The organism is Candidatus Paracaedimonas acanthamoebae, from assembly GCA_017307065.1.
GTDB classification, from domain to species: domain Bacteria; phylum Pseudomonadota; class Alphaproteobacteria; order Caedimonadales; family Caedimonadaceae; genus Paracaedimonas; species Paracaedimonas acanthamoebae_A.
In genome coordinates this window covers 57,672-105,270 of sequence record JAFKGL010000014.1, presented here as the reverse complement: position 1 = coordinate 105,270, position 47,599 = coordinate 57,672, and the positions used below count along the sequence as shown (strand labels likewise).

41 protein-coding genes and 1 tRNA gene (1 of these 42 running past the window's edge) are annotated in these 47,599 nt (G+C 35.7%); 13 read left to right on the top strand and 29 right to left on the bottom strand.

The window, feature by feature from the left end; translation table 11 throughout:
- The 7 genes from J0H12_03450 to J0H12_03420 all read right to left on the bottom strand — a co-directional run.
- Positions 1–2,297: hypothetical protein (locus tag J0H12_03450; GenBank protein ID MBN9412967.1), on the bottom strand; the 2,297-nt coding region annotated here is incomplete at its 3' end.
- 73 nt (positions 2,298–2,370) lie between these two features.
- A complete protein-coding gene (locus J0H12_03445; GenBank protein ID MBN9412966.1) occupies positions 2,371–5,025 on the bottom strand; it encodes a TIGR04141 family sporadically distributed protein in 2,655 nt (884 codons plus the stop codon).
- A gap of 367 nt (positions 5,026–5,392) precedes the next feature.
- Entirely contained in the window at positions 5,393–5,557 is a 165-nt protein-coding gene (locus J0H12_03440; protein MBN9412965.1) for a hypothetical protein, read from the bottom strand.
- Positions 5,529–6,236, bottom strand: coding sequence for a hypothetical protein (locus J0H12_03435; protein MBN9412964.1), 708 nt, complete (start codon positions 6,234–6,236; stop codon positions 5,529–5,531). Before J0H12_03435 ends, J0H12_03440 begins: the two co-directional genes overlap by 29 nt.
- Positions 6,188–6,457, bottom strand: a complete 270-nt coding sequence (locus J0H12_03430; GenBank protein ID MBN9412963.1) for a hypothetical protein — start codon at positions 6,455–6,457, stop codon at positions 6,188–6,190. The genes J0H12_03435 and J0H12_03430 overlap by 49 nt, the downstream gene beginning before the upstream one ends.
- Positions 6,458–6,818: 361 nt before the next feature.
- Positions 6,819–7,247 carry a type II toxin-antitoxin system VapC family toxin gene (locus tag J0H12_03425; protein MBN9412962.1) on the bottom strand — a complete coding sequence of 143 codons (429 nt, stop codon included), beginning with the start codon at positions 7,245–7,247 and terminating at the stop codon, positions 6,819–6,821.
- Between the two features lie 54 nt (positions 7,248–7,301).
- Complete coding sequence (locus J0H12_03420) at positions 7,302–7,460, bottom strand: type II toxin-antitoxin system Phd/YefM family antitoxin (GenBank protein ID MBN9412961.1); 159 nt, start codon at positions 7,458–7,460, stop codon at positions 7,302–7,304.
- Positions 7,461–7,536: 76 nt separating this feature from the next.
- Between J0H12_03420 and J0H12_03415 the strand changes: the two genes are divergently transcribed.
- Positions 7,537–7,917 carry a helix-turn-helix transcriptional regulator gene (locus tag J0H12_03415; GenBank protein ID MBN9412960.1) on the top strand — a complete coding sequence of 127 codons (381 nt, stop codon included), beginning with the start codon at positions 7,537–7,539 and terminating at the stop codon, positions 7,915–7,917.
- A complete protein-coding gene (locus J0H12_03410) occupies positions 7,880–8,752 on the top strand; it encodes an SRPBCC domain-containing protein (protein MBN9412959.1) in 873 nt (290 codons plus the stop codon). The genes J0H12_03415 and J0H12_03410 overlap by 38 nt, the downstream gene beginning before the upstream one ends.
- A 106-nt stretch (positions 8,753–8,858) precedes the next feature.
- Here the strand turns inward: J0H12_03410 and J0H12_03405 are convergent, their stop codons facing one another.
- Positions 8,859–12,161, bottom strand: a complete 3,303-nt coding sequence (locus tag J0H12_03405) for a tetratricopeptide repeat protein (protein ID MBN9412958.1) — start codon at positions 12,159–12,161, stop codon at positions 8,859–8,861.
- Positions 12,162–12,424: 263 nt separating this feature from the next.
- On the opposite strand from J0H12_03405, the gene J0H12_03400 reads away from it, so the two are divergent.
- The 3 genes from J0H12_03400 to J0H12_03390 are packed head-to-tail and all read left to right on the top strand — an operon-like array spanning position 12,425 to position 18,233.
- Positions 12,425–13,627, top strand: a complete 1,203-nt coding sequence (locus J0H12_03400; protein ID MBN9412957.1) for an efflux RND transporter periplasmic adaptor subunit — start codon at positions 12,425–12,427, stop codon at positions 13,625–13,627.
- A 33-nt stretch (positions 13,628–13,660) separates the two neighbouring features.
- Positions 13,661–16,786 carry an efflux RND transporter permease subunit gene (locus tag J0H12_03395; protein ID MBN9412956.1) on the top strand — a complete coding sequence of 1,042 codons (3,126 nt, stop codon included), beginning with the start codon at positions 13,661–13,663 and terminating at the stop codon, positions 16,784–16,786.
- A complete protein-coding gene (locus tag J0H12_03390; GenBank protein MBN9412955.1) occupies positions 16,779–18,233 on the top strand; it encodes an efflux transporter outer membrane subunit in 1,455 nt (484 codons plus the stop codon). Before J0H12_03395 ends, J0H12_03390 begins: the two co-directional genes overlap by 8 nt.
- A gap of 55 nt (positions 18,234–18,288) precedes the next feature.
- On the opposite strand, the gene J0H12_03385 is transcribed toward J0H12_03390, so the two are convergent.
- The 6 genes from J0H12_03385 to J0H12_03360 form a co-directional block, all read right to left on the bottom strand.
- Positions 18,289–19,968: a hypothetical protein gene (locus tag J0H12_03385; protein MBN9412954.1), complete on the bottom strand. Its 1,680-nt coding sequence runs from the start codon at positions 19,966–19,968 to the stop codon at positions 18,289–18,291.
- 316 nt (positions 19,969–20,284) lie between these two features.
- Positions 20,285–20,644 (bottom strand): hypothetical protein, encoded by a 360-nt coding sequence (locus J0H12_03380; GenBank protein ID MBN9412953.1) that lies wholly within the window; start codon positions 20,642–20,644, stop codon positions 20,285–20,287.
- A gap of 1,053 nt (positions 20,645–21,697) precedes the next feature.
- Positions 21,698–23,599 carry a hypothetical protein gene (locus tag J0H12_03375; GenBank protein MBN9412952.1) on the bottom strand — a complete coding sequence of 634 codons (1,902 nt, stop codon included), beginning with the start codon at positions 23,597–23,599 and terminating at the stop codon, positions 21,698–21,700.
- Positions 23,600–23,807: 208 nt separating this feature from the next.
- Positions 23,808–23,883, bottom strand: a tRNA-Glu gene (locus J0H12_03370).
- Positions 23,884–23,985: 102 nt separating this feature from the next.
- Positions 23,986–24,468 carry a DUF2147 domain-containing protein gene (locus J0H12_03365; GenBank protein ID MBN9412951.1) on the bottom strand — a complete coding sequence of 161 codons (483 nt, stop codon included), beginning with the start codon at positions 24,466–24,468 and terminating at the stop codon, positions 23,986–23,988.
- A gap of 71 nt (positions 24,469–24,539) precedes the next feature.
- Complete coding sequence (locus J0H12_03360) at positions 24,540–25,196, bottom strand: hypothetical protein (protein MBN9412950.1); 657 nt, start codon at positions 25,194–25,196, stop codon at positions 24,540–24,542.
- A gap of 93 nt (positions 25,197–25,289) precedes the next feature.
- Here J0H12_03360 and J0H12_03355 point away from each other — a divergent pair, with 93 nt between their 5' ends.
- Complete coding sequence (locus J0H12_03355) at positions 25,290–25,874, top strand: malonic semialdehyde reductase (protein MBN9412949.1); 585 nt, start codon at positions 25,290–25,292, stop codon at positions 25,872–25,874.
- A gap of 49 nt (positions 25,875–25,923) precedes the next feature.
- Here the strand turns inward: J0H12_03355 and J0H12_03350 are convergent, their stop codons facing one another.
- From J0H12_03350 to phbB, 6 genes are all read right to left on the bottom strand, one after another.
- Positions 25,924–26,394, bottom strand: a complete 471-nt coding sequence (locus J0H12_03350; GenBank protein MBN9412948.1) for a hypothetical protein — start codon at positions 26,392–26,394, stop codon at positions 25,924–25,926.
- A 52-nt stretch (positions 26,395–26,446) separates the two neighbouring features.
- A complete protein-coding gene (locus J0H12_03345; GenBank protein ID MBN9412947.1) occupies positions 26,447–28,249 on the bottom strand; it encodes an aminopeptidase P family protein in 1,803 nt (600 codons plus the stop codon).
- 81 nt (positions 28,250–28,330) lie between these two features.
- Positions 28,331–30,520 (bottom strand): hypothetical protein, encoded by a 2,190-nt coding sequence (locus tag J0H12_03340; protein MBN9412946.1) that lies wholly within the window; start codon positions 30,518–30,520, stop codon positions 28,331–28,333.
- Positions 30,521–30,528: 8 nt separating this feature from the next.
- Positions 30,529–32,346, bottom strand: a complete 1,818-nt coding sequence (gene phaC / locus J0H12_03335; GenBank protein MBN9412945.1) for a class I poly(R)-hydroxyalkanoic acid synthase — start codon at positions 32,344–32,346, stop codon at positions 30,529–30,531.
- Positions 32,347–32,415: 69 nt separating this feature from the next.
- Positions 32,416–32,730, bottom strand: a complete 315-nt coding sequence (gene trxA, locus J0H12_03330; protein MBN9412944.1) for a thioredoxin — start codon at positions 32,728–32,730, stop codon at positions 32,416–32,418.
- Positions 32,731–32,802: 72 nt separating this feature from the next.
- Positions 32,803–33,528: an acetoacetyl-CoA reductase gene (gene phbB, locus J0H12_03325; GenBank protein ID MBN9412943.1), complete on the bottom strand. Its 726-nt coding sequence runs from the start codon at positions 33,526–33,528 to the stop codon at positions 32,803–32,805.
- Positions 33,529–33,789: 261 nt separating this feature from the next.
- Between phbB and J0H12_03320 the strand changes: the two genes are divergently transcribed.
- Together J0H12_03320 and J0H12_03315 are read left to right on the top strand one after the other, a co-directional pair.
- Entirely contained in the window at positions 33,790–34,704 is a 915-nt protein-coding gene (locus tag J0H12_03320; protein ID MBN9412942.1) for an EamA family transporter, read from the top strand.
- 167 nt (positions 34,705–34,871) lie between these two features.
- Positions 34,872–35,393: a hypothetical protein gene (locus tag J0H12_03315; protein ID MBN9412941.1), complete on the top strand. Its 522-nt coding sequence runs from the start codon at positions 34,872–34,874 to the stop codon at positions 35,391–35,393.
- 52 nt (positions 35,394–35,445) lie between these two features.
- Here the strand turns inward: J0H12_03315 and atpC are convergent, their stop codons facing one another.
- From atpC to rfaD, 9 genes are all read right to left on the bottom strand, one after another.
- Positions 35,446–35,859, bottom strand: coding sequence for an ATP synthase F1 subunit epsilon (atpC, locus tag J0H12_03310; GenBank protein ID MBN9412940.1), 414 nt, complete (start codon positions 35,857–35,859; stop codon positions 35,446–35,448).
- Between the two features lie 18 nt (positions 35,860–35,877).
- Positions 35,878–37,293 carry a F0F1 ATP synthase subunit beta gene (atpD, locus tag J0H12_03305; GenBank protein ID MBN9412939.1) on the bottom strand — a complete coding sequence of 472 codons (1,416 nt, stop codon included), beginning with the start codon at positions 37,291–37,293 and terminating at the stop codon, positions 35,878–35,880.
- A gap of 35 nt (positions 37,294–37,328) precedes the next feature.
- Entirely contained in the window at positions 37,329–38,225 is an 897-nt protein-coding gene (locus J0H12_03300) for a F0F1 ATP synthase subunit gamma (GenBank protein MBN9412938.1), read from the bottom strand.
- A gap of 17 nt (positions 38,226–38,242) precedes the next feature.
- Positions 38,243–39,772, bottom strand: a complete 1,530-nt coding sequence (locus J0H12_03295; protein MBN9412937.1) for a F0F1 ATP synthase subunit alpha — start codon at positions 39,770–39,772, stop codon at positions 38,243–38,245.
- The gene (locus J0H12_03290; GenBank protein MBN9412936.1) at positions 39,772–40,311 is read right to left on the bottom strand and encodes a F0F1 ATP synthase subunit delta; all 540 of its coding nucleotides are present in this window, start codon (positions 40,309–40,311) and stop codon (positions 39,772–39,774) included. The genes J0H12_03295 and J0H12_03290 overlap by 1 nt, the downstream gene beginning before the upstream one ends.
- A 426-nt stretch (positions 40,312–40,737) precedes the next feature.
- On the bottom strand, positions 40,738–41,499 hold the full coding sequence (pgeF, locus tag J0H12_03285) for a peptidoglycan editing factor PgeF (protein ID MBN9412935.1): 762 nt from the start codon (positions 41,497–41,499) through the stop codon (positions 40,738–40,740).
- Entirely contained in the window at positions 41,493–42,551 is a 1,059-nt protein-coding gene (locus J0H12_03280) for an SAM-dependent methyltransferase (GenBank protein ID MBN9412934.1), read from the bottom strand. Before J0H12_03280 ends, pgeF begins: the two co-directional genes overlap by 7 nt.
- A complete protein-coding gene (locus tag J0H12_03275) occupies positions 42,538–43,347 on the bottom strand; it encodes a prolipoprotein diacylglyceryl transferase (GenBank protein MBN9412933.1) in 810 nt (269 codons plus the stop codon). Before J0H12_03275 ends, J0H12_03280 begins: the two co-directional genes overlap by 14 nt.
- 3 nt (positions 43,348–43,350) lie before the next feature.
- Positions 43,351–44,337, bottom strand: a complete 987-nt coding sequence (rfaD, locus tag J0H12_03270; GenBank protein MBN9412932.1) for an ADP-glyceromanno-heptose 6-epimerase — start codon at positions 44,335–44,337, stop codon at positions 43,351–43,353.
- Between the two features lie 88 nt (positions 44,338–44,425).
- Here rfaD and J0H12_03265 point away from each other — a divergent pair, with 88 nt between their 5' ends.
- From J0H12_03265 to J0H12_03245, 5 genes are all read left to right on the top strand, one after another.
- Entirely contained in the window at positions 44,426–44,587 is a 162-nt protein-coding gene (locus J0H12_03265; protein MBN9412931.1) for a hypothetical protein, read from the top strand.
- Between the two features lie 78 nt (positions 44,588–44,665).
- Positions 44,666–45,169: a YbjN domain-containing protein gene (locus tag J0H12_03260; protein ID MBN9412930.1), complete on the top strand. Its 504-nt coding sequence runs from the start codon at positions 44,666–44,668 to the stop codon at positions 45,167–45,169.
- Between the two features lie 26 nt (positions 45,170–45,195).
- Positions 45,196–45,756: a TetR/AcrR family transcriptional regulator gene (locus tag J0H12_03255; GenBank protein MBN9412929.1), complete on the top strand. Its 561-nt coding sequence runs from the start codon at positions 45,196–45,198 to the stop codon at positions 45,754–45,756.
- 67 nt (positions 45,757–45,823) lie between these two features.
- Positions 45,824–45,976: a hypothetical protein gene (locus J0H12_03250; protein ID MBN9412928.1), complete on the top strand. Its 153-nt coding sequence runs from the start codon at positions 45,824–45,826 to the stop codon at positions 45,974–45,976.
- Between the two features lie 410 nt (positions 45,977–46,386).
- On the top strand, positions 46,387–47,599 hold the 5' portion of the coding sequence (locus tag J0H12_03245; GenBank protein MBN9412927.1) for a hypothetical protein. 572 nt of this gene lie beyond the right edge of the window; 1,213 of the gene's 1,785 nt are visible here — the first part of the coding sequence; it begins with the start codon at positions 46,387–46,389; its stop codon lies beyond the right edge, outside the window.

Sequence of the window (47,599 nt, the reverse complement as noted above, 5' to 3'; positions counted from 1 at the left end):
ATGAACCCTAAATAATGACGGATCATTGTTAAATGATGCTCTACTGAAAGTGCAATATTTTGAACTTTAAAGAATATTCCTCTGCTATCTGAAGCACCTCCTAATACATCATGAATCATCTTCAGAAATTTTAAAATCTCTTCACTCGTAATAACAGAATTTTGAATAATTGTTCTTACATCATCAGTGCTTTTATCTTTTTCTTTTTTAGTTTGTTCATTATTTTTTGGTTTTCTTATTTTTTCCCATTTATCCTGCCATATTTTTATAATTTCTGGATCTATAATGCCTATTTCTTGTAATTTAGCTTCAAGATATTTAAAGGTAGTAGCATCATTAAAAACAGTACCTCCTCGATCATCTTTTTCAGTTAATTTCTTTAAAGAATATCTTACTTCTTCGCTTGTTAAAATTTTAATACCATCTAATGTCTTTAGTAACTCTTTTGATTTTTCTTCATGTTCTTCTTCTTTATTGCCTAAAAACCCATTAATTTTTATAGCCTTATATGCTTCTTTTAATTTTTTCTTTGTCGTTTTAGAAAGAGGTAAATTGTCGACATTTGCAGTAAATTCTTCTTGTTTGGTGTTCTCATCAATAGGCCGTTTTCTTTCAATGACTGCTTTCACTAATAATAGGCTATCTTTTGGATTTATATATAAATCAGCCGTATTTATTAATTCTTCTTTATCATCAATTGTAAGATAAAGAGGATAGAGCATAGACATAAGCTTATCCACGCCTCTTCCTTCAATGGGTTTTATGTTAGTTTGTGGCGTCTTATAAAAATTTTGCAATGAAGACAAATTTTTTGGAAAAGCATCAAGTGTATTCTTAGCAAAATCGAAAGTTTCACTAAAATCTTTGAGTATAAGTAAAACTATGCTTCTTTCTTCCTCTAAAGCCTTAACTAATCTTCTTTGAAATGAGAGCCCATGTTGGCCTGAATCACGTAGTCTTTTTAAATTATCCCAGAAATTTGAATTTAAGCTTGCAATAGTGGGCGAAAGATTTTTAGAGATTTCACCTAAAATATCCATAAGTCTTAAAATAACATGTATGGATGGAATGCACTTAAAATCAAAATTCTCAAAGGTTCTTATGATTTTATGTAAATATGCTGTATCTGCTCCATAATTGCTTAATAGTGATATAGATGGGAAAGAGGGGGTATCATCAGTTATTTCAATTGAGGCATCCTCTCCTAAAGCTTCTTTTATTTCTAATATTATAAATTTTTCTATACGATCTATAAAATATTCGGACTCTTCAACGATCATAGGTAAGGCTTCATGTAAAATCTGTCTATTTTGTGGTAAAAATAAAACATCTTTAAATATGGGAGAAGTTGCATGCACACTTACTAGCCCCAGATTTCTCAACATCATCCAAGGAACCAGTGCATGAGCCGAATGATTGCGATTTGAGAGAAGCTTTTTTTTCTTAGAAACAAAGCTTGATAAATCTAAAGTTTGGAATTTATATGGAACATTCTCATTTATACATAATAAACTATTTAATGTTGTAATTAATTCATCTTCTTCAGTCTTTGTATTAGGAGTTTTTAATTTCCTAATTTTTTCTATCATAGGAAGTGTTACTCGCAAATGTTCACTAATATCAAAATAACTTCGAAAAATTTTCAGATTCTTCAAATGCTGCCTGAAATTATCTATATTCTCTTGCATTGTGGCATTATTATTTTGTTGCATAATTTTGAGAATTTCATAAATAGATGAAAACATTAGAGGAGGAAGTCCTACAAATAACTCCTCATCATCGGGAACCCACTCAAAAAGCGGCCTGCTACATACTTTTAAATCTAACGACGGAGATATTTCTTGAATTATTTCGATAGCTTCAAATGCATCCCTTTCATCCTCGTGACTTAATCTGCTTTCCTCGTAAAGTATATAGCGGGCAACATGTTCAATAAAACAATTTCGAGTAAATAATAGTAAGTTTGAAGCAGGTATGGTGTTGATTAATACACTTATATAATTTTCTAGTTCATTTACCATATTATCAAAAATACTCAAATGATAACGGAGGTGATAAGATAGTCTTGATGATGATTCTATTTCCGATAAAAACTGTTGTGGTATATTAAATTTGAGTTTCAAAGTTTCAGTATTTGGAACAGTTTCTTCAAACGATACCTCATGATTATCATACAAAATGTGCTTGTTTTTCTGAGAAAGTTCATCATTAAAATGATTAAAAGATAAACTTGAAAAGCATTTAAATGAACATTCTAAGAATAAAATTAATGTTATAAATAATATTTTCCAATGCATTTTTTATATCCCCCTACATTTTCTAAATGTATTAAAAATTAGAGAAATCTACTTAAGTAGAAAATTTATATCGTCATTCATAATCCATTGTTGACTCTATACCTTCCATTTTAGATGTAGAAGAGAAATCAATTGAAGCTGAATCTTCTGGTTGAAGTAATTTTACTTCTGCCAAGGTAGAAAGGCTTGAAGATCCATGTTGAGACGTTAGCGGTAAATCTATAACAGGAGTTTCTTGCAATTTCATTTTCTTATATAACACTGGGGTTCCAAATTCAGAATTGTTGTCAATGTCTCCAGTTATGTCACTTACATCTAATTCATCGGTAGTTATTGAGCCTCTTTTACGTTTCTTAATAATTTTTGTGTTATCTTTTATAAATACAACTTCAAAATTAAACCCTTCTTTTTCGATAATTTTTCTAGTTTGATCTATTCCCCAAAGCCGTTGCTTATTAAATTTTGTAGTTTCAGATCCATCTTTTACGATAGCTTGTACAATTGTAATATTTTTCCGGTCTTTTTGGGAAAGAACCCCCTTATGCTTTTTAGCGAAGGATGGATGTTTTTCTAAAAAGGCTAACGCTTGTTCAAATAAACCTTTTATAAATTCAATATTTTCTGCTTTGATTTTTCCAGTTTTCTGCTCAGCATCGCTTATTATAGTGCCATGTAAAATCAGATCTTCTATAGCATCAAAACACCTAAATAATGCATCTTCATATGATTCAAAACGAGCTATTAACGGTTTTATAGTTATATCTTCTGCTATTTTCTTTATTAATTTCCTTACTCCTTTATTTACATTTAGGATCTTTTTATAAACCATACTATTGAATTCATCGGATTTCTCTTTTTTTGTTCTACTTTCTATTGAACCCAGAAATTCTTTTCTTATGTCCTTAAATTTATCTTTAAAAGTTGAACTCCAGGCCTGTTCTGTGTGTTTAACATTTTTAGGATTTTTAGGATCAGGGCTTGTTTTTATTGGGAGCTTAATATGCTCCTTGTAAAAATCTTGCAATATCCCCGTAATTAATAAGCCAGGTAAAATCCATCTATCTAGGTTTTGACCCAAAAATAAAGCACATCTCTCAGCTTGTGTGCGATGATGATCAAATTCTCTTGCATTCTCTCTTTTTACATGAATCAAATAATATTTTTTATCAGCACGTTGCATAAAAATATCTGAAAATTCAAATTGATTTCCTGTTCCTCCAAGTCGAGCATTTTCACGATCAAGCAGAATTGCTTCAGCAATTGGTTTGCCGGAACCTATTTGTGCCTTCATTGTTTCTATTATAGATTTATTATATGCTAATTCTTTATAATCTTTATTTTGAGTTTCACCTTGTTCAGTTATATCAATCTCATAATCTGGCAGAAATAAATCTTCTTGCTTAACTGTTATTGCATCGATTCTTTTACGAATTGCTCGAAATCTTGTAGATTGTATTCGATACCATGAACCTCGATCAAACCAATAAAAATCTTTGCCAGACTGAATAGGTAAGGAACGTATCAGTTGGAGCGGATTATATTTTTGACCTCCAATTACTATTGTGGTTAATGGATCCTTTCTAATTTTTGTTAAGATTGACGAAATATCACTTTCCCCTCTTGCACGAAACCAGAAAGACCAATGCAAGTACAACAATTGATCCTTATCGAAGTATTTCTTCCAATTATTCTTAAGCAAGGTATCAAGTTTAATTTTATTTTCACCTACAACGGGTTCGTCTAAAAAAGGTGTAAAATCCTTGTGAATAGCACTTTCTGAATAATGTTTATAAGCTTCTCTAGCAACTTCATACATAGATTGGCTATCATCAAACCCTTTTTGACCTTTGGTAGCTAAATGGAATTTCAAAAAATCGTCACCATCCAAAAGTGCATTGCCCCAATTTTTAACCGGCTTGAGTCTTACTTTTTCAAGGCCATCACTAGCTGGATCGATGTCAAAATCCCTAACTGCTCCTAAACCCTTTTGTTGTTTTCCACTACCTCTTATGGGTTTTGCTTGTCGGTGAGTTTCTGTAACAACTTCTTTAATGCTAGTAAGTTCATTATCTTTCTCTTCTAAAGTCGAAGCTACACCAATTGATGCTACTATTTTTAAGCCAAACCATGGAACTATGGTCGTGGTATTTAAAAGGGAAGGCCACGTTCCTAAAAGATAAGCTAACATTTTATTTGGTTCCCCTAATACCGGAAATAATAACATTGAAGCCCTATATTCAAGTTCTTCATCACTATCTTCCTCGGAACTAAAGGAGGATACGTCATCATCACTTTCGTTTTCGTAGATACTACTTTCAATGCTAGATGAAAATTCTCCCTCCTCTTCAATATCCTCTAGAACACCATTAACTCTATTAGAACTTTCTTCTGATAAAAGAGTTTTTGTTAAGAAAGCTGATCTCAATATAGGTTTTCTACAATTTACCTGAACTATGAAATGTTCTGGATAATCATCTGTTGCAGGAAAAGATTTACTCTCCATGGAACGTGTCTTTGTTGATTTTGTATTAATATGAACAAATGGTCGAACGGCTTCAGGAATTCTATCATCTTCTTCATTTTCACAGGTAACCAACGACTTATCCAAAAGAGCAAGTGTGTAAGACGTAGGAGTTTTATTTGTGCATTTATAATCACTTAATTTAAATTCTGTTGCTGAACAATTTATGGATAAAAGAAAAATAAAAAAACTATATATAAAATTCAAACCTTATTTCCCCTCTTAATTTTCTAACTTAGCTTCCTTTAAACTTTTAATTTTTTTGTTTTTTAGAATTTAACAAAAAATATTCATCAATATTTACAAGGGAAGTTATTAATATCCATGAGTAAAAATTACTTAGGTAGAATTCTGGTTACCTTCTTATTGTTATTCAAATTATTAATTCTTGATACCGAAAATATCTGAGATTTGTATCTTTAAAAAAACTTCTGGTAAATGGTGATTCGATAGCCTCGCAATAATCTCAAATAAAAGATTCCATCCTGCTATTTGAGAGAGGATTTCTTCTTCTGATATTTCTTCAGGAATTTGAATTGTTCTTTTAGAAAACTCTCTAGGAATTTTATACCAGTTAGAAGGCTGATGGATCCATTTTTAATGAACATCCTAAACCAACAATATGATGAAAAGCATCCATAATGATATCACCGCATGCTCGCACTATGGGATCTCGTATCCAGCCTTGATAAGATTGTGAATCTGGCATCTTATCCAAAATTAGGAGCATATCTTCCATCAGTAGAGTTCCCTGGCATGCGTGATCTTGCTTCTTGAGGAGAAAGATGAATGGTATCTAGTTGTGAGACATACCATAACTGTTGTGCCATCCTATGAATTTGACTGTCTTTATGAGCATCTTGAAAACTTTCACAAACAAGCTTGTAAAAATCTCTATTATATTGTTCTCGCGCGATAGTTTCCCAGAAATGGCGCAAACGATTGGGCTCAATTAATCCTGATTCATGAGACTTTTCTAAAATATATTGGCTAAGTTTTTTTGCTTTCTCACTATTCCACTTTTTCTCTTGATATTCTGACAACTCAAATGGACTTTTAAGATCTGAAAAATCAGGATCCAAATGTTTGATAAGGTCAAACATATAATAAGCTCCATCTTTGATAACTTGAAAACGTTGCGACTCGACACGCTTTTTAAGATTCCTGTATTGTTTTTGCACTTTGTCATAAGAATTATGTTTAGAATTATTTTTAAGCCATTGACTTAAGTGCTGAATTTCTCGGATATCACTTGGATTTATGTCTTTATTTAATGGATCTTCTGAAGAATTATTAGCAAAGATTTTTAAGTATTTTATAATTATATCTGAAAATTCTAAGGCGGCTTCAGTTAGAGTGGGAGTCCCGTTTATTTTTCCTCTAATTCTTTCTTGTAAGACTGGTATAAAGAAATCCAAAGCCCCATCCCGCGCAAATTCTTGAACAAATTTTGCACCAATCCCATAGATTCCATACAGGCTTTAACTTTACTAATCACCTGATCTTGCAGCCATTTTATTAAATCTATGAAGCCTTCAATATTATTAGAGATCTTATATTTTTTATAGTAAGTATTGAAGAGAAGAGTTATAGAAAGTTCTTTCTTAGAAACATCTATTCCTAATATAACTTCATCCATCTTTTTTCCCCTCTTATATACTGGATATGATTGTTTTAGTTTTTAGTTCGTCATGTGAATACAGAATAAGGCAGAATCCCTTTTCTTAAGATACTGTCCAGCTTTAGACCAATAGGAAGGGGGTTCTAATCAGAACCACAGTTTCAAGATCTCGTTGCAACTTCAGAGCCCCCGCTTCCATCCTATAAGGATTAGCTACTCTCCTTTAGGCTCTTCAGCAACATACATGTTGCAAATTTGAGTTAAGATTACAATTTAGGCAAAGAAACATGATTGTCTTTTTACGAAATATGTATGAATGCAGTTTAAAATAATTTTATTGGAATAATTTCTAATCTATTATTAAGTATTAAGGTACACATTATGCTTTTATACAGTGCAAATAGTCATCTTTTCCATAATCAATGATCTTTTGTTCTCTTGTAAGAAGAGGGATGCCAAGTACTCGAGCAGTTGCAACAATGAACCTATCAGCTGAATCCCCATGAAACCCGCCAGGAAGGGAAGCGCTCTCAACAGTAATTTCTGGAGTAAGTGGATATAATGTAATTCCTGGTGCTTCCAAGCTTCTTTTGATCCAAGTCAGGCACGGCTGATTTAATAATATTCTTTCTCGAGCATGGAGCATACTTATTTCCCAGAGAGAAATTGCGCTTATAGCAATTGAGCCATCAATAATGCTCGTTTCTATAATTTTTCTTGCTTCTAGTGAAAGCTCATTTTCATCGTTCATGAGCCATAGAAAGACATGAGTATCTAATATTAATTGTATATTAAGATGATTCTGCATCCCAACTTTCCTCCATTGAATTAATGATATCCTCTTTAACTTTTAGAGATTTTTTCATGTAACCAAAAAGAGAGGGGCCGTATCTGTATAAGGAACGAGCTTGGCAACAGGAATGCCGCGTTTAGTGATAATAATAGTTTCATGCTTTTGCTCGGTCAAGTCCATGAGCTTTAAGCACTTAGCTTTAAATTCGCCTGCACCGATGTGGAGCATTTTATTCTCCATGGTTATGTAGAAATATTCAACTAGATAGTTGACAAATGATTTCTTTTATATGATACTCAACCCCATGGTTGAATATAAAATGCAGTATTTGGATAATATTTTTCATGCTCTGGCTGATCCCACACGCCGCCAGCTATTACATTTCATGAGTAAAAGTTCTCTTTGTAATGTAACTCAATTAGCTGAGCCTTTTTCTATGTCATTAAATGCAATTTCTAAACACTTAAAGGTGCTAGAACATGCGGGCTTAATAAAACGACAGAAAAAAGGACGCATGCACTACTTGACATTTAACCAGCAACCACTTGAAGAAGCAGCTGAGCTGATTAATCAACTCAAACAACATTGGGAAGCAAGGCTTGATTCTTTAGAGAATTATTTTACATCTAAAAATCAGGAGAATAACCATGACTCAACAACCACTTGTTCTCAAAAGATTGATTAGTGCCACGTGTCAGGAAGTATTTGTTGCTTGGAGTAAGCCTGAAATTATGAAACAGTGGTTATTCCCTTTACGATCTGGCTGGAAAGCAACTGCAGTCAATGATTTTAAAGTAGGCGGGTACTATCAACAAGATATGATAGCCGAAGATGGTACTCTTTATTCTCACACGGGTATCTATAAAGAAATCATCCCCAATCAAAAAATTGTATTTACTTGGAATTCTGACAGTGTCAAGGATACCTTAGTGACTATTCAACTACGTGCAATCAATAACCAAACAGAGATTACCTTAACTCATGACCTACTGCCTAATGAAGAACAATATGAAAATCATCAGGGAGGATGGAAAGAGTGTATAAATCATTTAGAGCAATTTTTATTAAGAGAGAGTTATCATTGTACAGTAACTTATCAAGTCTCTCCAGAAAAGGTTTATCAATCTCTTACGAAAGCAGAAGGTCTCAAAAATTGGTGGACACAGGATTGCAAAATTAGCCTTGCAGAGATAGGTAGCAAATCTACCTTTCGTTTTGGGTCTACTTATAAAGCGATGGAAATTAAAGAATTGATCCCCAATGAAAAGATTGACTGGAAATGTGTTGAACATAGTTATTCAGATCAAAATTTTACGAAAAGTGATGAGTGGGTGGATACAGAAATTGTTTTCTATCTAACAAAAGGTTTAAACGGCAATACAACAGAATTGAATTTTATACATAAAGGATTAACCAAAGAACTGGAATGTTTTGATCTTTGCCAAAAAGGGTGGAACTACTTCCTCAAAGAGAGCTTAAAAGCCTATTTAGAGACAGGCAAAGGGAAGCCTTATTGCTAAAGGCTTCTCAAAAAGGATAAATTATTTTGTATCTTATAGAGCAAAGACGTACAAATTTCATATTGCCTAAGGGGTTGCGAGATTCAACTTTTTAAGAATTTTAAGCTTAATTATTACAATTAATTTTTTCTTGAATTCTTACAATATGAGGGGAATCTTTGGGGAAGTGATTTTTTACGATTTCTAAAGCTTGATTTAGGTAGTCTTTAGCTTTTTCTTTATACTGTTCAGATTGTTTTATTTCAGCTGTTTGCAGAGATTTTTTTAAATAGATTTCTGCTAAATTTTCTAAAGCTTTATAATATTCAGGATGCTTATTTTGTTTAAATGCTTTCAAAGCCTTACTAATAAAATTCTCAGCAATTTCAATATAATCTTCTTGAAGAAAAACCTGCCCTAGATTCCTTATAACACGAGCAGTTACAATGTGATCCTCCCCATAATTTCTCGCGCATGTAACAAAACTTTTTTCAAGTAAATTTTTAGCCATCTCATGATTTTCAAGTTCTCTATAAACAATCCCTAAATATACTAAAGCCTTAGTAGCACCAATATGATTTTCAGGAACATGCTCTTTATAAATTTTTAGGCTTTCTTCAAGAAAGCTCTTAGCTTTTTCCAGATTTCCAAGTTCCTTATGAACAATCCCTAAATATGTTAAAGCCCGAGCAATGCCGACATGATTTTGAGAAAAATGTTCTTTATAAATTTTAAGACTTTGTTCGAGTAAACTTTTAGCTTTTTTATGATTTCCAAGCCCTCTGTAAATAATCCCCAGATACGCCAAAGCTCGAGCAATGCCGACATGATTTTGAGAAAAATGTTCTTTATAAATTTTAAGACTTTGTTCAAGCAAAATTTTTGCCTTTTCATAATCTGCCAATTCTTTATAAACCATTCCTAGATACGCTAAAGCTCGACCAGATCCCACATAGTTTTCGGGAAAACCTTGCTTATAGATTATAAGACTTTCTTCAAGTAATTTTTTGGCCTGCTCATGATTTCCTAAATCCTTATAAACAATTCCTAGATATTCTAAAGTTCGTCCAACTCCGGCATAATCTTTCAAAGAATGATTTCTGTAATTTAAGAGACTCTCTTCCAAGAAATCTTTAGCTTTTTCATATTCACGTAATTCTCTATAAACGATGCCAAGATATGTTAAGGCGCGAGTAGCGCTAACATAATTTTCTTTATAATTTTTATTTATATTCTTGAGGCCTTTTTCGAGAAATTCTTTTGCTTTCTTATAATAATTTAAATAAATATACATACATCCTAATTCGCTTTGTATAGTGCCCTTGATGGATGGTGTTAATAATTTATTATGGTTCAAAAAAGCTTTATAATGATTGATTAAAAGAATCATCTTTGTAAAATCTTCTTTATCTATTAATCCAGATATATAATTCTTTAGAGTATTAGAAATTTTTTGTAATAAGTCTTTTTCTTTTTTAAAATCAAGGTCATTGACCAGATAAGCTAAACTAATTTCTTGTACACTTCTATGGATAGAAAAATTTGGTAGTTTCTCTTTATTTATAAAAGATGATTTATTAGTAATAAAAGAATATTTTTTAAGGATACGCAAAAATTGTTCAACAACAGTTTTACTTTTATAAGATTCTAATAATTCTTTGGGAATATTTTGTGAATCAAGCAGAGAGATAAAAAGAAGAAGTTCTTTAAATTCTGGATTTACGGTAATGATTTTCTCGAGTGATGAGGTGATAATGCCATACCGTGTTTTGGTGTAATGACTCGATTCATTAATAAGGGTTTCCTGGTCTTTTTCAAAATACTCACTATAGCTGCTTATTCTTTTTAAATACTCTTCAAAGGTGAGGTGTGAGTTCTTAATATAATAACCTGCGGCCAAAACATCCAACGGGAATGGGGGGATGTTTTTTAGAAAGTTTATTGCTTCTTGCTTTTGTTCTTTCGTGAGACGTTCTGGCTCATACCCATAAAGAATCTTGCTTAAAAGAGTTAAGCTTTCTCTCTCACTTAATTCCTCGATATGGAGGACATTTTCTGTTTTGATATAGCCTGCATTTTGAAGATTGCTATCTCTGGTCGTGATGATTACTTTTCCAGCTCCCCACACAAGAGGATCTTGGGGAAAGTATTTTTTAATCTCAGGGAAATTCTCAACATTATCATAAATCAAAAGCCACTCTTTCTTGAGCTTTAAATGACGCTTCACAAAGGAAAGGATCTGCTTTTCCTTTTCTTCTGGGTTTTGGATGTTCTGGATAAAATTAAGCTCTTCCTTCTTCTCTTTGGTCTCTGCTAACGCATACGCCAAATCCCGAAAAGAATTGAGAAGGCTTTCTTTGGTTTCTGCATTTAATTCCCAGACCGTTGACTGAGATTGAGACCTCCCAAATTGACGCGCTAAGGTTGTTTTGCCAACACCTCCCATTCCCACCACACCCACAAGAGAAACAGTTTGAATCCCGTCTTGGGAAGTGAGCTGTTTATCAATCCTTTTCATCAAGTCAGGCCGTTTTAACAGAACGTCATCAATCGGAATGGGAAGTTCAGAGCGAACTGGCGTTTTTTTCTCTGAAGAGGGTGTTTGGGAGTAATAAAGAAAAGCTGAGGTTAACAAGAAAATAATGAGTCCACTTAAAACAAGAAAACTATTCTTTTTCGTCTTTTGATTCAAAGAAAGAGAGGATGTCTTCTCTTTAATAAAAGGGATCTCCTTAAAGTCTAAGGCGGTTAAGGAAGACAGTTTTTCGAGGGTCTTCTCTGCATAAAACTTCTTTAACACTTCCACACAGGAAGCAAAGTAAGTTTTTGCCTCTCTCAAATCGATAGAATCAGGAGAGATGTCTTTTATATCTTTGTCCAATAAAATAAGGATTTCTCGTTCTACAATATCCTCTTTATTCTTCGGTAAAAAAGTAAGGGTATAAAAGTCGCCCTCTAACTCTTTCTCATCGTTCACAATTCTTATTCCAGCCAATTTAAGATGACTCACCAAAAGAGTCAGAAGAGAAGATTTATTCGCGTAAGTCGGGGAGAACTCTACTTTAAGAGCGGGAGAATTTTCAGAAGATTTCTTTGAAAGCTCTTTGAGCTGTTTTTCAAATTCATGCTTATGAAGAAGGGTTAAATAATGTTGCTTGAGGAATTCATAGTGAGGGGATCTCTGGACAAAGGCAATAATATCTTCTTGGATGCCGCCCCCGATTCTCTCGCCAATACTTTTTTTATGGGCTTCCAGTGTTTTAACTTCGATATCGAGAAGAGATGAAATTGACTTTCCCGTCCCCCCACTAATAAGACACGCAATGATATCGACCTGCCGTGGGGTGAATCTTATCCCTTTAATGACAAGCAAACCTTCCGGATAAAATTCTGGTGGTAAGGACGGAGATTTGAGCTTGTCACCTGGCATAAAGACACTTCCTTAAAGAGAGAGAAAATTATTTGAAATCTCTTTTTTAATTTTAAGATAGCTCAAGTTTTAGAAGACATAAAAGAGAAAGAGAGAGTTTGGTGAAAATTCTTTTTTCTACTACTTATAAAATATCTCCCATTAAAATATTTTTTCATTATTTCAAAAATTTAAAGGAATTAAATAAAATAAAAAACGTTAAAAATTTTAACGAATTTTTAGGTATGTTCAGGTGAAAATCCTAAAAAATAGGGTTTATAAGAATGAAACAAAGGCAATATGGTATTCGTGCAATTTTTATCTTAAGTACTTGCATCTTGGTCTCGAGTTGCAAAAATAATAAACAGGAATCAGCCCAAAAAGAGCCTATAGAAGTTAAAGTTGTTACTCTTCGTGCTCAAAAATTTACGTTAACAAAAGAACTTCCTGGAAGAACGTCTGCTTATCGTATCGCAGAGATTCGCCCCCAAGTGGATGGAATTATCCTCAAACGTCAATTTATGGAAGGTAGTAATGTTATAAGTGGAGGGGAGCTTTACCAAATTGATCCTGCAAAATATCAAGCTTCTTATGATAATGCTAAAGGAAATTTAGCCCAAGCTGCTGCGGCTTTAGAGGTCGCTCGCTTAAAAGAAAAGAGATATAAAAACTTATTACCATCTCATGCTGTAAGCCAACAAGATTATGATGATGCTCGAGCTAGTTTAAAGCAGGCAGAAGCAAATATTTTATCAAGTCAAGCTGATGTCGAATTAGCTCTCATCAATCTTAATTATACTCACATAAAATCACCTTTGAATGGACGCATTGGGAAGTCTAATTTTACGGAAGGAGCCTTAGTAACGGCGAACCAAAGTAGCGCACTGGCAATTGTGCAACAATTAGATCCCATCTATGTTGATATTACACAACCAATGGTTGAATTGCTTCATCTTAAAAAACAGTTTGCTGCAGGAAATTTAAAAAATCCTGTAGACCAAGATTTAAAATTGAAACTTATTTTGGAAGATGAGTCAGTTTACAAAGAATTAGGAACTCTTCAGTTTACAGATGTAACTGTTGATTCCACGACAGGGTCTGTGACTATCCGAGGCCTCTTTCCAAATCCTGATTTTGATCTTATGCCTGGCTCTTTTGTGCGCGTGGTTATTGAACAAGGGGTTCAAGAAAATGCTCTCTTAGTTCCACAACCAAGTGTTACTCGTGATTCATCAGGAAGTGCGCGTGTACTGGTTGTTAACAATAAAAATATTGTTGAAATAAGAAATGTTACAACGGAACAAGCAATTAATGATCAATGGCTTGTGAAGGAAGGACTGAAGAATGGAGATAAAGTTATTCTTGAAGGTATTCAAAAAGTTAAACCAGGAGATCAAGTAAAGCCTCTTGAAGTTCTTCAATCTTCAAAATTACCTTCGACGAATTCTATGTCAAATCCTACACATCCTCAGTTGAAGAAAAAATGAATTTCTTCCTCCTAAAAATAAAGGTGAGTTTATATGGTAAGTTTCTTTATTAATCGACCTATTTTTTCTTGGGTTATTGCAATAACAATTATGCTTGCAGGTGGATTATCTATTCTGAATTTACCTATTGCTCAATACCCACGGATTGCGCCTGTTGCCGTGGAAATTGATGCGTCTTTTCCAGGAGCTTCTGCCAAAACGATCGAAGATACAGTAACGCAAGTGATCGAACAAAAAATGAATGGTATTGACCATTTGCGCTATATGACTTCAACGAGTGATTCTGCAGGTAATGCGGCAATAATCCTAACTTTTGACTCAGGAACAGATCCTGATATTGCGCAAGTGCAAGTTCAGAATAAACTTCAATTAGCGACACCTCTTTTGCCTCAAGAAGTTCAGCAACAAGGTATTCGTGTTGTAAAATCTGTGAAAAATTATCTGATGATTGTTTCTTTAATCTCAACGGACGGTACTTTAACGCGTAATGACCTAAGTGATTATATCGCCGCAAATATGCAAGACCGAATTAGTCGTATTAATGGGGTTGGGGATATTCAACTTTTTGGTTCTCAATATGCAATGCGTGTATGGGTTAATCCTCATAAATTAAATAGCTATAACCTTACGATTCAAGATGTGAGTGATGCAATTTCTGTTCAGAATAATCAAATAATTGCAGGACAAATTGGAGGAACTCCGACCATAAAAGAACAACAATTGAATGCCCCTATTATTGCGCAAACTCGTCTACAATCATCAGAAGAATTTGGAAAAATTTTGTTAAAAGTAAATACGGATGGTTCTCAGGTCAGACTTAAAGATGTGGCTCGAATTGAGTTAGGAGGTGAATCCTATGAAAACATCAGTTTTATTAATGATAATCCTGCAGGTGCCCTTGCAATTCGTCTTACCTCAGATGCAAATGCTCTTAAGACAGCAGAGGCAATTCGCAATGCTGTAAAAGAGATGTCAGCTTTTTTCCCGCCGAATGTTGAAGTTAGGTACCCTTATGATACAACACCTTTTATACAGTTATCGATCGAAGAAGTTGTGAAAACTCTTGTAGAAGCGATCATTCTTGTCTTTCTTGTGATGTGGTTATTTTTACAAAATATTAGGGCAACGCTTATTCCAACTATTGCGATTCCTGTGGTTTTATTAGGGACATTCGGTATTTTGGCTGCTTTCGGCTATTCTATCAATACGCTCACGATGTTTGGTGTTGTTCTTGCGATTGGTTTGCTAGTGGATGACGCGATTGTGGTTGTTGAAAATGTTGAACGTGTCATGCGAGAAGAAAATCTTTCGCCAAAAGCAGCCACAGAAAAATCGATGAAACAAATTACAGGGGCTCTTATCGGCATAGGATTAGTGTTATCGGCTGTCTTTGTTCCAATGGCATTTTTTAGTGGATCTGTCGGGGTTATTTATAAGCAATTCTCGCTTACGATTGTATCTGCAATGGGATTATCTGTTCTTATCGCTCTTATTTTCACACCTGCTTTATGTGCCTCTATTTTAAAATCAGAACATGCATCCAACTCATTTCCATTCTTTGAGAAATTTAATCATTTGTTTTCTTTGAGTACTCAAAAATATCAGCAAAAAGTAGAAAAAATATTAAATCATCAGCAGTGGACAGTTTCTTTTTATGGGGCTCTTTTGATTATTGCGACAATTCTTGCGATTCGATTACCCACGGCTTTTTTACCGGAAGAAGATCAGGGATTTATGTTTACCCAAGCGATCCTTCCTCCTGGAGCTACTCAAGAACGAACATTAAAAGTTTTGCAGGAAGCTAAAAATTATTATTTAACTCAAGAGAAAGACGCGGTGGAATCTGTTCTTTGGGTCGTTGGAGTTAACTTTAGCGGTCGAGGCCAAAATACAGGCCTTATGTTTGTTAAAATGAAAGATTGGAAATCTCGAAAGTCCTCAAATCTTAAAGTCCAAGCAGTTGCTCAACGTGCTTCAGCTGCTTTTTCAAAAATTAAAGACGGAATGGTTATTCCTTTTGTCCCTCCTGCTGTTTTAGAGCTTGGGAATGCCACGGGATTCGATTTAGAGTTGCAGGATAATGCGGGATTAGGGCATCAAAAGTTGTTAGAAGCCAGGAATAAATTCTTAAGTTTGGCAGCTCAAAATTCTCTCATGATGCACGTAAGACCCAATGGGTTAGATGATGTTCCTTACTATCATCTTAAAGTCGATCAAGAAAAAGCAAGTGCTTACTCTTTATCATTAAAAGACATCAATCAAACCTTGTCCTTAGCTTGGGGATCTTCTTATGTAAACGATTTTATTGATCGTGGAAGAGTCAAAAAAGTTTATTTACAAGGAGATGCACCTTATCGAATGCTCCCGAGCGATTTAGAAAAATGGTACGTTCGTAACCAAGAAGGAAAAATGGTGTCATTTGCGAATTTTTCAAAAGGAGAATGGATATTTGGATCTCCTCGACTTGAGCGTTTTAACGGTTTATCTGCTGTTGAAATTTTAGGAGAACCGACACCAGGGCATAGTACTGGTGAGGCCATGAAAGCAATTAAAGAAATTATGCACCAACTGCCGGCAGGCATTAATCTTGCATGGACAGGGATCTCTTTTGAAGAACAGCTTTCTGGAGCTCAAGCACCTATCCTTTATATGCTATCTTTAATCGTCGTCTTTTTATCATTGGCCGCTCTATATGAAAGTTGGACAATTCCTTTTTCGGTTATTTTAGCCGTTCCTCTCGGTGTTTTTGGAGCTCTACTTGCCGCCACATTGCGTGGATTGCCAAATGACGTTTATTTCCAAGTTGGATTATTAACAACGATGGGGCTTTCCACAAAAAACGCTATTCTTATTGTTGAATTTGCGAAAGAACTTTATGCAGAAGGTTTATCTCTCTTTGAGGCCACTCTTAAAGCAACCAAAATAAGACTGCGGCCTATCATCATGACGTCATTAGCTTTTACATTAGGCGTTGTTCCTCTTTTCTTTGCAAATGGAGCCGGATCTGGAAGCCAAATTGCGATTGGAACAGGTGTTTTAGGTGGCGTTCTCGCGGCAACCTTTTTAGGGATTTTCTTTATACCTCTCTTTTTCTTTGTGGTCATAACGCTATCCCAAAAAAGATTTAACCTTTTTAAGAGAAATAATTCCAATGCTTAAGTTATGCAAAATATCTTTAGGAAGTGCTCTATTTTTATCCAGTTGTTCAATGATGCCAACGTATCATCAACCTGGGCTACCTATCTTGAATGACTATCCAGATTTACACGAGAAGGGTGAAAATAAAGAAACATTGATCTCTCAAAAAGTTGTGACGATTGGATGGCGAGATTTTTTTAGCGATTCTTATCTTTATCAATTAATTGAGATGTCTCTTCACCATAATCGTGATTTACGAAAAGCGATTTTGGCAATTGAAGAAGCGCGTCTTCAGTATGATATTCAAAGTAATGAACAATTACCCACCATTAAAGCTTCAGCTACTTATAACGCTGCTCGAACCTCAGTGGATCTTACTCAACCAGGTTATCCCACTTTAACAAGACAACAGAGTTTAGGAATTGGTTTAACTGATTTTGAAATTGATTTCTTTGGGCGTATTCAAAGTTTAAAAGAAGTAGCTCTTAATGATTATTTAGCGACAGAAGAAGCCCAACGTTCCGTTCAAATTTCTCTTATTTCAGAGGTCGCGAGCGCGTATTTCCTTGAGTGCCGATATGCAGAGCAAGAGGAAATTAAAAACCAACTTATTGCAGCTCAAGAAGAGCAATTAAAAATGATAAAGAACCGTTTTACGGCAGGAAATGCTTCTCTTAATGACGTACGTCAACAAGAAAGCCTTTTGGAGTCAACTCTTTCTGAGGCAGCTAAGCTAAAACTTTTGCACGCTCAAGCTATTAATTCTCTTACATTGCTTGTTGGGAAAGAGCTACCTTCAAAAAAACATAATGCTTCGCTTTCTCTTCAAAAAATGATGCTTAATATTTCCGCTGGATTACCTTCAGAATTACTTTTAAATCGACCAGATATTCTTGCGGCTGAACGAAATTTACAAGCTGCAAATGCGAATATTGGTGCAGCTCGTGCGGCATTTTTTCCTACGATTTCATTAACCTCAACTTTTGGAACGGCAAGTAATCAATTATCTCATCTATTTCGTCCAGGCAGGAATACATGGAACTTTGCACCATCACTAACGATGCCTATCTTTGATTGGGGAACGAATATAGATAATCTTGATCTTGCAACAATCCGGAAAGAGATGTCGATTGTTGACTACGAAAAATCTATCCAATCCGCCTTTCGAGAGGTATCAGATGCTTTAGCGGCTCGTACATCTCTTGAACAACAATTAAGGGCGCAAGCTCGATATGTGAAAGCTATTGCAGCGCGAGAAAATTTAATGAAGCAACGTTATCACCAAGGAATTAATAATTTGAGTGATCTTCTTGAAATCCAGCAAGATCTTTTTAATGCTCATGCAAGTCTTATTGATATTCAGTATTCTCGCCTTAGTAACGGAGCGATGCTTTATAAGGCGTTAGGAGGAGGGAGTCTCGAAAAAACAATTGAGGAAAATAAACTGTTAGAAAGTGCAAGCTCTTAGAAGAACCTAAGAGCTCATGCTTAATTAGCAGGATTTAAAGCAACCTTGATCTTTTTCAGCCTTTTTTTGCTTTCTTTTGAAAAAAGATATGAGCTTGAAGTCCTTTTTCCGTAATAAACTCTTCTCCATGTTCTAGGACTCTGCTTCCCCACTTATGGGCTTTAGCAGCCATTATATGATCAAGTCGAAATTCTGTGGCTAATGGTTTATCGAGAAATTCTTCTACAGCAGGATCTACAATCTTTAACTCAGGGACTTCTTTCCCCTCATGATCATGACTTAAAGCATAAAACATATTTGCATAACTTATGTATTTTAAATAAGCATGCTCTATAGCCATAGTTTTGTTTTGAGTTAAGAGTTGTTTAAATCCACTCTTATCTCCTTGAATAGAAGTTTTAGATAAAGCTGAAATACCCTGTGTTTTATTCTCAACAAACTGTAAAATTGGCAGAATACGTTTCAATGTTTGCTCATTTTTTTCCTTTAGAGCGCTAAAGAAATTTAATGTAAGCTGCATTTTTCCTAAGGACCACACTTTGTGATCTTTAAGCGTATCAGGGTAAGGGATTAAATTCGTGCCTTCGAGCTTTCTTTGTAAATCTGTGAAAGACAACATATAAGGATAAGTTATTATTGAAAAATCAGAGTTAAAGAAAGCACTCTCTAAGCCCAAGCGTTGAATTAGTGAGCCTGGAGCCATATTAATTTTACTTTTCCATTTCATCATAGAAGCTTTGATTTGCCGATCAGCCCTTAGATCATCAAGTTTAGGATCTATTGCTTCTTGAAAATCATCTTCCTCTTGCCTTATTGGTTCGGAGGAATAATCATATCTTTCTTCATTTTGTCCTGTATATTTTTCTAGTAACCAGGGTACTATACTTGTTGTTATCGCTCCTTGAGTTTCATCTGGAATCCGAAAATTTTTAGAGAGGATGACCCCAATGGTTGTATGGTGGAATCCTATTAGGGGACAACTATACATATTCTTATCAAGGGCTTCTTCAAATTTAGAAAATTCTCTATCAACCACTACTCTTACAGCTGTTTGTTCTGCATGGGCAACATATGCATTAACCACCCGACGCAAAGTCGGAACAACATCAGAACTTAATGTCGTTAACGGGACTTTATATTCATGATAATTAAAATCATCATTAGGAAGAGCGGAATAAAAATTTAGAAATGTAAGACATTTTATAAGAGCGTATCTATCGGCTTGGTCTTGTACTTCTTGTTGTTCAGCTTTGAGTTGAACCATGTCAGCCACTTGGGCTGCAATTTTTCGAGAGATTTCTTCGATTTGGCGTTTTAAGGCAACGTGATGTCCTAGTGTTATGAAATGTCCACCTACGATTCCTGGAGCATCTACAAATTCATGACCTTTAGAAAGCATCATTGCCATTGATAATTTATCTTCTTGTTTTTTTAAAGTATCAAATAGAGCCGTTGCTATCATTCGATCGCGTTTACGATTCGCTTTATTTTCTTTTTGACGACTTAAAGGACCATAAAAGCGCTCGAACTGATCTTCCATCAATCTAATATCATCCACTTTCCTAGAAAATTTGGTTTGTGCCGCGGCTTGATATTGTAGGCGTTTTATGGGGTCTTCTTCGATATCCGTTGGCACTGATCCATTAAAAACATCTGATAATTTTATAGCACTTGCGGAAGCTACAGATGTAACCAACATTGAAGACAGTAGGAGAGAAGAAAGTTTGAATTTCATTTAGTAAACCCTAAAGATATATTTTTAGAAAAGTGTTTAATAAATATACAATGTGGTTATTTTTTCTCGTTTGTCAATATTTTTCCTTAATCCACTTTTATATTAAAGATATTTTTTATAAAAGCAGATAAGGGAAAATGGCGCTAAAGAAAATTAAGCCTAGTAATAAATTCTATGCTTGAAACTTAAAACGATTGAAAGAGTAATAATCTTTATCATCAAATAAACCACTGAGCCCGCGTTTATGAGTAATTTTTCTAAAAAAGTTCCTTATGCAAAATGAAAGGTGACAACATCAAAAAAATATTACCTTTATCTAACGACGGCGAAAATGAGGATGGTAGTGAGGGTGCCACCAATTATGAGATCTCCATCCGCCATAATAGACAGGGTAGGGATTAATCGCCAAAGCAGGATCTGTCTCGACAACTACGGGAGCTTCATGTTCAACAATAACGGGGGCTGGTTGAAGGCAGATTGTAAAATTTCGCTCACACTGTGTATGGCACGCTTCAAGAGCAGGCATATTATTGAAGTGGCTTTCTCGGCAGGCAAGAAGACAATTGCTTCGTTGTGCGTCACAAGAAGGTGTATAAACAGGTCTATTTATTTCATAAGCACACCCCGAAAGAGTGAAAATACTTGCTAGGACAGATAATTTTAGAATGTGATTCATTTGATCCTCTTCATTGTATTCGTTTTAGATTTTAACAATAAAAAATGAATAATTAATTAAAGTGGATTTTTATATAGAATATTGGTTTCAAAGAAAAAATAAGTTGAAAATGGGACGGGTTTTTCTTGAAATTTGTATCAAGGTGTGATATGGTATTAATAGATGGTCAGAGATGAATCTCTTCCCTTATTAAGACTTAGAACCTCTTGATAATCCTTTTACAAAATCTCTTACATCTAAGGTCATAAAAGAAGAATAAATCAGGGATTACAACCTGACTTATGACGTAAAGAAGTCCTTTTAACGCTCTTTTTGAGCGAATGCTCTTTCTTTGCCTTTTTTTAGGGGACGACGCCCCTGAAAAAAGGGGGATAAGATAGAGGAACTTTTCCAAAGGTCCTGTCTTGGAACCTTAGGCCAAGCGAATGACAAGAGGGAAGTCTTGTGTCAGGAAAAAGTGTTGAAAGGCAAAGTCCTAAACCTTTTCTTTCATGTGAGCTCTTTCAACAGATATTTGAAAGGGAGTGGATGAAGTTGGTGAGAGTCATTTACTAAGAGTGCACAGGAATGGCAAGTCATCAAGACAAAGGATTAGGCAAAAGATGAACAAGGTCAGAAGGTGTGGTGTAAAAGGAAATATCTTTCTGTTCCTTGGTCATTCTTGATTTTGTGGGTGAAGGGCACAGTGCAAGTTAGAGGTAGTGGAGACAAAAGGAATCGGAATGAATCGATTTGTGATGAAGAAGGTTAGGATAGATCGATTGATGATAAGGATGATCTATAAGATCAATCAAGATAACGATAGGGGATGGAGTTGAGGCGTTGTTTTATAAAAATGACTCTAGAATTTTTTATTTGTTAGTATTTTATGGGAACAAACTTAAATTTTTCAATCTTTTTAATTCAATTTATCCGAGTAAATAGGTGAAAAATTATTCATTCTGAATTATTGAAAGACTTAAATCAAAGGGCTTCCTAATTGATTTTTTATAATCAGGAGCCCTTTAAATTTAGTATTAACTTATGTCGTAGCATATTTAGAGGGAAGCTGGATCAGTTTTCCTCTTTAGATGAAGAGGCTATTAGGGATATATTTTCAATTTCGTGAGTTGCTGTCGCCGCTGATAAAAATTGTTGCAAATCCCCAATAAATGCAGGAATTTCAGTTTGTAGTTTACTTAAAGCTTCTGAATATTTAGCTGCAAACTGATCTGCAATCGTTGCGCCTTCTGGGGTGGAAGACGTGCTAAATTTTACGGCTTCTGCTAAGAAGAACTTCATCAGATAGCCACGTCCTTTCTCAAGTTGTAATAAGCATTCTTCAACAGCTTTTTCAAAAGAGGTTGAATCATTTGGATATTGATCTTTACTAGGGACAACCGGAATGCTGTAGTTATATTTTTCTGCAAGTACAACTTCTGCTGGTAGAAGAAGATGGCGATCATGATCGAGATTAAGTTGTTTTGAATAATTACTTAATTCTCGGTAGAGACATTCACTTCCATCAATCATGACAATATTTATTTGAATATAAAAAGGATTGCGTATTATGGAATATTCAGCAATTTTATCTTCTTCAATAGTAGAATATTTTGAATTTAAAAAATATTGATAAGGAGTATGGAAATATTCACTAAGCTTTTTCTTCTTCACAATTTCAAAAATCTCTTCATCCGTGAGAGTTGTTTCCCCCGTAATATAAGAAGTTGAAAAAGAGCCTTGAATGGAAGGCGTTTTTGGTTCTCCCTCATCTTTAAGGGCACTTATTTCAGTACTATCATCTATTCTTGACGTAAATTGTTTCATAGAGTTTTGTAGAATATCCTGAAGGTTACTTGTTGCTAAATGAGGTGAAAGTAAAATTGGCTCTTCATGGGCATGGATAAAAGCTCCTGCCATAAATGCTGTTAAATCAGATGAAGGTGTACTTTTTTCTGTTTTTAATAAAGGAACTATTGAGCTCTCGAGGATCGCAACGAGACTTTCTTGATAAGCCTCATAAACAGAAATAGCAAAGGCATTGATATAAGGTAATATTTTAGGAATGCTATATTTCTTTTTTTCTGTTGAATCTAAATCTTTCAACTTTTCTGTTAATTTTTCTAAATAATAGTTTGTGAGGATAACTGAAAATCCCTCAGCACTCATATCTCCGAGATCAAGTATATCATGGGCAGAATCATGGCAGACTTTTCCCCAAGAGCTCATCTTGATACCGTGAAGTTTTTCGTCCCCCGCAAGTAAAGTAACGGGCACAGGGTGAATGCCTTTATAATAAGTCCAAGCGAGATAATATAACCCTAAGACATCTTCATTGGGCTCTGTACAGAGCATGAGATAAGTAATGTCTTTAAAAGGACTTTGGCTAAATTTTTTTGAAAAATTATCAGTTCTATCTGTGAAAGTTAATGGTCCGTTCTTACGTGTATAGTCTCCTCTATCATCATTTTTTTCATATGATTTTTTTAGCGTTCTCCATATTGTTTTTAGGGGATTCTTTAAATCAAATGATTTAATAACGGAATAGGTCCCAGAAAAACCAGCTGCTCTAAAAAATTGTGCTTCTGAATCAGTATGTTCTGATATGGCCAGAGAAGCTGTAAAAAGAAAATACATGTAATCACGCATGTTTTGTTTGTCTTTATCCTCAGTATAGGGCTTTAAATCTTTTGCGAGAGAATGAAGTTTTTGATCTGCGCTTGCGACCAATGCTTGATAAAGCTCTGTGAATTTAGGAGAAAGTCTTTCGTCAGGATCTCGAAATTCTTCTTTTCCTCTATAAGATTTTATTAAATTCAAATCGTTAGCTGTTTTAGAAAATCCCTTAAAATAAGAGGGATATTCATTTTCAAGCCTAGAATAATCACTCATGCTTGGGCTTGCAAAAAGAGGAGATGTTGTACAAATGATGATAGCAAGAGAAGAAACTAAAGATAATTTTTTTAATAATTTCATATTGAGGTCCTTATTATTGATAAATTCACTGATTGATTTTTAATCTAATCTAATAAGATAGTCAATTTTTTGCCAATTCTTAGTACTATTTTGGCAATATTTTTGTGTAATGTAATGAAATTTACATTATATTATTGAAAAAAATTAATAAAAATATTTCCTATTACGTAAAAAATGGGGAGCTTAAGATGAAAGAAAAATAAAAAAATGGCGTCCCCAACGGGATTCGAACCCGTGTTGCCGCCGTGAGAGGGCGGTGTCCTAGGCCACTAGACGATGGGGACTTAAGACAAAGTGCAACCTAACGCAAGTTGTCTTCTGAATCAAGGTGTTTTTAATGACAACAGCTCAATAGAGTCTGTATTTCTTTAAAGTTAGGACAAGGCTTATTCTGCATCAGGAAATGACTGTAATTTTTCATCCGTTGTTGTGCGTGTCCATGTTTGGGTTTTCCCAAAAATAGGGAGACCGATATAGCCTCGAACTTCCAGCGTATTCGGTTCAATAAGAGACATTTCACAAGAATAAGTTTCACCTTCTCGAGGGCTATAAATCTTACCATCCGTCCAATGTCTTGGATCTTGTGACGCAGTCTTGAAACCGGTTAAATTCATAAGTCCTAAGAGTTTACGATTTTTCAAAACAGGATCAGAATTTAATTTATCTGTTTTATCTTCACCTGTTTCAGGATCAAAAGGGTCTCGAAGTTCAACAATAATGCCACAAAGTTCTTCTGCATTCGTGGGGCAAGAGCTTATTTTAACTTTAGCGCGCTGATCTTGGGTTTTCCACAAACCAAAAATAGAGTTTTCAGAAGCCGTAGAAACATTAAAAATAAATAAAAACATTAAGGCTATAAGATATTTCATCAATGAACGTTCTTTCTCATTATTTTAAAGTTTTAATTTAGAGGAAATCAGGAGAAAATTAAAGAATGCCTTTAACATTTGATGTCCTGAGATTTCTTTTTAGGAGGAATTTTTTGTTTTATCTTCTTCTTTTTAGGTTTTGCTTTTTTCTTTTGAAGAGGTTTTGATGTAGGCTCTTTTTTCTGAGGAATTTCTAAGCGATAGGAAATAATGAGATTCCGGAAAGTTGGGAGTGCCCGTAAATAAGCTTTTTGAGAAGTGGCTTGGAGAATAATAATGACAAAAGCTTTCTTTTCTGGGATGTACCCAATCGCATCATAAAGGCCTTGAGGCTCTTCAAAATAGGTTCTTATGTACGCTTTTTTCTGATCTGTGGCGGTGAGTGTATAGTCGGTTCCATATTGAAGATTTGGCCTTTGTTTTTTCACCTGTTGAAAATCATTTTCTATAAATTTTTTGAGGGAAGGGCTAAGTGATGTACGTGGAACGACACGGACATAAATGGTTGCAGGAGAGATATCCATAAGAAAAGTTTGGGGTATTAAAAAGGCTTGGATATTTTTAGATAAGCCATGTTCACTTTCGCAATGCCAATCATAAGGATAAGTGAGTGTAAAAGAAAGAAGTGAAGATTTAAGAGTGACTGTATGTTGACTATATGAATAGTTGGCTCCTTGACTTAAAAAAAGGAGAATAACTATAAAGAAAGTAAACAATTTTTGTTTCATTGTCGGGCTTAAAAAATTTTTTCGTAATCGTTAGTTAAACTTTTAAATGCTAAACTCATTTCAGTAAAGAGAATGATTTAAAAGGAGAGAATCATGAAACTGGATGAACAAACTCTAAATCAATTGTTTTTAGAGGCTCGTACACATAAAGCTTGGGAAGCTAAAGAAGTATCTGATAGCCTTCTTAAGGAAGTCTATGATTTGGCAAAGATGGGGCCCACCTCGGCAAATTGCCTTCCAATGCGTATTCTTTTTATAAAATCTAATGTTGCGAAAGAACGACTTAAGCCGGCTTTAGATGGCGGAAATATTGAAAAGACCATGGCGGCTCCTGTGACAGCCATCATTACTTATGATCTAAAGTTTTATGAGCGCATGGATGAATTATTTCCCATGGTTGATGCAAAAAGTTGGTTTGTCGGAAATGCTGAATACGCGCAAAAAACAGCTTTTCAAAATTCTGCTTTACAAGGTGCTTACTTTATTCTTGCGGCGCGTGCTTGTGGATTAGACTGTGGTCCTATGACGGGATTTGATAATGCTAAGGTTGATGAAGAATTTTTTAAGGACACTTCATGGCGTTCTAATTTTTTGATTAATCTTGGATACGGTGATTCTGCGAAACTTCATCCCCGACTTCCGCGTCTTTCTTTTGAAGAAGTAGCAAGAGTTATATAATAAACTTATTTTGAAATTTATTGAGAGAGTTCTTTTATAAGAAAGATTTTTATAATTGACTCTCTTTTAAAGGAGCGTCAAAGCGGTTAAAGACTTCATTTACTTCTTTGATCTTCATTGTTGAGTCAAATTTTAAAATAATCATTGTAAGGTGAGGTCCAATCTTATCAGAAGTCCAAGAAAAAAGTATAACGCATCCTTGATCTATCGGGCAGGGAAGAAGGTCGAGTATACTTATATTCCATACGCCGACCGCTTTTCGTGCTGCTTTGAGCTGAGATTGAAATCCGTTTGAAGTTTTAAAGAGAATAGTGCCATTCTCAATTTTTTGACAATTTTCAGAAAATAAGATAGGTATTTCAGATAGATAGCTTTCTTCATCTTGAGCTTGACCTACGTTAATCATAAATTGAATATATCTTTTTCCTGCTTCAATATAAGCTTTAGAATCAGTAGCCAAGCAAGGATTTTGACTATTTCCATAAACAAGCAGACAAAGAAGCGTTAGAATAAATTTCATTTTAAAAACATTATATTAATAGGTAAATATAAGCATATTTTATATATGAGTTTTACATTTTTATGCAATAATTTCTAAAAGAGAGAGTGGTTTCTTTTAACCATTCTCGAACCTCTTCCTCTAAAAGGGGGGAAAGTTTTTCATAAACGGCTTGATGATAATCATCGAGCCATTTTATTTCTAGATCTGTTAATAAAGATTTCTCAATCAATTTAAGATCTATCGGAGCAAGTGTAATCGTCTCAAAACCAAGCATTCTTTTTTCTGCATCAGGAATATCAAGCGATTGTACGATCATAAGATTCTCAATACGGATGCCATAAGAATTTTCTTTATAATACCCAGGTTCATTAGAGAGAATCATGCCAGGCTTTAAAGAGACATGATTTGGAACGCTGCTAATCCTTTGAGGCCCCTCATGAATGTTGAGGACAGCACCAACACCATGCCCCGTCCCATGGGCATAATCAAGTCCGACCTGCCACAGCGCGGAGCGTGCAAGAATATCTAATTGCGATCCCGATGTCCCTTGGGGAAAGATGCTTGTTGCAAGGGCAATATGTCCTTTCAAGACGCGTGTAAAGCGATCTCTTTGTTCTGGGGTTGTTTCACCTATTGCAATTGTTCGGGTAACGTCTGTGCTGCCATCACTGTAATGTCCTCCAGAATCGATGAGATAAATATCATTTGGTGCAATTGTACGATTTGTTTCAGAGTTTACGCGATAGTGAATAACAGCACCATTTGGGCCTGTGCCAGAAATAGTTGAGAAACTTGGTATTTTAAACTCTGGAAATTTCTGTCGACACGCCAGTATTTTCTCTACAGCTTGAAGTTCATCAACATTTCCTTGAGGGCCTTCTTGAGAAATCCAATGAAGAAAAGTTGTTAAAGCAGCTCCATCTCGAATATGAGCGCGACGCATTCCTTCAAGTTCAGCTTTATTTTTACAAGCCTTTAAATGAGTCGTAGGTTCATCGCCTCGAAGGACTTTGCCACCTGCTTTTTCAACGGCGTAAATCGATTGTACGGGGGCTGTAAGCGGGTCTATAATAACGCGCGCTTTGAGTTGTCCAATGTCTTGTAAAGTTTTTTCAAAAGATTCAAAAGGTTTGATGGTCACAACTGCTTTAAGATATTGGCGAACATCGTATGGCACCTTTTTTTCATCAATAAAAAGATCAGCTTTTCCCGTCTCATAAACAATGGCATAAGAAGACATGGTTGGGATGAAGTCATAATCATTCCCACGAATATTAAAAAGCCAACTTACAGATTCAGTCATGGTAACAACACCTGCAGATGCTTGTTTTTTCTTAAGTTCATGTGCAATTATTGTGAGCTTGTCTTTAAAGTCTTGTCCTGCAAATTCAAGAGGATGAATATAAATAGAGTGAGCAGATTTCTGAGGGCGATCAATCCAAATTTGGTCTACAAGATTTTTCTCGACAGGTGAGAATTCAATATTTTTACTTTCCAGGCTTTTTTCATAGCCTTGGATTTCTCGCTCTGTTGTAAGCCATGGATCATAGGCAAGTTTTGCACCTGGTTTTAAATGATGAGTAAGCCAAGTAGGGCCAGACATTTCGGCAAGAGGAACAATTTCAAAGCAAGTGGTATCAATTTGCTGAGCTGCTTGAAGTGTATATCTTCCATCCACAAAAAGTCCCGCTTTATCTTGGAGAATAATAGCGAATCCTGCACTGCCATTAAAATTCGTCAGCCATAAGAGTCTTTCTGAATAAGGGGGGACATATTCACCTTGATGTTCATCAGCTTTAGGAATAGTAAAAGCGTCAATATTTTCTCTCAACATTACTTCACGAAGCTGTATTAGTTTTTGGAGGGATGCCATAAGATTAAAATACTTTCTCGTTAATCCGTGAAATTTTACTCACGATTTATAATAAAGGTAGAAGATGATTTTTATGCAAGTTTACCCTGTCATTAATTGTTCTTCAATAGGAAGAGTAATGGCAAATTCGGCATACTGACCAACTTCAGAAGTTACTGTAAGAGTGCCATGATGTTGACGGGTTATAATATCATGACATAATGAAAGTCCAAGGCCTGTTCCACTGCCGGCAGGTTTGGTGGTAAAAAATGGATCAAAAATCTTTTTTCGAAGCTCTTCAGAAATTCCAGGGCCATTATCGCGAATAACAATTTCAATATGGTTATCTATTGTTTTCCGGGTGCAGATATGAATTTCAGCGATGAAAGATTCTCCTACGGTTGTTCTTTTTTGATGAAGAACATAGCAAGCATTATTAATAATATTTAAGAAAACGCGACCTAAACCTTGAGAGTAAACAAGGATTTTAGGAATCTCTAAGTCGAAATCTTTAATAATTTTGGGGATAAAGCCTTGTTGCTTAAAGCTTGTTATCGCTAAAGTAACGTTTTCATCAATAAGTTGGTTAATATCAATAAGGTACTGGTTGTCATTTCCACCTCTTGCATGAACAAGCATACTTCTAACAATGGCATCTGCTCGTTTACCATGTTCTTCAATACGCTTCATATTTTCGATTAAGTCAGTAAGGATCGTTTTAACTTCTTGTCGTTGTTCTAATGTAAGGGATTTACCTTGAGGGAGGGAAGAAGCAATATTCATAAGCTCTTCCGTAAAATTACGAGAGATTTCCGCAAAATTAATAACGTAATTTAGGGGGTTTTTTATTTCATGAGCAATCCCAGCGGTAAGGGCTCCAAGGCCTGCAAGTTTTTCTTGTATAATAATTTGATTTTGTGCCTTCCGAAGATCGTTAAAAGCTAAACTAAGGGCTCTATTTTTGTCAGAAAGGGCTCGTGTACGTTCGAGTACTTTTTGATCAAGATCCTGAATATGTTTTTCCATTTCTCCCATGAGTTTTCGATTTTGATCAAATACTTGAAAGACAGCCTCAAACCAAGAAAACCAAGGTTCTCGCATTTTACGATAAGCCTGTTCTCCTTCTTTTGCTTGGGTGGAGATGAAATTAACAAGCTGTTTTGCAGGGCTTATAAATTCTTGCGCAATAATACTGTTAGCTCCCATGAGAATAAAGATTGCAAATAAAATAAGGAAGACAATGCTGGGACCAATGTGTTTTAAAGTAGAAATATTCATATCCCAAGTTTTAACAAAATAAATTGCAGTCCAAGGGGCATAGCGAGACTTTGCTTGATAAACCCAGTAGTCTTCAATTTTGGAAATTGTTTTCCGGGGGAGTTTATAAATTGTTTCTAATTGGATCCCTTTTGGAAGAGTTTTTTGAACTTTTATAGGAACACGATTATTTGATTGGGTATCCGCAAGAATTGTCCCATAATCATTAACGATAATAAGACGTCCATTTGGGTAAGTAATTCCATTAATAAACTCAATGATTGGTTCAAGTAGAAAATCAATTCCCACAATGCCTTTAAATTGCATTTTGTGATAAACTGGGGCTGAACATGTCACACTTAATCCATAATGAGGTGAATAAGTATAGACATCAGTCCAGATAGGCTCCCGTTTAGGATTATTAGTAGGGAGATTTTTAAGATACATAGGATCTTTAAAAATTTGAGGATCAAAATGTGTTTCGGAGAAAGGGCGCCAAGGAAATTGATTTCGGAAACCATTTTTTGAAACGTAATAAAGTGAAGACGCAGTTTTAATATTTTTCTTTAAAACATAAAAAAGAGGATTTAAAGAAAAAGCCATCGTAATTTCTTGCCACGTAGAATTTGAAAGTTCTTCTGCAGAACCAATGCCTGTAATATTGCCAATTTTTCGACGATTAAAATTTGCCACATCAAGATAATAATTATTATCTTGGTTATTTTTTAATTTGAAATCAAAATTTTGATAGCGATCTCGTTGTTCATTTAAGAAATCACTTGCTTGCATTTGAAGAGCTTGGATGGCATCTGCTCGAGGCCGAACAATATTATTTAAAGCTTGAGTTTGCTCACGCAAGCGAATTTGGAGAAAATTAAGTCTGGATTCAAGATTTTCTTGGAATAGAAAATCAAATAAGAGAAAAGCAGCTAAGATAACTATTCCGTAGGTTAACGTGACGATTTTATTGAAACGTGAAAAGAAAGTTACACGCTCTGTTTTTCGAGGACTACGATGCCAAAATTTTAGCTTCACTTGCTAAATCATACTTTCTGTTGATATTGACCTATTTGAACATATGAACCTGGAGCATCTTCTAACGTCGGATATTTTGTAGAACCAACTGTTGAAGCTTTTATTTTCGTGCCAGCATATTGTTCGATCCATTCTGCCCATTCAGGCCACCATGAACCTTGATTTTGCGTCGCTGCTGAAAACCATTCTTCTGCTTTATCTACAAGTGCATCCGAAGTCCAATAACCATATTTTGTCACTGTTGGAGGGTTAAAGACACCTGCAATATGGCCTGAGCCACCCAACACAAATTTTATAGGGCCTTGTAAGACTCTCGTTGCCGCATAACCGCACATCCAAGGCGCAATATGATCATCTTTTGTATTGAAGAGAAAAGTTGGCGTTTTGACCTTACTTAAATCTAAAAACTTATTTTTAAGTTTCAGTCCATTAGGGCGTATAAGATTATTATTTATGAACATTTCTCTTAAATAATATAAAAACATCTTAGAAGGTAGGTTTGTTGAATCTGAATTCCAATATAAGAGGTCAAAAGCCATTGGCTCTTGTCCTAAAAAGTAGTTATTAATAACAAACCACCAAATAAGATCATTTGCTCGAAGAAGGTTGAATGTTTGCGCCAGGATTTGTCCTTCTAAATATCCTGTTTGAGAAATTCTTTTCTCAAGTTGATTAATTTGTTTTTCATCAATAAATACGCCAAGATCTCCAGGATTTTTAAAATCGAATAAAGTTGCAAGATAGGTTGTGCTAGCTAAAGGATTATTTTTTTCATCAGCCATATAAGCGGCATAAGTGCCTAATATATTACCACCTATGCAAAAACCAACAGCATTGATCTTTTTTTCTCCCGTAAGATCAAGGATCGTGTTAATGGCGCTACCAACGCCTTCAAACACATAATCTTCGAAAGTTTTTTCTGAGAGACGTTGATCAGGATTTACCCATGAAATCATGAAAACAGTATGCCCACGGTCTAAAAGCCATTTTACAAATGAATTATCTGGCCTTAAGTCATAAATATAAAATTTGTTAATACAAGGAGGGATCAAGAGGACAGGTATTTGAAATACGGTTGTAGTTGTTGGAATGTATTGAATTATTTGAATTAATTCATTTTGAAAAATAACCTTTCCAGATGTGGCTGCAATGTTTTCTCCCAAACGAAACGCATCATGATCAACCATCTTTATTTTAATTTGGCCTTTGCCTTGTTCAAAATCTCTTAAAAGATTATTGATACCTTGGATGAGATTCATGCCTTTAGAATCAATCGTTTTAAGAACAGTTTTTGGATTACTCCAAGGAAAATTACTGGGAGAAAGGCTATCGGTGAATTGTCGGGTATAGAATTGTATTTTTAAAGCCGTTTTCGGGTCTAGGTCTTCAATATTTGTTGCAATATCTTTGATCCATCGATCCCACAGTAAATAAGATTGGCGAGCATATCCAAAGAATGGATTTTTATGCCACATTTCATCCTTAAAGCGATTATCAGGAATATTTCCTTCAATAACTTCATCTATAGTTTCTTTTTGTCCTGAAAGGACACTGAGAGAATTCTGCCACAATTGAAAAGTGCTTTTGAGATATTCTTGAGAAGCAGAAATAATTTTATCAGGTTGTGTGCTAAGCTTCTCTAAAGCTGTCTGAAAAGTTTCTGTCATGTCTTCGATGTTGAAAAGAGAGGTAGAATCTTTCAGGGGCTCGAATGCGTGGAAAGAATGTTGAGTTTTCATCGCGGCAAACATGAGTGCTTGTGATAATTGAAGTGGATCAAAGCTACATTTTTGCTGATCGTCTGCTTGTTGTTTTTCCCTGCCCATTGTATTCACTTTATTGTTTATATTTAAAGTTAAAAATTAGAAGGGATTTAAAATCCCTTCTATGATTGTTTAAAGGTGTTCTTTTATCCATTCCTCAAGATTTCTCTGTGGAAGTGCGCCGATTTTTGTTGAAGCGGGTTGACCATCTTTAAATAAGATGAGTGTTGGAACGCTTCTGACGCCAAATTGAGTTGGAATTTGAGGACTATGATCAATATTAACCTTAACAATTTTAAGATTTGGAATTGTTGTCGATAAATTGTCCAAAATAGGGGAGAGCATTTTACATGGCCCACACCATTCTGCCCAGAAATCAACTAAAACAGTGCCGGAAGATTCAAGGACTTCTTTTTGAAATGTGGAGTCTGTAGCATCAAGTATCATAATTATTCTTTCCTTACTAAATCGTATTTTTTACCCTAACAAAAAGTCAAATTCTCTTTTTAGGATTAATTTTTATACCATATATTGACCACCATTAATAGAGAGAGTCGAGCCCGTAATGAATCCAGCTTCTTCTGCGGCTAAGAATACAACGGCTCTTGCGATCTCTTCTGGTTCCCCTAATCTACCAACAGGAATTTGAGCAACGATTTTATCTAAAGCTTCCTGGGGAACAGCCTTCACCATGTCGGTTGCAATATATCCAGGGGCTATTGCATTCGCAGTAATATTTTTTCTTGCATTCTCAAGAGCTAAGGCTTTTGTAAAACCTATAATGCCGGCCTTGGCAGCTGCGTAATTAGTTTGTCCTAATTGGCCTTTTTGGCCATTAATTGAACTAATGTTAATAATGCGTCCATAATTACGTTCACGCATTCCTTCTATGACAGCGTGTGTCATATTAAAACAAGAGAGAAGGTTGGTATTGAGTACTTTTGCCCAGTCTTGAGATGTAGACTTATGAAACATGCCATCCGATGTAATTCCGGCATTATTAACAAGAACATCAATGTTTCCAAGTTGTTGTTGAACTAAATGAAGACCTTTTATACAATCTTCATAATGAGTTACATCCCATCGAAAGACAGAAACATTAGTGCTTCTTCTAAAAGTTTCCGCGGCGACATCATCACTTTGATAAGTTGCAGCTACGCGATATCCAGCTTTCATCAGAGCTTGGGAAATTGAGGCCCCAATTCCTCTTGTTCCTCCCGTTACAACGGCAATACGTCCAGTCATCTTTATCCTCCCTTATTCTATAATCTAAGCATTTTATAACTTTTTAATAAACATGGTTTTTAGAGTCCAATCAGGAATCTAGGATTGAACTATTTTTATCAAAAATTTGTTAGAGCGTAGCAACAGGGGGTAAACGATTTATTAATAAAAAAATAATTTTTTGATAAGAAAAATGAATTTTAAATAATGTACTTGCCAAGTTATAAAAAGATTAATATATTTACGTTATATATATTATTATACATAAATACTTTCTTCGAGATGGTTCTTAAAGATATTTTTCTAGCTGTTCTTGTAACTTTTCTGTGGGGAACAAATTTTGTTGCAATAAAACTAAGTTTAGTTTCTTTCCCTCCTTTTTTACAACTTGCTCTACGATTTATATTTGCTTGTTTCCCGCTTATCTTTTTTGTTAAAAAACCAAATTGTTCAAAGAGCCTAATTTTCAAATTCTCTTTATTAATTTGGATTTGTCAATTATCTGGAATAGCTTTTGGGCTTTATCTTGGAATGCCTGCGGGTTTATGTTCTCTTCTTATGCAAACGCAAACTATTTTTACGGTCCTGCTTTCATCAATATTTTTCTATTATAAGCCTAAGAAATTAGAACTTGTGGGAATTATATTGGCATTTGCGGGAGTAAGTATGATCGCTCTTCATGGGCGGGGGCAGTTCAGCTGGATAACCTTCATTCTGATTTTATTTGCGTCCTTGTCTGTGGCCATGGGGAATTTACTTTTTAAGGGGCAAAATCAAAAAATAAATATGCTTTCGCTTATTATTTGGAGTTGTTTAATTCCGCCCATTCCAATGTTTTTTACTTCTTTTATTGTTGATGGTTGGGAAGCTATCTGCATAGCTTGCCTGACTTTTAAGTGGTCTTCGTTATTGGCCATCATTTATTCTTCATTTTTTGCAACAATTGTGGCAACGACCAGTTATACATATTTACTTGAAAAGTATGAACCTGCAAGGATTGTACCTTTTACAATGTTAACACCGATTTTTGGGGCTTTAGCATCAACCATTATTCTTGATGAAAAATTAACTCAAGAATGTTTTATTGCGGCAACTTTTATTATGGTAGGCTTACTTATTAATCAGCTTTCAAAAAGAATTCCAAGACAAGAAATATTTATAAAAGGAGTAGAAGATCCTCTTAAACAAGCTGCTTAAAAAACATTGAATAATTTTCAACTCTCTTTTTTTCATCGCACATTTTCTTATTTTTCAGGAACCTTTTTTTTGAATTAAGTTTAGGCAATTAATAAAGTTTTAAGTATTATCTTATAAATCTTGAGTGTAAGTTAGTGTTTCAATTTTATACAGGATGGAGAAATTTAATGTTTAAGAATTTATTTTTAGGAGCAGCTATCGCTAGTTTGTTGGGTGCAACAGTTAATGCAAATGAACTTCATGAGCATCACGCTTTTACAGCGGCTGACTTAGAAGTTGTTGCGAATGAAATTTTAAAAGAAATTAAAGATGGAACAATTGTTAAGGCTGAACAAAATGAAGCTTATGAACTCGTTGGTGCTCTTCAAGTTTGTGCACCTGTTGTGAAGCAAGCTTCAGAATTCCGTAAGGATGTTAAAGTTGAGCCAAAACAAGCGGATCAAACGCATGAAAAAGTGCAAGCAAGCGCAGATGATCTTTCCGCAATTATAACACATTTAATTACATCTCTTCAAGGCGGCGCAGTTGATGCAAAAGATCAAAGCAACGCACTTGGTCTTATCGGTGGTTTAAAAATGTGTAAGCCTGTTGTTGAAAATGTTTCAACTTTGCGTTCACATCAGCACCAAGAAGCAACAGAAAAGGCAGCTGCACCTGCAGCAGCAGAAAAGCCTGCAGAGACAAAGTAAAACTTTTTACTTGAATTTAGAAAGCCACTGCTTTGCAGTGGCTTTTTCTTATTTATTGATTCACACGCCGTAAAAGTTCAAGTTTTGAGCGAATGTAATCAAGATCACGTTTCAGAGCTGCTTTTTCTTCTTCTGTCCGGGCATTTTCAAGCTCTTGTTTCGCATATTTAATAGTTTCTTCAATCATTTCAGCATTCATTTCTGCGAGAAAAATACTTTCTTCTGCCAGAATTGTACAATCGGTCTCAGTGAGGTGGGCAAATCCATTAGCCACATAAACTCTTTCTTGAATATTGCCTCTATTATAAATCGTCACAAGACCTGGACGAAGAGTTGAAACCATCGGAGAGTGGGATGGTAACACGCCAAAATCACCTCTGCTTCCAGGAATGATAACCATCTCAATATCATCTGTAAAAAGAAGGCGTTCTGGAGAGACAATTCTGAAGTGTAATTTAGAAGACATTGCTTTACTTTTCGCCTTTTAAGAAATTAGCTCGGCTTTTTTAATAGCTTCATCAATCGTGCCAACCATGTAAAAAGCCATTTCAGGAAGATAGTCATAGCGTCCTTCAACAATACCTTCAAAGCCATTAATGGTCTCATTTAAAGGAACAAAAATCCCAGGAGTGCCTGTAAATATTTCTGCTACGTGAAAAGGTTGAGAGAGGAAACGTTGAATTTTGCGGGCACGTGCAACTGTTAATTTATCTTCTTCTGAAAGTTCGTCCATTCCTAAAATCGCAATGATATCTTGTAAAGATTTATAGGTTTGCAGGATACGTTGCACTTCTCGTGCAACGGTATAATGTTTTTCACCAACTATTGCAGGCGTTAAAATCCGTGACGTTGAATCTAAAGGATCAACAGCAGGATAAATACCGAGCTCGGCAATTTGTCGGTTGAGAACGGTTGTTGCATCAAGATGGGCAAATGACGTCGCAGGAGCAGGATCAGTCAAGTCATCTGCAGGAACATAAATAGCTTGGACGGAAGTAATAGAACCTTTATTGGTACTTGTAATACGTTCTTGGAACTCACCCATCTCGGTTGCAAGCGTGGGTTGGTAGCCGACGGCAGAAGGAATTCTTCCCAGAAGAGCGGAAACTTCAGCCCCTGCTTGTGTAAAGCGGAAAATATTATCAATAAAGAGAAGGACATCTTGATTTTCTTCATCTCTAAAATATTCAGCAATTGAAAGCCCTGTTAAACCAACACGGGCACGGGCCCCTGGAGGTTCGTTCATTTGTCCGTAAACAAGCGTTGCTTTAGAGTTAGTTCCTTTTAAGTCAATGACACCTGATTCAATCATTTCATAATAGAGATCGTTGCCTTCTCGTGTTCTTTCGCCAACCCCCGCAAAAACAGAATATCCACCGTGTGCTTTCGCAATATTATTAATAAGTTCCATAATAATGACGGTTTTTCCAACGCCGGCCCCTCCAAAAAGGCCAATTTTTCCCCCTTTCAAATAGGGGGCAAGAAGGTCAACGACTTTAATTCCAGTGACAAGCATTTCCGTTTGTGTTGATTGTTCTGTGAATTTCGGTGGTGCCCGATGAATAGGATATCTTTTTTTAGTTTTAATGGGGCCACGTTCATCAATAGGTTCACCAATAACATTCAGAATTCGTCCTAATGTTTCGGGACCTACGGGAATTTCAATTGTTTTCCCCGTATTGATAACTTCTTGGCCTCTCACAAGACCTTCTGTAGAGTCCAAAGCAATTGTACGAACGATATTATTGCCTAAATGCTTGGCAACTTCGAGTACAAGTAGTTGGTTCTGGTTTTGAACATGGAGGGCATTTAAGATAGAAGGAAGAGAACCTTCAAAGGCAACATCAACGACGGCACCAATTACTTGTTCAATTTTGCCTTTGGTTTCTTCATGTATCATTGATTTATCCTTCTTCATATTGCTTTAGGTTGCAGTTAAAGTGTTTCAGCCCCAGAAATAATTTCAATTAATTCTTTTGTAATATAAGCTTGTCGTGTCCGATTATAGGTAAGATTAATTGTTTTAAGCATGTCATTTGCATTTCGAGTTGCGGTGTCCATTGCAGACATGCGAGCACCTTGCTCGCTTGCCACATTTTCCAAAAGGGTATGATAAATTTGTACAGCTAAATTCCTGAATAAGAGTTGATCGAGAACTTCTGATTCTCCAGGTTCATATTCGTAAGGAGATTTTAAAGCTTGGGGAGCTTTATCAATTCGTTGTTGAGCCGGATTATCGTGCTCTAATTTAAAAGGAATAAGAGAAGTTAGAGTTACTTTTTGCTCGAGAGCGGAAATAAACTTATTGTAAATAATGCTGCACGCATCAAATTCTTGATTCTCAAATAAACTAAAAAGCTCTTTTGCGATGTTTGAGGCATCATAGAAGCGAGGTTTATCAAGAGCATCGACAGTTTGGATGATAAGCGGATGATAGCAACGGGAAAGTTGCTCTTTTCCTTTGCGTCCTATGCAATAGATTTTTACGTCCTGGTTTTTTGCTTGTAACTTTTTAATATGAGTCTCTGCCATTCGAACAAGGGAGGAATTAAAGCTTCCACTTAATCCTCGGTTAGATGTCGTGAGAATAATCATATGTGAGCGAGCTGGGGTGCGTCCAATAAAGGAAACAGGCAACTGAGTAGGATCTTGAATACGGGCAAGAAGGTCTTCTAACATCGTGGCCATGAGTTCAGTATAAGGTCGAGCAGCATAAGCTTGCGTTTGTGCTTTTTTTAGTTTTGCTGCTGCAATCATCTTCATGGCTGACGTTATTTTTTTTGTTGCCACGATACTGCGTTGGCGATCTTTAAGGTCTTTGAGGCTAGGCATTTTGCGTTATATACCTCTTAAGCAAAAAGACTTATAAAATGATCAAGAAATTGGATAAGTTCTTCTTCACGTGCTGAGGTGATAATACCTTTTTCTTGAATTTCTTGGACGAGTTCAGGTTTTTGATTTGACAGTGTAAAGAGCATCTCTTTTACAAAACGGCTAATATCGCTTGTTTTAATTTTGTCTAAATATCCTCGAACGCCAGAAAAAATAACAATAATTTGATCTCCCAAAGAAACAGGAGAATATTGTGCTTGTTTAAGCATCTCTGTGAGTCTTTCTCCTCTTGCAAGGAGATTTTGCGTTGCTGCATCGAGATCTGAAGAAAATTGAGAGAAAGCCGCCATCTCACGGTATTGCGCTAATTCAAGCTTAATCTTTCCAGAGACTTGTTTCATCGCTTTTACTTGGGCTGCTGAGCCTACACGACTGACGGATAATCCCACATTGATGGCAGGTCGAATCCCTTTATAAAAAAGATCCGTTTCAAGAAAGATTTGACCATCTGTAATTGAGATGACATTAGTGGGGATATACGCAGACACGTCACCGGCTTGCGTTTCAATGATTGGAAGAGCTGTCAACGAGCCACCACCAGATGCTTCACTCAATTTAGCTGCTCGCTCAAGAAGACGTGAATGAAGATAAAATACGTCACCAGGATAAGCTTCACGGCCAGGAGGGCGGCGTAAAAGAAGAGACATCTGACGATAAGCGACGGCATGTTTAGAAAGATCATCATAGATGATTAAAGCATGTTTGCCATTATCTCTGAAATATTCTCCCATGGCTGTTCCTGAATAGGGGGCCAAAAATTGCATAGAAGCAGGATCTGAGGCTGTGGCGACGACAACAGTTGTGTAAGCCATTGCGCCTTGTTCTTCAAGGATTTTTACAATCTGAGCAATCGTCGATTTTTTTTGACCTATTGCAATATAAATACAGTAAAGTTTTTCAGAATCAGAGGCAGTTTCATTTTTCTTTCTTTGATTTAGGATAGTATCAATGGCAATCGCTGTTTTTCCAGTTTGACGATCTCCAATGATCAATTCACGTTGGCCTCGACCAATTGGAACTAACGCATCAATTGCCATAATCCCCGTTTGCATAGGTTCAGTGACAGATTGACGCGCAATAATGCCTGGCGCTTTAACTTCAATGCGCGTTTTTTTTGTTCTTTCTAAAGGCCCTTTACCATCTAAAGGTTGACCTAAAGCATCAACGACGCGCCCTAAAAGGGAATCTCCTGTGGGAACTTCAGCAATCCGCCCTGTACGCTTTACAAGATCTCCTTCTTTAATCGCTGCAGTTTCGCCTAAAATAACGATTCCCACATTATCGCTTTCAAGATTAAGAGCCATACCTTGAATGCCTTGGGGGAATTCGACCATTTCACCAGCTTGAATATGATCAAGACCGAAAACACGTGCAATTCCATCACCTACTTCTAGCACATGGCCGATTTCTGAAAATTCTGTATTCAGGGCGAAATTAGTAATTTGTTTTTGAAGAATTGAGGTAATTTCGCTTGCTTTTAATTCCATTATGCAATCCTTTTAAGTGATTGGTAGAGCTTATTTAGTTTATAACTCAGAGTATTATCAAAAAGATAGGGGCCAATTTGGATAATATATCCGCCTAATAAGTTTGTATTGATATTTTCGTGTAAAATGATTTTTGAAGACAATTTTTGTTCAAGGAGAGTAATTAATAGCTTTTTTTGTTCTTCATTCATTTTGTGCGCAGAAGTAATATAAGCCTTTAAAATACCTTGAGATCGATCAAAAATTTCTTCAAAAGAGGCCGTAATATCTTGTAAAAGAGGGAGGCGTTTTTGAAGCGCAAGAACTTGTAAAAAGTTCGTGAATAAAGCTGAGAACCCAATCCTCTTTGCAAGTTCAAGAAGAGCATCAGCAACTTCTTTTTTGCTAAGAAGAGGCGTGTAGAGTATTTTTTCTAGGATTGCGTGTTGATTAAAAAGTTTTTTAAAGACATACAATTCTTGTCGAATTTTTTCGATTTCTTTACTTTCCGCAGCACTTTTAAAAAGCGCTTCGGCATATCTTTTTGAGGCTTGATTCATTGAAGGACTTTCAATTTTTAGAGCTCAAAAGAGTCAATAGGTTGTGGTTATTAATTTTCATACATTTTCTCTTTATATTTTTATCATATAGACCTCTCTTTTCGCAAGCGTATAAGCGAAGATTTTAAGATTGGAAAATCGTCATTTTCCCTGTTTAAAATCTTTAAATACAGCAAACGTTATTGTGTCATTTTTCCATATTATCTTTTATTTTTTTAAAACATAGTTTCTCCTTTATCTTTCACAGAATGATTAAACATAATTTAAAAAAGGCCTTTGATTCTTGAGGAGGTAAGATCAACCTTTATACTTTAACTATAGCAAATTATGAGCTTTTTGTCGAGAAAAATCGTTACATTTATCGAGATAAATATATTAAATAATTATTTATATTCAATAAGTTATTTTTGTATTTAAGGAATTATTTCACGAAAGAGAAGTGATCATAATTGCCGAGAGTTGGCATCCAAAATGAGCTTCATTTTGGTGTGTTGAACGACGACAACTGAAGAAAAGATCAGGGGTTGAATAGGTATCATGAGAAAGAACGTCAGTCATGTCGATGCCTTCTTGCCAGAGTTGTTCAACGACGATCCCTTTGAGATCGCAAAGATAACGGTTTGGCGTAAGGCTTGGTATGAAAAAGCTTGAGTATTGATCTTTAAAAGCTTCATAAACTTCTGGCCCAACTTCAAAATGTTTTTGACTAATGGCAGGACCTAAAGCAGCATAGATTTTTTTAGCACCGAGTTCTCTCATTTTTCGGGCAGTTTTCCCGGCAATATTTTTTAATGTTCCTCGCCAGCCAGAATGAACAGCGCCAATGAAGTTTGATTCAGAGTCGGCTAAAAGGAGTGGAATGCAATCTGCTGTTATGACGCTTAAAACAAGGTCTGGAGAACTTGTGATAAGGCTATCTACTTTGGGGAGTTTATGAAAATCAAAAGGGGAGGTCACATATAAAATTTCATCCTCATGAATTTGATTCATAAAGAGGAGAGGCTTATCATTAAACCATTTCATAGCGCGACGTTGATTTTCATCGATATTTTCCGCTGAATCTCCTTTTGATACACTTAAATTTAAAGAAGCATAAATTCCCTCAGAAACGCCACCTTGGCGCGTAAAAAATCCATGTTTAAGGTTGGAAATTGTTGAAAACACGGGAGATTGTAAAGGAGTTAACATGCTGAATAAACCTCAAGAACTTTAAAAAGAGTGCCCATTTGATGAGGGCTGAGCAACCGATGAAGCGCATGATTTATGATTTCACATTGTTGGGGAGATGCTTTTTGCATCACTTTATGAGCCCAAGGCTCAATCCCGCAAACTTTTAAAAAATCTCCTTGAGAAGACAAATTCTTATGAAGAGAAGGGAAGTGATCAAGCAAATTAAGAAGAGCTCCGAAATGAACATGAGCTGTCAGATCAGCTTCCCCTAAATGTTCAAGAGGAGAAATATAGTGATGTTGATAGAGGGCTTGAAAAGTATCTCCTGTGCCTTCTTTGTATCCATAATCAATGAATAAAGCGCCTCCTTGATGTTGAGTTAAGTATTGACTTATCTCTCTAACAACTTGTTCTGCTTCAGGGCATGTTTCAAAAATATCTCCTTCTTTTGCCTCAGAAGGAAAAAAGGAAGGATTAATCTCAGGAGGATTTTTTGTGAGGGAATATGTGAGAGATTCTGTTGTATCTATAGCGATGCCTCTTTCATGCCATCCAGTAGATGTTCGCATGTATTGGTGAATGGGGAAAACATCTAAGAATTCATTTGCAATCACAAAAAGAGGTAAACCTTGAGCTGCTTTTAGAGCTGATGAAAGAGCCTCAAACCACTGAGGTGAGTAGGCTGAAAGTTGCTTCTCTTGATGGGCTTTTAGATGTGGATTGATATCAACGAGATATAAATAAATCCCTTGGATAAAATCTGGACGCTGAGAAGTTAAGCGGAGTAAATCAGCAAGAAGAGTGCCGCGTCCTGGCCCAAGCTCAAGCAGGATAAAAGGAGAAGGTCTTCCTAGTTTTTCCCAAATATTTAAGAGCCAGAAACCAAGACTTTCACCAAAAAATTGAGAGACTTCAGGAGCGGTGATAAAATCATTTTGACTCCCAATGACGTGTTGTTGAGAATAATAACCATAGTGAGGATCATGAAGCGCAGTCTTCATAAATTCGGCAATACTTAGCCATTGGTCAGTTTTAAGACGGGTACGAAGATGATTTTCACATGGCGTCATAAGGAGGCGTTTTCTTCTGTGCAAAGACGATGAGACCGAAACCAAATAGAAGTAAAGGCAGTGTTAACCATTGGCCTAAGGTTGTTCCCCAGAGAAGGTAACCAATATGCTGATCAGGCTCTCTGAAACACTCAATAATAATGCGGGCGATCGCGTATCCAATAAGAAAAGCCCCGGATAATGAGCCTTGATATTTTTGACGCCAAGCAGTGAAACGGGTAATGCCAAAGAAGATGAGAAAAAGGAAGAGCCCCTCACTAAGGGCTTCATACAGTTGACTTGGGTGACGGGGGAGAGCATCAACATGGGGGAAAATCATTCCCCAATTATGTCCAGTTGCTCGGCCCCAGAGTTCACCATTAATAAAATTTGCTAGGCGACCAAAAAAGATCCCAATAGGAGCGGCACAAGCAGCTAAATCCATTAGCTCTAAAAAAGGAGTTTGGTATTTACGACAAAACCATAAAGATGCTCCCAAAAACCCAAGAAGACCTCCATGGAAAGCCATACCTGGTTGCCAGAGAAATAAAATTTCCCAAGGTTTATGAAAATAATATTCAGGTGCGTAAAAAATAGCATGCCCAAGACGACCCCCTAGAACGATTCCAATTGTGGCAAAAGAAATAAAGTCAGTGAGATTTTGAGGGGTGATTTTAAGTGGCTGCTTTTTAATGAGCCAAAGAGCATAGCGCCATCCCAAGAGAATTCCTGCGACATATGCAAGTCCGTACCAATGAATGGACAAAGGACCTAATTGAAGCGCAATAGGATTTATATTTGGATAAATAAAGGGCATGTATTACCTGTAAGGATTTGATTGAAGTAAATAATTTTGAATATATTGTTTAACTCCTTCTTCAAGGGATGTGAAGGGTTTTTGATAACCAACCTCTCGAAGATGGCTCATTTGTGCTTGTGTATAATATTGATATTTTTCTCTTAAACCTTCTGGCATCTCGATAAATTTAATTTTTGAAGGTCTGTTCAGAGCCTGAAAAACAGCGTTTGAGAGATCAAGAAAAGAACGTGCTTTGCCTGTTCCTACATTAAAAAGACCGTTAATTTGAGGATTTTTATAGAGCCAAATCATAATATCAACACAATCATCTACCCATATAAAATCGCGAAGTTGTCCCCCATCTTGATAGTGAGGATGATAAGATTTAAAAAGCCTTGCGTGAGAGTGAGTTTTTAAAGTCTCAAAAATATGACTGACGACGCTTTGTTGGGCTCCCTTATGATATTCATTAGGCCCATAAACATTGAAAAATTTAAGGCCCACACATTGAGGCGGAAGGGGCTTATATGCTTCTTGACGCGTCGCGATGCGAAGATCAAAAGCATGCTTACTCCATCCATAGACATTTAAAGGAAGTAATTTTCTAAGAGCCGTTACTTGTTGATTATCCTCAAAGCCTTCATTTCCGTCCCCATAAGTTGCGGCAGATGAAGCATAAATAAACTGTTTTCGATGGATGGTGCACCATTCAAGTAAATTTATTGAGAAGGTGAGATTATTTTCAATCACAAGATCAGCATCTGTTTCTGTTGTTGTTGAGATCGCTCCTAAATGAAAAATAGCCTTTATGTCATCAATATGAGAATTAAGAAAAGAAAACGCGTGGGAAGGTGCGACAATCTCAGCAAGATTACGGTGGCGTAAATTTTTCCATTTTTCGTCTTTTCCCAAAGTATCAATAGCGACTAACGGAGCTTGAGTTTCCTGTTCAAGTCTGGCAAGTAAATTAGACCCTATAAAACCAGCCCCTCCGGTGACAACTAACATGCACTCTTCCTTTATTGTTTGATCTTGTAGAAATATAAGCTGGCAATTAAGCTCTCGCAAGTTATAATCCAACAAGAAGGAGAATAAAATGCAAAGCGAAAATCGACTCTTTGATGAAGTTGCAAAAATGATGTGCAAACTAATGAGATCATTCTGCCAATTAAAGAAAAAATTATGTAAAACTGAACAGCATCAGTCTCAATCATCTCAAGAAAAGGCAATGCCTGAAGCAAAAATGAAGCAGCAATAGCTGCTGCGCGAATTCTCTTGGGTTATACCTTCTTGATATGGTATGTAATCACGTATTCTTATATCGGAGGTTTTATACTTGCCACGTCCATCCTCAAAATCGCTTGTTTCATCTAATAACCCTATTGATTTTATAGAAGAGACTTTAAATTCTGAAGAATGGCCTTGTTATCGATTGAGTTCTGAAGAGCTTTTAATTGAAATCCCTGGTCGTTGGTGTGACTATCGCTTGCAATTCATCTGGCAAGAAGATTTAAATATTTTACAACTCTTTTGCTTAATGGATATTCGTCTCCAGACAAAAGTAAAAACAGAAATTCAAGAATTATTGTGCCTGATTAATGAAAAATTAGCGATCGGTCATTTTGAAATGATGCCTGAAGAAGGTGTTCCAACTTATCGGTATGGTTATCTTCTTTTGAATGTGAAAAACTTAGCTATTGAAGTCGTTGAGGAGATGATTAATATTAGTATTGCCGAGTGTGAGAAATTCTATCCAGCTTTTCAATTTGTAATTTGGGGTGGAAAATCTGCAAAAGAGGCTGCATCTGTTGCAATGCTTGATACCGTAGGCGAAGCGTAGAGGCAAATAAGCTAAGGTTTAGATTCATGGAATCAACAGGAATACACTCTAAAATTATAGAGGCTACCTTAGAAATATTAGCACAGACATCTTGGGATGCCCTAACTATGGAAGAGTTAGCGGCAAAACTATCAATAACGCCGATTCAGCTTTATACAAACTTTCCGACTCGTTGTGATCTTCTGAAAGGTGTTGTGCAATTTATTGATGATAAAATGTTGGAGCTTTATGAAGAAGGGAATGAAGATCTCATGCTTCAAGAAAAGCTATTTGATATTATCATGTGCCGTTTTGAAGTCATGGAAGCCTATAAAAAATCTTTGAAAAATATTATTCTCACAATTTGGCGTGATCCAATCAGTTTTCCAAGTGGCGTTTTTTCAGGTCTTCACTCGATGAGCATAATTCTTGGGGCTGTCGGGGTTCCTATTGAAGGTATTAAAGGCAAACTTAATATCAAAATTCTTTCTTTTTTCTATCTTTATACACTTAAATTTTGGTTTGACGATGAAACACAAGACATGGCAAAGACCTTAGCGCATGTCGATAAAGGGCTCAAAAATATTATTGATTTTTTAAATATGTAATTTGTTAACACATCCTTAACCTTTTCGTTTGAGAATAGGTCCTGGCCAAGTTAAACAGGGGGGAAAAATGAAAAAAACAATTATATTATGGTCTTTGTATACATTTTCACTCGCGATTGCGAATGTTCTTCAGGCGAATTTTTGGGATCCCAGAGATGATAAGACAGATCAAGTCGTGGGCGAAGAAAAAGAAGTCTCTAAACAAGACGAAATAGAATAAGCATTAGGACAAAAAATAAAAAGGCTTCAAGGGATTTTGAAGTCTTTTTAAAAATTCTTTGATAGTGATTTTTAATATCTAATTAATTAATTTTTTTATTAATCATGAAGTTAAAAGTAATGAGTACAGGAAATGAATCATAAAATTACCAATTTAATTTTTATCTTTACAATTTTGACAATCGTTCATCATTTATATGCGGGAAATAATTTTAATCTCAGTAATAATGAAGAAATCTTAGTAGAAAAAGAAGAAGCTTAATTCAAGTTAAAAGGCTAAAAATTAAGATTAATAGAGCCAAGATCATACATCATTTTGACTGATTATATATCTCAAAAAAATAAAAAACTATTCTTGTCAGGAAGATAATCTCATATTAAGGTACTGAAAAACTTGGTTGGGGGCAAACAATGTTAAAAAAAATATTCCTATTATTAATCCTTATTTGTAAACCGATTTCTGCATCTTATATGGCTTCTATGGATGATAGCAGTGACGAAGAAAGTAGGCATTTAATTCCATCAGCGGCAGGAAGAGAAGCTGATGAAGGTTATAATTCTATGGTGATATCCTCTGCTATTGCAGGTCAGTTCTCTATTGAAGAAAAAGATAGTGATAAATTAGAAAATTGTATTCAACAGCGCGCCTTTACATTTGACGAACCTTTAAATCAAAAAATAGGTCGTTGGATAGGAGGATTCATGGGATTCGCCGCCGCGCAAGGATGGGATCCCTTAATAATTTTCACGCTTTTAAATTCTGTTTTATTGATGACTGGTTATAAAGTTCCGGTCGGTTCAAATCTCGATTGGGTGATAATTGGTGCTATAACAGGCCTATTAACGCCTGCGACATCAACTCATTTAGGAGAAGGTTTTGCTGAAGTTGCATCACATTCTTACCTTTTGAAACGTATGCCAGTCGTCAATAGATTACCTATCATAAGGAGAATTGAATCACCCTTAGAAATTCCTGAGTCTTATAGACTAGAAGGTAAATCAACTTATTTTAAATTATTGAATGCTATATATGCCGGAGCCTGGAGTGTCATTTATGCTTCTGTTTTATCTGGTCTTGAGCATAAAAAAGAAAATCGTCTTCTTTTCTGGATCTTTGTAGGGCCATATGCTCTTTCTAAGTTTTCCCAATTATATAAATATACATCCGCTGCCGCAAAAAAACATATAAGGTGGGAAAAGCATCGTGGTGAAATTGAAATAACCAAAATTAAGCGGGGGACTATAAGACAGCACTTAGAGACTTTGAAGTTACACGAGCGTGGAGATAACGAGATAGATGAGACTTATAAGTCTATCAGTTCTAAGGAAGTGAGTATTCCAGAAAAGATTGGCGCTTTGAATAGAAACGGAAAAGCCCGTCTTATTCCGATTCAAGATATAAGTAAAGGTCAAGTTGATTTTGATATGCATGAGAGTTTAAGTAACTCTAAGGAAAAAAACAATTATACTGAATTAGACGTTAATAGACATATGTCACAGTCTTTAAAAGATAAGACTGTCACGCGCTTAACAAACGTTATTTCTTGTGGAGCTATAATTTCTCGATATTTCTTATATTCTTGGCTGATAGATTATTCTTTTGGAGCTTGGGGAATTACTGAAG

Bases quoted from the DNA above. Each gene is read 5' to 3' on its own strand.
- J0H12_03420 (MBN9412961.1), bottom strand. From the start codon at position 7,460: ATGCTCCACATCGGTGCAGGCGAATTTAAAGCTAAGTGCTTAAAGCTC.
- phaC (MBN9412945.1), bottom strand. From the start codon at position 32,346: ATGGGCAGGGAAAAACAACAAGCAGACGATCAGCAAAAATGTAGCTTT.
- J0H12_03300 (MBN9412938.1), bottom strand. From the start codon at position 38,225: ATGCCTAGCCTCAAAGACCTTAAAGATCGCCAACGCAGTATCGTGGCA.
- J0H12_03425 (MBN9412962.1), bottom strand. From the start codon at position 7,247: ATGCAGAATCATCTTAATATACAATTAATATTAGATACTCATGTCTTT.
- J0H12_03375 (MBN9412952.1), bottom strand. From the start codon at position 23,599: ATGAAATTATTAAAAAAATTATCTTTAGTTTCTTCTCTTGCTATCATC.
- J0H12_03365 (MBN9412951.1), bottom strand. From the start codon at position 24,468: ATGAAATATCTTATAGCCTTAATGTTTTTATTTATTTTTAATGTTTCT.
- J0H12_03430 (MBN9412963.1), bottom strand. From the start codon at position 6,457: ATGGATGAAGTTATATTAGGAATAGATGTTTCTAAGAAAGAACTTTCT.
- J0H12_03350 (MBN9412948.1), bottom strand. From the start codon at position 26,394: ATGAAATTTATTCTAACGCTTCTTTGTCTGCTTGTTTATGGAAATAGT.
- J0H12_03355 (MBN9412949.1), top strand. From the start codon at position 25,290: ATGAAACTGGATGAACAAACTCTAAATCAATTGTTTTTAGAGGCTCGT.
- J0H12_03315 (MBN9412941.1), top strand. From the start codon at position 34,872: ATGTTTAAGAATTTATTTTTAGGAGCAGCTATCGCTAGTTTGTTGGGT.
- J0H12_03265 (MBN9412931.1), top strand. From the start codon at position 44,426: ATGCAAAGCGAAAATCGACTCTTTGATGAAGTTGCAAAAATGATGTGC.
- J0H12_03390 (MBN9412955.1), top strand. From the start codon at position 16,779: ATGCTTAAGTTATGCAAAATATCTTTAGGAAGTGCTCTATTTTTATCC.
- J0H12_03255 (MBN9412929.1), top strand. From the start codon at position 45,196: ATGGAATCAACAGGAATACACTCTAAAATTATAGAGGCTACCTTAGAA.
- pgeF (MBN9412935.1), bottom strand. From the start codon at position 41,499: ATGTTAACTCCTTTACAATCTCCCGTGTTTTCAACAATTTCCAACCTT.
- J0H12_03410 (MBN9412959.1), top strand. From the start codon at position 7,880: ATGACTCAACAACCACTTGTTCTCAAAAGATTGATTAGTGCCACGTGT.
- J0H12_03320 (MBN9412942.1), top strand. From the start codon at position 33,790: ATGGTTCTTAAAGATATTTTTCTAGCTGTTCTTGTAACTTTTCTGTGG.
- J0H12_03295 (MBN9412937.1), bottom strand. From the start codon at position 39,772: ATGGAATTAAAAGCAAGCGAAATTACCTCAATTCTTCAAAAACAAATT.
- J0H12_03360 (MBN9412950.1), bottom strand. From the start codon at position 25,196: ATGAAACAAAAATTGTTTACTTTCTTTATAGTTATTCTCCTTTTTTTA.
- J0H12_03280 (MBN9412934.1), bottom strand. From the start codon at position 42,551: ATGACGCCATGTGAAAATCATCTTCGTACCCGTCTTAAAACTGACCAA.
- trxA (MBN9412944.1), bottom strand. From the start codon at position 32,730: ATGATACTTGATGCTACAGACTCCACATTTCAAAAAGAAGTCCTTGAA.
- J0H12_03345 (MBN9412947.1), bottom strand. From the start codon at position 28,249: ATGGCATCCCTCCAAAAACTAATACAGCTTCGTGAAGTAATGTTGAGA.
- phbB (MBN9412943.1), bottom strand. From the start codon at position 33,528: ATGACTGGACGTATTGCCGTTGTAACGGGAGGAACAAGAGGAATTGGG.
- J0H12_03400 (MBN9412957.1), top strand. From the start codon at position 12,425: ATGAAACAAAGGCAATATGGTATTCGTGCAATTTTTATCTTAAGTACT.
- J0H12_03405 (MBN9412958.1), bottom strand. From the start codon at position 12,161: ATGCCAGGTGACAAGCTCAAATCTCCGTCCTTACCACCAGAATTTTAT.
- rfaD (MBN9412932.1), bottom strand. From the start codon at position 44,337: ATGTTAGTTGTCACCGGAGGGGCTGGTTTTATAGGGTCTAATTTACTT.
- J0H12_03380 (MBN9412953.1), bottom strand. From the start codon at position 20,644: ATGAATCACATTCTAAAATTATCTGTCCTAGCAAGTATTTTCACTCTT.
- J0H12_03290 (MBN9412936.1), bottom strand. From the start codon at position 40,311: ATGAATCAAGCCTCAAAAAGATATGCCGAAGCGCTTTTTAAAAGTGCT.
- J0H12_03395 (MBN9412956.1), top strand. From the start codon at position 13,661: ATGGTAAGTTTCTTTATTAATCGACCTATTTTTTCTTGGGTTATTGCA.
- J0H12_03440 (MBN9412965.1), bottom strand. From the start codon at position 5,557: ATGGAAGATATGCTCCTAATTTTGGATAAGATGCCAGATTCACAATCT.
- atpC (MBN9412940.1), bottom strand. From the start codon at position 35,859: ATGTCTTCTAAATTACACTTCAGAATTGTCTCTCCAGAACGCCTTCTT.
- J0H12_03250 (MBN9412928.1), top strand. From the start codon at position 45,824: ATGAAAAAAACAATTATATTATGGTCTTTGTATACATTTTCACTCGCG.
- J0H12_03415 (MBN9412960.1), top strand. From the start codon at position 7,537: ATGGTTGAATATAAAATGCAGTATTTGGATAATATTTTTCATGCTCTG.
- J0H12_03385 (MBN9412954.1), bottom strand. From the start codon at position 19,968: ATGAAATTCAAACTTTCTTCTCTCCTACTGTCTTCAATGTTGGTTACA.
- atpD (MBN9412939.1), bottom strand. From the start codon at position 37,293: ATGATACATGAAGAAACCAAAGGCAAAATTGAACAAGTAATTGGTGCC.
- J0H12_03275 (MBN9412933.1), bottom strand. From the start codon at position 43,347: ATGCCCTTTATTTATCCAAATATAAATCCTATTGCGCTTCAATTAGGT.